This window comes from Staphylococcus sp. HMSC056G08, assembly GCF_001812305.1.
Lineage (GTDB): Bacteria > Bacillota > Bacilli > Staphylococcales > Staphylococcaceae > Staphylococcus > Staphylococcus simulans.
This window is the reverse complement of the sequence record NZ_KV808465.1, coordinates 5,878-63,548: the sequence shown is the minus strand read 5'-3', so window position 1 is coordinate 63,548 and position 57,671 is coordinate 5,878. Positions and strand designations below refer to the sequence as shown.

Annotated in this window: 59 protein-coding genes (1 of these 59 running past the window's edge); 18 read left to right on the top strand and 41 right to left on the bottom strand. The window is 35.3% G+C overall.

Annotated elements, in window-relative coordinates; genetic code table 11:
- Together HMPREF2846_RS06645 and HMPREF2846_RS06640 are read right to left on the bottom strand one after the other, a co-directional pair.
- Nucleotides 1–84 carry the 5' portion of an aminopeptidase gene (locus HMPREF2846_RS06645; protein ID WP_070626228.1) on the bottom strand. The gene continues 1,155 nt to the left of window position 1, outside the view, so the window shows 84 of its 1,239 coding nt (coding positions 1–84); it begins with the start codon at nucleotides 82–84; its stop codon lies beyond the left edge, outside the window.
- 36 nt (nucleotides 85–120) lie between these two features.
- Entirely contained in the window at nucleotides 121–327 is a 207-nt protein-coding gene (locus HMPREF2846_RS06640) for a DUF1128 family protein (RefSeq protein ID WP_002481657.1), read from the bottom strand.
- Between the two features lie 223 nt (nucleotides 328–550).
- Here HMPREF2846_RS06640 and HMPREF2846_RS06635 point away from each other — a divergent pair, with 223 nt between their 5' ends.
- The 4 genes from HMPREF2846_RS06635 (at nucleotide 551) to HMPREF2846_RS06620 (ending at nucleotide 3,306) form a co-directional block, all read left to right on the top strand.
- Entirely contained in the window at nucleotides 551–1,015 is a 465-nt protein-coding gene (locus tag HMPREF2846_RS06635; RefSeq protein ID WP_023015860.1) for a low molecular weight protein-tyrosine-phosphatase, read from the top strand.
- 7 nt (nucleotides 1,016–1,022) lie between these two features.
- Nucleotides 1,023–1,313 carry a hypothetical protein gene (locus HMPREF2846_RS06630; RefSeq protein ID WP_002481659.1) on the top strand — a complete coding sequence of 97 codons (291 nt, stop codon included), beginning with the start codon at nucleotides 1,023–1,025 and terminating at the stop codon, nucleotides 1,311–1,313.
- A gap of 130 nt (nucleotides 1,314–1,443) precedes the next feature.
- Nucleotides 1,444–2,520 (top strand): YihY/virulence factor BrkB family protein, encoded by a 1,077-nt coding sequence (locus HMPREF2846_RS06625; RefSeq protein WP_002481660.1) that lies wholly within the window; start codon nucleotides 1,444–1,446, stop codon nucleotides 2,518–2,520.
- Between the two features lie 207 nt (nucleotides 2,521–2,727).
- Nucleotides 2,728–3,306, top strand: coding sequence for a beta-class carbonic anhydrase (locus HMPREF2846_RS06620; protein WP_002481661.1), 579 nt, complete (start codon nucleotides 2,728–2,730; stop codon nucleotides 3,304–3,306).
- Between the two features lie 70 nt (nucleotides 3,307–3,376).
- Here the strand turns inward: HMPREF2846_RS06620 and HMPREF2846_RS06615 are convergent, their stop codons facing one another.
- The 5 genes from HMPREF2846_RS06615 to map form a co-directional block, all read right to left on the bottom strand.
- A complete protein-coding gene (locus HMPREF2846_RS06615) occupies nucleotides 3,377–4,006 on the bottom strand; it encodes a response regulator transcription factor VraR (RefSeq protein WP_002481662.1) in 630 nt (209 codons plus the stop codon).
- The gene (locus HMPREF2846_RS06610; protein ID WP_070626226.1) at nucleotides 3,996–5,039 is read right to left on the bottom strand and encodes a sensor histidine kinase VraS; all 1,044 of its coding nucleotides are present in this window, start codon (nucleotides 5,037–5,039) and stop codon (nucleotides 3,996–3,998) included. The genes HMPREF2846_RS06615 and HMPREF2846_RS06610 overlap by 11 nt, the downstream gene beginning before the upstream one ends.
- Entirely contained in the window at nucleotides 5,036–5,737 is a 702-nt protein-coding gene (gene liaF / locus HMPREF2846_RS06605; protein ID WP_002481664.1) for a cell wall-active antibiotics response protein VraT, read from the bottom strand. The genes HMPREF2846_RS06610 and liaF overlap by 4 nt, the downstream gene beginning before the upstream one ends.
- Before the next feature lie 15 nt (nucleotides 5,738–5,752).
- Complete coding sequence (locus HMPREF2846_RS06600) at nucleotides 5,753–6,148, bottom strand: hypothetical protein (RefSeq protein WP_002481665.1); 396 nt, start codon at nucleotides 6,146–6,148, stop codon at nucleotides 5,753–5,755.
- 115 nt (nucleotides 6,149–6,263) lie between these two features.
- A complete protein-coding gene (gene map / locus HMPREF2846_RS06595; protein WP_060803962.1) occupies nucleotides 6,264–7,028 on the bottom strand; it encodes a type I methionyl aminopeptidase in 765 nt (254 codons plus the stop codon).
- A 219-nt stretch (nucleotides 7,029–7,247) separates the two neighbouring features.
- On the opposite strand from map, the gene HMPREF2846_RS06590 reads away from it, so the two are divergent.
- On the top strand, nucleotides 7,248–8,234 hold the full coding sequence (locus HMPREF2846_RS06590; protein ID WP_002481667.1) for an FUSC family protein: 987 nt from the start codon (nucleotides 7,248–7,250) through the stop codon (nucleotides 8,232–8,234).
- Nucleotides 8,235–8,316: 82 nt separating this feature from the next.
- On the opposite strand, the gene HMPREF2846_RS06585 is transcribed toward HMPREF2846_RS06590, so the two are convergent.
- Nucleotides 8,317–9,036, bottom strand: a complete 720-nt coding sequence (locus HMPREF2846_RS06585) for a lipid II isoglutaminyl synthase subunit GatD (protein WP_023015863.1) — start codon at nucleotides 9,034–9,036, stop codon at nucleotides 8,317–8,319.
- A complete protein-coding gene (locus HMPREF2846_RS06580) occupies nucleotides 9,033–10,349 on the bottom strand; it encodes a lipid II isoglutaminyl synthase subunit MurT (protein ID WP_002481669.1) in 1,317 nt (438 codons plus the stop codon). The genes HMPREF2846_RS06585 and HMPREF2846_RS06580 overlap by 4 nt, the downstream gene beginning before the upstream one ends.
- Before the next feature lie 164 nt (nucleotides 10,350–10,513).
- Here HMPREF2846_RS06580 and HMPREF2846_RS06575 point away from each other — a divergent pair, with 164 nt between their 5' ends.
- Nucleotides 10,514–11,071: a 3'-5' exonuclease gene (locus tag HMPREF2846_RS06575; RefSeq protein ID WP_023015864.1), complete on the top strand. Its 558-nt coding sequence runs from the start codon at nucleotides 10,514–10,516 to the stop codon at nucleotides 11,069–11,071.
- A gap of 43 nt (nucleotides 11,072–11,114) precedes the next feature.
- Here the strand turns inward: HMPREF2846_RS06575 and dinB are convergent, their stop codons facing one another.
- Nucleotides 11,115–12,185, bottom strand: a complete 1,071-nt coding sequence (gene dinB, locus HMPREF2846_RS06570; protein ID WP_002481671.1) for a DNA polymerase IV — start codon at nucleotides 12,183–12,185, stop codon at nucleotides 11,115–11,117.
- A 463-nt stretch (nucleotides 12,186–12,648) separates the two neighbouring features.
- Here dinB and HMPREF2846_RS14700 point away from each other — a divergent pair, with 463 nt between their 5' ends.
- Nucleotides 12,649–12,774 (top strand): hypothetical protein, encoded by a 126-nt coding sequence (locus HMPREF2846_RS14700; protein ID WP_256274452.1) that lies wholly within the window; start codon nucleotides 12,649–12,651, stop codon nucleotides 12,772–12,774.
- A gap of 116 nt (nucleotides 12,775–12,890) precedes the next feature.
- Here HMPREF2846_RS14700 and rlmD read toward each other — a convergent pair whose 3' ends face one another.
- The 5 genes from rlmD to gatC form a co-directional block, all read right to left on the bottom strand.
- Entirely contained in the window at nucleotides 12,891–14,252 is a 1,362-nt protein-coding gene (gene rlmD, locus HMPREF2846_RS06565; protein WP_070626224.1) for a 23S rRNA (uracil(1939)-C(5))-methyltransferase RlmD, read from the bottom strand.
- A gap of 67 nt (nucleotides 14,253–14,319) precedes the next feature.
- Complete coding sequence (locus HMPREF2846_RS06560; RefSeq protein WP_002481674.1) at nucleotides 14,320–15,240, bottom strand: diacylglycerol kinase; 921 nt, start codon at nucleotides 15,238–15,240, stop codon at nucleotides 14,320–14,322.
- A 165-nt stretch (nucleotides 15,241–15,405) separates the two neighbouring features.
- Nucleotides 15,406–16,833, bottom strand: coding sequence for an Asp-tRNA(Asn)/Glu-tRNA(Gln) amidotransferase subunit GatB (gatB, locus tag HMPREF2846_RS06555; protein ID WP_037556606.1), 1,428 nt, complete (start codon nucleotides 16,831–16,833; stop codon nucleotides 15,406–15,408).
- A 12-nt stretch (nucleotides 16,834–16,845) separates the two neighbouring features.
- Nucleotides 16,846–18,303, bottom strand: coding sequence for an Asp-tRNA(Asn)/Glu-tRNA(Gln) amidotransferase subunit GatA (gene gatA, locus HMPREF2846_RS06550; RefSeq protein WP_002481676.1), 1,458 nt, complete (start codon nucleotides 18,301–18,303; stop codon nucleotides 16,846–16,848).
- Nucleotides 18,303–18,605 (bottom strand): Asp-tRNA(Asn)/Glu-tRNA(Gln) amidotransferase subunit GatC, encoded by a 303-nt coding sequence (gene gatC / locus HMPREF2846_RS06545; RefSeq protein WP_002481677.1) that lies wholly within the window; start codon nucleotides 18,603–18,605, stop codon nucleotides 18,303–18,305. Before gatC ends, gatA begins: the two co-directional genes overlap by 1 nt.
- Nucleotides 18,606–18,991: 386 nt before the next feature.
- On the opposite strand from gatC, the gene putP reads away from it, so the two are divergent.
- A complete protein-coding gene (putP, locus tag HMPREF2846_RS06540) occupies nucleotides 18,992–20,530 on the top strand; it encodes a sodium/proline symporter PutP (RefSeq protein WP_002481678.1) in 1,539 nt (512 codons plus the stop codon).
- A 105-nt stretch (nucleotides 20,531–20,635) separates the two neighbouring features.
- Here putP and HMPREF2846_RS06535 read toward each other — a convergent pair whose 3' ends face one another.
- From HMPREF2846_RS06535 to HMPREF2846_RS06485, 11 genes are all read right to left on the bottom strand, one after another.
- Nucleotides 20,636–21,679 (bottom strand): NAD-dependent formate dehydrogenase, encoded by a 1,044-nt coding sequence (locus HMPREF2846_RS06535; RefSeq protein WP_060803968.1) that lies wholly within the window; start codon nucleotides 21,677–21,679, stop codon nucleotides 20,636–20,638.
- Between the two features lie 157 nt (nucleotides 21,680–21,836).
- Nucleotides 21,837–23,036: a CamS family sex pheromone protein gene (locus tag HMPREF2846_RS06530; RefSeq protein ID WP_002481680.1), complete on the bottom strand. Its 1,200-nt coding sequence runs from the start codon at nucleotides 23,034–23,036 to the stop codon at nucleotides 21,837–21,839.
- Nucleotides 23,037–23,055: 19 nt separating this feature from the next.
- Nucleotides 23,056–25,059 carry an NAD-dependent DNA ligase LigA gene (gene ligA / locus HMPREF2846_RS06525; protein WP_070626222.1) on the bottom strand — a complete coding sequence of 668 codons (2,004 nt, stop codon included), beginning with the start codon at nucleotides 25,057–25,059 and terminating at the stop codon, nucleotides 23,056–23,058.
- A gap of 3 nt (nucleotides 25,060–25,062) precedes the next feature.
- Complete coding sequence (gene pcrA, locus HMPREF2846_RS06520; RefSeq protein WP_070626221.1) at nucleotides 25,063–27,258, bottom strand: DNA helicase PcrA; 2,196 nt, start codon at nucleotides 27,256–27,258, stop codon at nucleotides 25,063–25,065.
- 1 nt (nucleotide 27,259) lies between these two features.
- A complete protein-coding gene (locus tag HMPREF2846_RS06515; RefSeq protein ID WP_057510588.1) occupies nucleotides 27,260–27,949 on the bottom strand; it encodes a heptaprenylglyceryl phosphate synthase in 690 nt (229 codons plus the stop codon).
- Nucleotides 27,950–28,079: 130 nt separating this feature from the next.
- Nucleotides 28,080–28,382, bottom strand: a complete 303-nt coding sequence (locus tag HMPREF2846_RS06510; protein ID WP_023015874.1) for a YerC/YecD family TrpR-related protein — start codon at nucleotides 28,380–28,382, stop codon at nucleotides 28,080–28,082.
- A gap of 115 nt (nucleotides 28,383–28,497) precedes the next feature.
- A complete protein-coding gene (gene purB, locus HMPREF2846_RS06505) occupies nucleotides 28,498–29,796 on the bottom strand; it encodes an adenylosuccinate lyase (protein WP_002481685.1) in 1,299 nt (432 codons plus the stop codon).
- Between the two features lie 212 nt (nucleotides 29,797–30,008).
- Nucleotides 30,009–30,182, bottom strand: a complete 174-nt coding sequence (locus HMPREF2846_RS06500; RefSeq protein ID WP_002481686.1) for an NETI motif-containing protein — start codon at nucleotides 30,180–30,182, stop codon at nucleotides 30,009–30,011.
- Complete coding sequence (locus HMPREF2846_RS06495) at nucleotides 30,172–30,711, bottom strand: DUF2179 domain-containing protein (protein ID WP_371099748.1); 540 nt, start codon at nucleotides 30,709–30,711, stop codon at nucleotides 30,172–30,174. Before HMPREF2846_RS06495 ends, HMPREF2846_RS06500 begins: the two co-directional genes overlap by 11 nt.
- Before the next feature lie 90 nt (nucleotides 30,712–30,801).
- Nucleotides 30,802–31,647, bottom strand: coding sequence for an ammonia-dependent NAD(+) synthetase (nadE, locus tag HMPREF2846_RS06490; protein WP_002481688.1), 846 nt, complete (start codon nucleotides 31,645–31,647; stop codon nucleotides 30,802–30,804).
- Entirely contained in the window at nucleotides 31,640–33,109 is a 1,470-nt protein-coding gene (locus HMPREF2846_RS06485) for a nicotinate phosphoribosyltransferase (protein ID WP_002481689.1), read from the bottom strand. The genes nadE and HMPREF2846_RS06485 overlap by 8 nt, the downstream gene beginning before the upstream one ends.
- Nucleotides 33,110–33,359: 250 nt before the next feature.
- Here HMPREF2846_RS06485 and HMPREF2846_RS06480 point away from each other — a divergent pair, with 250 nt between their 5' ends.
- Together HMPREF2846_RS06480 and HMPREF2846_RS06475 are read left to right on the top strand one after the other, a co-directional pair.
- Nucleotides 33,360–34,439, top strand: coding sequence for a nitric oxide synthase oxygenase (locus tag HMPREF2846_RS06480; RefSeq protein ID WP_002481690.1), 1,080 nt, complete (start codon nucleotides 33,360–33,362; stop codon nucleotides 34,437–34,439).
- 31 nt (nucleotides 34,440–34,470) lie between these two features.
- Complete coding sequence (locus HMPREF2846_RS06475) at nucleotides 34,471–35,277, top strand: prephenate dehydratase (protein WP_002481691.1); 807 nt, start codon at nucleotides 34,471–34,473, stop codon at nucleotides 35,275–35,277.
- A 93-nt stretch (nucleotides 35,278–35,370) separates the two neighbouring features.
- On the opposite strand, the gene HMPREF2846_RS06470 is transcribed toward HMPREF2846_RS06475, so the two are convergent.
- The 3 genes from HMPREF2846_RS06470 to HMPREF2846_RS06460 form a co-directional block, all read right to left on the bottom strand.
- On the bottom strand, nucleotides 35,371–36,747 hold the full coding sequence (locus HMPREF2846_RS06470; protein ID WP_070626219.1) for an aldehyde dehydrogenase: 1,377 nt from the start codon (nucleotides 36,745–36,747) through the stop codon (nucleotides 35,371–35,373).
- A gap of 218 nt (nucleotides 36,748–36,965) precedes the next feature.
- Nucleotides 36,966–37,892 carry a manganese-dependent inorganic pyrophosphatase gene (locus tag HMPREF2846_RS06465; RefSeq protein ID WP_002481693.1) on the bottom strand — a complete coding sequence of 309 codons (927 nt, stop codon included), beginning with the start codon at nucleotides 37,890–37,892 and terminating at the stop codon, nucleotides 36,966–36,968.
- A gap of 75 nt (nucleotides 37,893–37,967) precedes the next feature.
- Nucleotides 37,968–38,519, bottom strand: coding sequence for a cysteine hydrolase family protein (locus HMPREF2846_RS06460; RefSeq protein ID WP_070626216.1), 552 nt, complete (start codon nucleotides 38,517–38,519; stop codon nucleotides 37,968–37,970).
- 119 nt (nucleotides 38,520–38,638) lie between these two features.
- On the opposite strand from HMPREF2846_RS06460, the gene HMPREF2846_RS06455 reads away from it, so the two are divergent.
- Nucleotides 38,639–39,757, top strand: coding sequence for a glycosyl hydrolase family 28-related protein (locus HMPREF2846_RS06455; RefSeq protein WP_023015879.1), 1,119 nt, complete (start codon nucleotides 38,639–38,641; stop codon nucleotides 39,755–39,757).
- A gap of 65 nt (nucleotides 39,758–39,822) precedes the next feature.
- Here HMPREF2846_RS06455 and HMPREF2846_RS06450 read toward each other — a convergent pair whose 3' ends face one another.
- Together HMPREF2846_RS06450 and HMPREF2846_RS06445 are read right to left on the bottom strand one after the other, a co-directional pair.
- Entirely contained in the window at nucleotides 39,823–41,385 is a 1,563-nt protein-coding gene (locus HMPREF2846_RS06450) for an SLC13 family permease (protein WP_070626214.1), read from the bottom strand.
- A 257-nt stretch (nucleotides 41,386–41,642) separates the two neighbouring features.
- Nucleotides 41,643–42,677 carry a 6-phosphogluconolactonase gene (locus HMPREF2846_RS06445; protein ID WP_070626212.1) on the bottom strand — a complete coding sequence of 345 codons (1,035 nt, stop codon included), beginning with the start codon at nucleotides 42,675–42,677 and terminating at the stop codon, nucleotides 41,643–41,645.
- A 167-nt stretch (nucleotides 42,678–42,844) separates the two neighbouring features.
- Here HMPREF2846_RS06445 and HMPREF2846_RS06440 point away from each other — a divergent pair, with 167 nt between their 5' ends.
- Complete coding sequence (locus tag HMPREF2846_RS06440; RefSeq protein ID WP_023015882.1) at nucleotides 42,845–43,255, top strand: YolD-like family protein; 411 nt, start codon at nucleotides 42,845–42,847, stop codon at nucleotides 43,253–43,255.
- A gap of 72 nt (nucleotides 43,256–43,327) precedes the next feature.
- Here the strand turns inward: HMPREF2846_RS06440 and HMPREF2846_RS06435 are convergent, their stop codons facing one another.
- A complete protein-coding gene (locus tag HMPREF2846_RS06435; protein ID WP_096754678.1) occupies nucleotides 43,328–43,504 on the bottom strand; it encodes a hypothetical protein in 177 nt (58 codons plus the stop codon).
- Between the two features lie 406 nt (nucleotides 43,505–43,910).
- Between HMPREF2846_RS06435 and HMPREF2846_RS06430 the strand changes: the two genes are divergently transcribed.
- From HMPREF2846_RS06430 to HMPREF2846_RS06420, 3 genes are all read left to right on the top strand, one after another.
- Nucleotides 43,911–44,954, top strand: a complete 1,044-nt coding sequence (locus HMPREF2846_RS06430) for a C45 family autoproteolytic acyltransferase/hydrolase (protein WP_002481700.1) — start codon at nucleotides 43,911–43,913, stop codon at nucleotides 44,952–44,954.
- A gap of 288 nt (nucleotides 44,955–45,242) precedes the next feature.
- On the top strand, nucleotides 45,243–46,292 hold the full coding sequence (locus HMPREF2846_RS06425) for an ABC transporter permease (protein WP_070626210.1): 1,050 nt from the start codon (nucleotides 45,243–45,245) through the stop codon (nucleotides 46,290–46,292).
- Nucleotides 46,293–46,310: 18 nt separating this feature from the next.
- A complete protein-coding gene (locus tag HMPREF2846_RS06420; RefSeq protein WP_070626208.1) occupies nucleotides 46,311–46,994 on the top strand; it encodes an ABC transporter ATP-binding protein in 684 nt (227 codons plus the stop codon).
- 77 nt (nucleotides 46,995–47,071) lie between these two features.
- Here the strand turns inward: HMPREF2846_RS06420 and HMPREF2846_RS06415 are convergent, their stop codons facing one another.
- From HMPREF2846_RS06415 to HMPREF2846_RS06405, 3 genes are all read right to left on the bottom strand, one after another.
- Nucleotides 47,072–47,908 (bottom strand): DUF4097 family beta strand repeat-containing protein, encoded by an 837-nt coding sequence (locus HMPREF2846_RS06415; RefSeq protein ID WP_057510881.1) that lies wholly within the window; start codon nucleotides 47,906–47,908, stop codon nucleotides 47,072–47,074.
- On the bottom strand, nucleotides 47,905–48,465 hold the full coding sequence (locus HMPREF2846_RS06410; RefSeq protein WP_002481704.1) for an HAAS signaling domain-containing protein: 561 nt from the start codon (nucleotides 48,463–48,465) through the stop codon (nucleotides 47,905–47,907). The genes HMPREF2846_RS06415 and HMPREF2846_RS06410 overlap by 4 nt, the downstream gene beginning before the upstream one ends.
- A gap of 148 nt (nucleotides 48,466–48,613) precedes the next feature.
- Nucleotides 48,614–49,099, bottom strand: coding sequence for a hypothetical protein (locus HMPREF2846_RS06405; RefSeq protein WP_226956295.1), 486 nt, complete (start codon nucleotides 49,097–49,099; stop codon nucleotides 48,614–48,616).
- A gap of 221 nt (nucleotides 49,100–49,320) precedes the next feature.
- Between HMPREF2846_RS06405 and HMPREF2846_RS06400 the strand changes: the two genes are divergently transcribed.
- On the top strand, nucleotides 49,321–49,884 hold the full coding sequence (locus tag HMPREF2846_RS06400; protein WP_023015887.1) for a thioredoxin family protein: 564 nt from the start codon (nucleotides 49,321–49,323) through the stop codon (nucleotides 49,882–49,884).
- Nucleotides 49,885–49,934: 50 nt separating this feature from the next.
- Here HMPREF2846_RS06400 and HMPREF2846_RS06395 read toward each other — a convergent pair whose 3' ends face one another.
- From HMPREF2846_RS06395 to HMPREF2846_RS06370, 6 genes are all read right to left on the bottom strand, one after another.
- Nucleotides 49,935–50,663 carry a phenol-soluble modulin export ABC transporter permease subunit PmtD gene (locus tag HMPREF2846_RS06395; protein WP_060803977.1) on the bottom strand — a complete coding sequence of 243 codons (729 nt, stop codon included), beginning with the start codon at nucleotides 50,661–50,663 and terminating at the stop codon, nucleotides 49,935–49,937.
- Entirely contained in the window at nucleotides 50,660–51,547 is an 888-nt protein-coding gene (locus HMPREF2846_RS06390) for a phenol-soluble modulin export ABC transporter ATP-binding protein PmtC (RefSeq protein ID WP_002481708.1), read from the bottom strand. The genes HMPREF2846_RS06395 and HMPREF2846_RS06390 overlap by 4 nt, the downstream gene beginning before the upstream one ends.
- A gap of 22 nt (nucleotides 51,548–51,569) precedes the next feature.
- Complete coding sequence (locus HMPREF2846_RS06385; protein WP_070626206.1) at nucleotides 51,570–52,250, bottom strand: phenol-soluble modulin export ABC transporter permease subunit PmtB; 681 nt, start codon at nucleotides 52,248–52,250, stop codon at nucleotides 51,570–51,572.
- Nucleotides 52,247–53,137 carry a phenol-soluble modulin export ABC transporter ATP-binding protein PmtA gene (locus tag HMPREF2846_RS06380; RefSeq protein WP_070626204.1) on the bottom strand — a complete coding sequence of 297 codons (891 nt, stop codon included), beginning with the start codon at nucleotides 53,135–53,137 and terminating at the stop codon, nucleotides 52,247–52,249. The genes HMPREF2846_RS06385 and HMPREF2846_RS06380 overlap by 4 nt, the downstream gene beginning before the upstream one ends.
- Nucleotides 53,134–53,514: a PSM export ABC transporter transcriptional regulator PmtR gene (locus HMPREF2846_RS06375; protein WP_070626200.1), complete on the bottom strand. Its 381-nt coding sequence runs from the start codon at nucleotides 53,512–53,514 to the stop codon at nucleotides 53,134–53,136. Before HMPREF2846_RS06375 ends, HMPREF2846_RS06380 begins: the two co-directional genes overlap by 4 nt.
- Nucleotides 53,515–53,678: 164 nt before the next feature.
- Nucleotides 53,679–53,870, bottom strand: coding sequence for an SE1626 family protein (locus tag HMPREF2846_RS06370; RefSeq protein ID WP_002481712.1), 192 nt, complete (start codon nucleotides 53,868–53,870; stop codon nucleotides 53,679–53,681).
- 192 nt (nucleotides 53,871–54,062) lie between these two features.
- Between HMPREF2846_RS06370 and HMPREF2846_RS06365 the strand changes: the two genes are divergently transcribed.
- On the top strand, nucleotides 54,063–55,358 hold the full coding sequence (locus tag HMPREF2846_RS06365) for an aminotransferase class I/II-fold pyridoxal phosphate-dependent enzyme (protein ID WP_070626199.1): 1,296 nt from the start codon (nucleotides 54,063–54,065) through the stop codon (nucleotides 55,356–55,358).
- Nucleotides 55,359–55,747: 389 nt separating this feature from the next.
- On the top strand, nucleotides 55,748–56,773 hold the full coding sequence (locus HMPREF2846_RS06360; RefSeq protein ID WP_070626197.1) for a threonine aldolase family protein: 1,026 nt from the start codon (nucleotides 55,748–55,750) through the stop codon (nucleotides 56,771–56,773).
- Nucleotides 56,774–57,671: the final 898 nt, after the last annotated feature.

The window sequence follows — 57,671 nt, the reverse complement described above, 5'->3', positions numbered from 1 at the left end:
TACTGGTTGCCCCTCTTGCACATTCATACCGACATCTACGATAAGTTGTGCATATTGTTTTAGCTTTTCTTGTAATTGTGACATAACAAAGTTCCTCCTTATTCTGACTGCTGTTTGTTCTTACGATTGTCGTAGTTCGCCTAATTCAGATGCGATGGCAGTCACTTCACTTGGTGAAAATTTTTCTTTTGAAGTAACAAAGCTATGAATTTCTTTGATTTTAGCTTCATCTGCATCTTCAAATTTATCAGGATCGATTAGATTAACGTTTACCACGTTTAGTTTCTCTCTGATATCAATGATCATATCTCTATTTGTTTCTGACATTTAAATCACCTCTTTATGTTTATATATTATCAAACTCAACAATTCCTGAAAACTTTTGATAATTTACTCTTTAGATGTTGGTTAAAAACCGATAAGATAATATTATATGGGTTATTTCATCAGAGTTCGGGTAAATATTATCTATGGAACGTTAGGTATACCTTGTATCTATGTTCATCATACGCTTTATTTATCCGGCTGAAAAATAATTTGGAGGTAAAATATGACTACAGTAGCATTTGTCTGTTTAGGCAATATTTGTCGTTCTCCAATGGCTGAAGCAATTATGAAACAACGTCTGAAAGACCGCGGTATAGAAGGCATTGAAGTTGTCTCACGCGGTACAGGCAGTTGGAATTTAGGCCAAGCACCTCACGAAGGAACACAACGCATTCTAAATACTCACAACATACCTTTTGACGGTATGATCAGTGAACTATTTGAATCTACGGATGACTTTGATTACATTATTGCGATGGATCAAAGTAATGTGGATAACATTAAGCGTATCAATCCAGAGTTGAAGGGCCAATTATTCAAATTGTTGGAATTCAGCGATATGGAAGAACAAGATGTACCTGATCCTTACTATACAAATAATTTTGAGGGTGTATTCGATATGGTACAATCATCATGTGATAATTTAATTGATTACATTCTTAAAGACACAAATTCTAAAGAGGGGTAGATAAATTATGAATAACAAATTAGTACCAGGCATTTTATTAGGCGCTTTAGTCGGCGGAGCAATTACATTAGCTGACAAAAATACGCGAAATGCATTAAAAAGTAGTATTCAGAACTTAAAAGAAGGTAAACGTTCTGACAGAGGACCTTCAAAAATCAGCGTAATCAAAGAAGAAGTTCTTTACTGGAAAGATGCTATCGAAGAAATTCGTCGCAATAACCCAGAATTAGAACGTGCATTGAAAAATGCGAAAAACACGTTACAAGAGCGTAAACAAAACGATAAACACTTAAACTAATTATAGGTTTAAGAGCATTACAATGCGTTGACTATAGGGATAAACTTAAGTGAGTTTTACTCATCTAAGTTCTATCCCCCTTTTTTCAACTCATTGACCAACTGAATATAGTAATAAAGGAGTACATGTTATGTCTCATTCAAATGAAAAAGACAAAAATAATAAAAAAGAAGGGATTTTTCAAAAAGTAAAAGAAAAGTCTGAGGGTATTACACACGAAGATCATAATAATTATGTGGCACCGCAAGAATTCAAATCTAAGTCACCAAAAAAATCAAATCAGACATTCTTTGTAGCTAGAAATAACAAACCGGCTAAATATACGAAAGATTCCAATTTCTTTTCATTTTTAATTTATCGAATTGGTAAAGATGATGCGACAGGCTTAGCAGCACAGCTTTCATATTACTTTATGTTATCACTGTTCCCTATGTTGCTATTTTTGCTTTCACTTTTACCATTATTCCAAATCGATAGAAATAAAATTGTCGGTATGATTGCAAAAAATGCACCTGCTTCTACAGCGGATCTACTGACAGGTATTATCGAAGATATTATGAAAAATGCCAGCGGCGGTATTTTATCAGTAGGTTTGATTTTGGCACTTTGGTCTGCCTCAAATGGTATGACAGCCTTAATGAACGCGTTCAACGTAGCATATGATGTTGAAGACGGCAGAAACCCTATCGTATTGAAATTAATCAGTGTGCTATTCACTGTGATTATGGGTGCAGTATTTATTGCGGCCTTAATCTTACCAGTTTTCGGTCAACAAATCGGTCATTTATTATTTGGTCCGCTTGGACTTGATAGCCAAGTGAAATGGGTATTTAGTATTTTACGATTCTTATTACCATTTATCGTGATTTTCTTATTATTCTCAACACTATATGCCCTAGCACCGAATATCAAAATTAAATTCAAATCTGTATTACCAGGTGCACTTTTCGCATCAATAGTATGGATTCTAGGTACTGCAGCGTTTGGTTTCTATGTTTCAAACTTCTCAAACTACTCTAAAACATACGGCAGTATCGGTGGTATCATCGTGTTAATGTTATGGCTATATATCACTGGTTTCATCATCATTGTCGGTGCTGAGATCAATGCGATTATTAACCAACGCAGAACATTGAAACACGGAGATTCACTTGAAGAACGTGAATTTGAACGTGCAGAAATGCAGAATCCTCATACTGAAAGATAATCATATTACTTAAAGAGCAAGTCACTTTGTATAAAATCAAAGTTGATGTTGCTCTTTTTCTTTTATTTTTTAAAAACATGTTATTTTATGTATTCATTAGGGTATGATAATATTTGGTTAGTGACATTTTTGTGAACTAGTCATGACAGTCAATTCATCTTGATATAACAAAACAACTAAATTCAGGATACAGGAAGTGTAAATAAGATGACATTATTAGACAGTATTTTATCTTACAATAAGGAATTTGTGGAAAACAAAGAGTTTGAAAACTATTCCACAAGTAAAAAACCAAATAAAAAAGCAGTATTATTCACTTGTATGGATACACGTTTACAAGACTTAGGCACAAAAGCTTTAGGTTTTAATAACGGAGATTTAAAAGTAGTCAAAAATGCAGGCGCTATTATTACGCATCCATACGGTTCTACAATTAAAAGTTTATTAGTTGGTATTTATGCATTAGGTGCTGAAGAAATTATTATTATGGCACACAAAGACTGCGGCATGGGTAGTTTAGACGTAAATACTGTAAAAGATGCAATGAAAGAACGTGGCGTTACTGATGAAACGTTTGATATTATCAAACACTCTGGTGTAGACGTGGACAACTTCTTAGAAGGCTTCGAAAACGCAAGTGATAATGTTAAACATAATATTGATATGCTTTATCATCATCCATTATTTGATAAAAAAGTACCAATTCATGGTCTTGTGATTGATCCGCATACTGGCGAATTAGAATTAATCCAAGATGGCTATGAACTGGCAGAAAAAAATAAATAGTACATAAACTGTATTATGGATAATACAAAGGCAAGATTGAAAGCACTCATTTTCAATCTTGCCTTTTCTTTTATTGAATTAAATCGTGTTGGAATGCGTAAATAACAGCTTGTGTTCTATCTTGAACTTCTAGCTTGCTTAGTATATTACTCACATGTGTTTTAACTGTTTTAATCGTAATATGTGACGCACTGGCGATTTCTTGGTTAGAATAACCTTTTGCGATTAACAATAAAATTTCCATTTCTCTATCTGTTAATAATTCATATAATTCAGCACGTTGATTCATGCGATTACGCATTTTAACAAGTACTTCCGCTTCAAACACCGCTTCGTTACGATATGTTTTACGAATCGCTTCTGCGATATCACTTGCGCTCGTCGTTTTTAGAATATAACTGTCTACCCCAGCGTCTAAAGCACGATACACTTCATTATCCTCAATATAACTTGTCAGCATCAATACTTTAATCTGAGGTAAATCTTTTTTAATCTGCATTGTAGCTTCTACGCCATCCATGTCTTCCATCAACAAATCCATCAAGATTAAATCAGGCTGCAATTCATGAGCTTTTTCAATTGCTTCTTTACCTGATTTGCCTTCCCCGACGACTTCTATATCAGGTTGTGTAGATAAATAACTTGAGATGCCGATACGAACCATTTCGTGGTCATCGACAAATAATACTTTAATCGCCATCATTTTCCTCCTTATTCAATGGAGCCTTCACTTCAATTCTTGTCCCTGCCCCAGGCAAAGAAACAATATGCAGTTTTGCCCCGATTTCTAATGCTCGCTCTCGCATATTCTTCAATCCATAGCTTTTCTCCATTTTTTCATCTACATCAAAGCCTTTACCATCATCTTGAATACGCAATAACAGATAATCATCTTTATTAAATAAATCTATCGTTAATTTTGTGCCTTCTGCATGTCGCAGTGTATTGGAAATCCCTTCTTGGGTGATACGGAATAAATGATCTTCTATGCCTTTTGGTACCTCAAAGTCTTCAATATCATAAACTACTTTCATAGGCACTTTCTTTTGTAAGTCCACAACAAGATCTTTAATTCCTTCCCCAAGTGAGCGATCTTTTAAGCCAAGCGGTCTTAAATGTAATAACAATGCACGCATTTCTAGTTGCGAATCTTGGACCATCTTTTCTAGTGTTGGAATTTGCTGATCAAGTGGCGGTTCAAGTGGTGATTCCTTAATCGCCGATAACATCATACTTGCCGCAAATAATTGCTGACTAACTGAATCATGCAATTCCCTAGCTAAACGCTGGCGTTCATCTTCTATAATTTTCTTCACTTTAACGTCATTTAAATTATATGTTTCGTTGGTCAAATCTTGTGTTTTAATACGTAGTCGATGTAATTCTTGGTTTAATGGCACAAGTGTATGATAGATATCCAAAGTTTCTTGGTAGAGTTCGATATTTTGATCATTAATACCGACAACTTCCCCTTCAATGGAATGTTCAATTTGTGTTTTAATCCAATCATTTTGTTCGTTCACTTTATACGCTAACACAGAACCAACAATAATACTCATCAAAATCACTATAATATTTAAAAATAAGAAAACAGGAATGCCGAAAATCTGCGTGTAAAACATTCCTTGAAAGTAGATGATGTTGACGAATACTTTGTCTATAAAAAAGAAAATCGCTAAAATACTATAGTTCAATATCAGCATCGAACCGATGGCTCTGATATAGTGGTTCATCTATAAACCACCTCAACATCACCAATAAATGTCGAAGTATAAATATTGATGTTATAGTTTTCTTCTTTTGTTTCTTCAGTCATTTGGATATGATTATTTTCAATCTTAACCGTATTCTGATTCACAGTCGCATTACCATAAAATGCTGCTGCGTGAAGATTGATATTGTAATTCATCGGCACAATAATTTGAATCTTACCAATGAAGTGTCTCATCACAATCGTGTTATTTTCTTTAATATTTGCTGCTTTCGTTAAATCAATATGGATATCGCCGATGCCATGTTGAATTTGCAAGTCTTCCCACTTATAAACATAAACAGGAGTTCTTTGATTACCGAACCATTTTTGTTTAATAAATTGCGGTGAAGTAACTTCTTCATCAGAAGCAATAATCTTCATCGGTTTAAATTTGAAGACGATATAACGAATAATAATCAGCACTAAGAAAATAAAAAGAATAATAATCGTATATTTGTTAGAGAGCAGTGTAAAGGCAATCATTAATACACCAATCCAAAAGGCCAACAGACCTCGGACTTTATGGAAATAAAGATAGCCTACGTACATTAAGATAATCCCTAATAATAATACGAGAATAAAGCCGATTTTTTCAAAAAAGATATAGTAAAAATTGGCTATAATCATTAATGCTGTAAATATTATCAACATCTCAGTTGAGATATACTTATTGGTCATGTTTCGCCACCTTTTCTATGCAACTAAACTCATTTGTGCAATCATATCACATTCTCTTTCAAGCGTAATACGTGTTTTATTTTGCTCTGATAAATCTGCTTCAATTCTTGCACAATCAGATTCTGCTTCGTTTAAGTCATGCATTAATGCAGACAACTCTGCATTATTGATATTTTCCATGCGTTGTACATTGCTGATTTGATATTGATCCATCAAATCGATGTATTTATTTTCTACTTCAGTTGTCAATTGTTCAATATATGCCACGATATTTTGTCTTTTGCGGTTTAAATAAGCGATATATTGTTTAGTTGAATGTAACTTTCTGTTTAAATGCGCTTGGCAATTCGTAATACTGTATTTAACTGTAGTGTGATAAAGTTTGTCTAAATAAATTGCTATGATATTCATGGAATCACCTCATTTATGATTGATTCCATTATAAAATAATTCCAGACGCCTCACGATAGGCTCTGGAACCATTTTACTTTCATACTTTAGTCCTAATTCCCATAATACCAAGGAATTATTCTTCTGTTTTATCTATTTTCGTTGTTAATAATGGACCATCTTTCGTCACAATAACCGTATGTTCGATTTGTGCGACATAACTTTTATCGCTTGTTTCAAAAGCCCATTCATTTTTACCTTCAGTTACAAATGTTGCATTAGAAGAAATGAAAGGTTCTACTGCAATCACAGTACCTTCTTTTAGTAATGTTTTATCTTTTGGATCATAGTAGTTTAGAACGTAATTAGGTGCTTCATGTAGTGAACTGCCTACACCATGACCTGTTAAGTTACGGATAACTTTCAAATCATTTTTACGTGCAGTTGCGTGTACTGCTTTACCGATTTGACTTAGTTTGCTACCTGGTTTGACTTTTTTCATTGCATTGTCAAACGCTTCTTCAGCAACTTCACATACTTTTTGTTTCATCGGGTCACTTGGTTCACCCACAACAAATGAAATACCAGTATCTGCATAATATCCATTTTTTAATGCAGATACATCTATATTAACTAAATCCCCTTCACGGATTTTGCGTTTACCTGGAATACCATGTGCCACTTCTTCATTTACACTGATACAAGTTTGACCAGGGAAATTTTCATCATGGATAGGTGCAGACAAAGCACCGTGTTGTTCAAATAAATCTTTAGCAATGTTATCTAATTCTTTAGTTGTTACACCCGGTTTTGTTGCTTCTTGCATTGTATCTCTGACTAATGCACAAATATATCCGATTTCTTTTAAGCCTAATAATTCTTCTTCTGTTTTTACAATCATGTGCGATCCCTTTCCTTATTCAATAATTGATAATGCAGCGCACGTGCGCTTATATGTCTCATTATGATACGAAATTATCATAATTAACACTCATTCTTTCTTATTATAGCAAAAAATGTTTGTTATACTAAATCTGTAAGAAGCAGTTCATTCGTTAATAACTGCAAATGGAACTATGTTGCAACAAAGTTGCCGACATCAAGTGAGGTAAATTTTTTTATGACACAAGACAAATGGTATCGCAAAATTATCGGCGCAAGAACTATCAAAACTGGACTTGCCACATTTTTGACAGCCTTCTTTTGCATGGCGCTCAATCTTAACCCGATTTATGCCACTTTAAGCGCCATCGTCACCATTGAACCAACCGCAAAAGCATCACTCAAAAAAGGATATAAACGTTTGCCTGCGACTGTTATCGGTGCGCTCTTAGCTGTACTCTTTACGTATATTTTCAGTGATAAATCAGCACTTGCTTATGCGATGAGCGCCACCTGTACAATCTTTATTTGCGCAAAATTAAAATTACATGATGGTATTACAGTTGCGACTTTAACCGCTATGGCCATGATACCAGGTATTGGAGATCATTATTTATTTAATTTCTTCTCACGACTTTTAACAGCGGTCATCGGTTTGGTTACAGCTGGTTTGGTAAACTTAATTGTTTTACCGCCGAAATACTACCATCAAGTTGCTGAGAACGCACAAAAAGTTGAAACAGATATGTATCATCTCTATAGTCTACGTTTAAAAGAATTGGTGAATGAAAAATTTAATTCTACTAAAACTAATCAAAAATTAGAAAAATTACTTTCAGCCATCTTGCGAGTAGACACATTAATTCGTTACCAAAAAGACGAATTAGAATACCACAAAGACCAAGAAGATTGGGTTAAACTTAAAGCACTGTCTAATCGTGCACATACAGATCGCCTGTTTATTACCCATTTATCTAACATTGTCTATTTGCCTAAGAACACTAAGTTTCACTTCACGAAAGCTGAACAAACAGCTATCTTGAACATCGCAGAAAGTATCAGTGAAATTATAGAAACAGGTGGTTTTGAACGTGTAGATGAAGATGCTGAAATATTAAAACGCAGTGTGATTCGTTTAGATGAATTTGAAAAACAACAAGTTAAAAGCCATATCATTTATGAAATTCTCATGACTTATCGTATTCTCGATGAACGTTATGCTTAACAGAAAAGGTCACTTTTTGAACTGATTTTCAAAAAGTGACCTTTTTATTTAAATTATAGCTTTTAGTGCTATCTTGTATTTCTTATTTATTTTCAAAGCGATCGACAATGGCTTGTTTAGCCGCTTCTTCTGCAGTATTATCCAATTGACGCGGTTCAAATGGAATACCTTTACGAATACATGCTTGCTCTAATAAGTAATCTGTAATTTCATGGTTCTTCGGTAAAATCGGGCCATGTAAATAAGTGCCTAACAAGTTTTTATAATGAATGCCTTCTTTACCGTCTTCATCGTTATTACCAAATCCATGCGTTACTTTTCCTAATGTATCATAGTTATGATACGTTCTGCCGCCGTGATTTTCAAAACCGACAATTGTTCCGAATGTATCACTTTCAATGACAATATCACCTGTCAGACGTTCTTTTTTAGATTGTGTATAAAAATCTAAAATACCTAGGCCTTCAAGCTCTGTCCCATCAGGTGTGATGTACTTATTACCTAAGAATTGATAACCGCCGCAAATTGTTAATCCAGGCATTCCTTCTTCTATGGCATCTTTCAATTTACTTTTGATTTTACTTAATTCTTTCGTCGCAAGCGCTTGTTCACGGTCACTGCCGCCGCCGATAAAGAAGATATCACATCCATCAAAAGTTACACCTTCTGTTTCATTGACTTCAACAACGTTCAATTTGATATTGCGCCATTTTGCGCGTTGTTTTAATGCGATGATATTACCGATATCGCTATATAAATTCAATTTATCTGTCATAAAATGATATAACGTTAATTCATTCATCTTTGTTCCCTCATTTCAAACGAACGGTTTAATTGCTCTAACATCGGCGCAAGTGATGTATAGTTCGGAATTGCGACAGTCTTACTTGGATAATCCATTGTTTTAGCTGTCGCTTTATAAATATCACGTTCTACAATAACTGGTACATCCACTTCAGCAAGTTTTAAACGTAATTGTAATTCTTCAGCACGATTACCTGTGACAATAATTGCTTCTATATCTTGTTCGCTTAGTTTTTCAAAGTCAGCATCGTAAATCCATGAAATATCTCTGCCATCTGCCGCATGGTCATTTAAGCTGATGACATAGACTTTTTTGCCTTCAAGCTGTTCGCCCATAGATAAACTTGCATTCATCCCTGCTGGGTTTTTCGCCAAATTAATCATAGCTTCTTTTGAACCTGATTTGAAATACTGCATACGTCCATTATCTGATGTATATGTTTCAAAGCCTTTACGGATAGATTCATCATTTAAACCTAATTCACGTAAAACACTATACGCTGCGATGGCGTTATAAGCATTAAAGTCACCAGCAATTTTCATATCGAATGTTGTATCACCAATCGTTAAATGAATAAAAGGTGATACTGTGAACTTAGACACTTCATACTTCGGTTGCTCACGTTTAAAACCACATTCGCAATGATAATGACCGATTTGATTATAGTGAATATAATCATACACTAATAAGCGACCACAGTTCGGACAATATTTGCTTTCATTCATCGTACTTTGTTCAAACTCATGTGCATGTGCTTTCATGCCGTAATAGACATTAGATTCACTCGCAATTTTTAAACGACTCACAAATGGATCATCGGCATTCAATAATAGTTTAATGCCTTTATGACTGATGGCTTCTGCGATGTTGTTAACCATAATATCAATTTCACCGAAGCGATCCATTTGATCGCGGAAGAAGTTCGTGAAGACCATCATTGTCGGTGTCATTTCTTTTAACACTCTTGGTATAGAACCTTCATCGATTTCAATAATTGCGATTTTTGTATCTGGTTGAGATTGTACGATGAATGCAGATGTAATCCCTGCAGCCATATTCGCACCTTCATTATTATGAATTATTTTTATATTATTGGCCTTTAATGTATGACCTATTAAATTCGACGTAGTTGTTTTACCGTTTGTACCACTAATAAATACAACATCATCGACTTGTTCTGCTAAATTTCGTAATATATTTTTATCAATTCTTCTGGCTACTTGCCCTGGTAAATCTGTACCGCGTTTCCCTACAGCACGGCTGGCTCTGCGCGCTAACTTGGCTAAGTTGATCGCCGTCCATTGTCTCATTCGCTTCACTCCTCTAAATATCAACCTGAATAATTATAACACGTCTCAGACTTTAATTAAAAATATTCTATAAACACTATCAAAGTCAAACACTTGACTCTCACTTTCCTATCCAGTAGTATTTTATTACTTAAATCATCACATATAGAAAGGTCGAATTACTTTTGAAACACCAAAATGCATTTGTTGCGTTGGACTTTGAAACCGCAAACGGTAAGCGTACAAGTATTTGTTCCGTCGGTATGGTTAAAGTAGTTGAAAATGAAATTGTTGAAACGTTTTATACATTAGTGAATCCTAAGGACTACTTTTCTAATCAAAACATCAATGTACATGGCATTAAACCTCAAGATGTTGAAACAGCGCCTGACTTCAATTTTGTGTTGCCTTACATGATGCAGTTTATAGATAATTTACCAGTTGTTGCGCATAATGCCGCATTTGATATGACAGTAATGCATGCCAGCATTCAAGCCTTAGGTTTACAGACACCTAATATGACTTACTTCTGTTCACTACAACTTGCTCGTAGAACCATTAATAACCGACGGTACGGTTTAAAATACATGATGGATTATTATCATTTAGATTTTCATGGACACCATGATGCTTTAAATGATGCGAAAGCTTGTGCCATGATAACTTTTAGATTACTGAAGCACTACAACAGTTTATCTGACATGCTTGCAGTCTATGGTAAAAATTTAACAGATAAAGGATAACCGATTGAACTTACCTGAATAAATGTTCAACCGGTTATTTTTTCTAAAGAAAATCATATATCGACATATTTTGATATTCTGTTTTTTCTAAATTACCCACTGTTACACCAATTAGCCTGATTGGTACCTCTGGATCTTTAAGTTCGTTGTAAAGTGTATAAGCAATATTATAAATATCAATCTCATTTCTAACCGGATCTCTTAAGCTACGTTGTCTCGATAATGTTTCAAATTGATGTGTTTTAATTTTTACCGTTACAGTTTTGCCTGATTTTTGAATACGACTCAATCGTTCTGCTGTCTTCTCACTTAACTCTCTGACTTTCAATAATATTTCTTCATCATCATTAACGTCAGTTGTAAAGGTTCTTTCAGTGCCGACTGATTTACGGATACGATGTGCTTTAACAATATTAGTGCCGCGTCCTCTGGCTTTCTCGTATAATCCATGTCCACGTTTACCAAATATCCGTATTAATTCGCGTTCATCTTTTTCATATAAGTCTTTACCGTTGTAGATGCCATGTTCATGCATAATGGCTTTGGTTGCTTTACCGACACCTGGGAAACCGCCGATATCTAAGTTCATTAATATCTCGTGGACATTTTGATAATTAATAATCATCATACCGTTCGGTTTATTCATACCACTGGCGAGTTTAGCGAGGAATTTATTGTAGGAGATGCCGGCTGAAGCGGTTAATCCGGTCTTTTCCCAAATATCATTTCTAATATACTGTGCAATGGCAGATGCTGGAAGATCCGGACGTACCAGATGCGTGATATCTAAATAAGCTTCATCTAGCGATAACGGTTCAACGACTTCAGTATAACTTTTAAAGATATCCATAATTTCTTTAGAGGTTGCTCTGTAAACATCAAAGCGAGGTTGAATATAATAACCATTCGGACAAAGTTTATGTGCTTGTGCCATTGGCATCGCAGAATGCACCCCATACTTTCTCGCTTCATATGAGGCCGTTGTCACAACGCCTCGGCCACTTGCCTTTCCTCCGACAATGACAGGCTTCCCTCTCAATTTAGGATTATCCCTCACTTCTACTTGCGCATAAAAATAATCCATATCGATATGCACAATACGTCGCTCTTCCATACCATTCACCTCCATTAAACAATGTACTTATCATCTATTATATATTATCTTGGCAAGCTTTAATTATTTATTACCTATGACATTTTTGAATTTCACTAAAATACGTTAATTATTTTCAGTAATTATTAATTATATTAACTTTACATTACCTTAACAAAAAGAATTCATTTGTTTTTTGTTTGACTTTATTATAAAAAGATATAACTAACTAGACTCGAGTACTTAATTGTTCTTTAGTCGCCAAATCATGTTAGAAGGAGGATTCAATATGACAAACAATGAAAACAAAATGAGTAATGAAGAAGCTGGACGTAAAGGTGGAGAAAAAACAGCATAAGAATACAACTCAGAACACTTCCAAGAGATTGGTCAAAAAGGCGGAGAAGCTCAATCTAACACAAGTCAATCACAATCAGACAAAAATCAATCAAATTCTAACAATGGATCAAACGATGAAAATAAAATGAGTCACGAAGAAGCTGGACATAAAGGTGGAGAAAAAACAGCTGAAGAATACAGTTCAGAACATTTCCAAGAAATCGGCCGTAAAGGCGGAGAAACGACTTCAAAAGAAAATAATGATAACTAATATTCAACAAAGAGGCCGGGGTCACACCTAGCCTCTTTCTTATACATAACTGCACAAAATAAACGAGGCATCTTCTATGTGAAAAACCTCGTTGTTTCGATATACATAATTTTTGATTATAATCTTTCAAACAATGCTACTGTCTCAATGTGTGTTGTTTGTGGGAACATATCGACAGGCGTGATTTCTTTTAAAGCATAGTTTTGCGCAAGAATTTGGGCATCACGTTGTTGTGTAGCTGGATTGCATGAAATATAGACAATGCGTTTCGGATTTAATTCTAACAGTGTGTTTAAGAATGTTTCGTCACAACCTTTACGTGGCGGATCGACCATGACAACATCAGGTTGAATGCCTTGTTGTTTCCAGTCTAAAATCACTGATTCAGCTTTACCGCAGACAAAAGTTGTATTATCGTAGCCATTCAATTGTGCATTTTTCTTCGCATCTTCAATTGCGGCAGGAACGACTTCAACACCATAGACATGTTTCGCTTTATCTGCCATATATAATCCAATAGTACCTATACCGCAATACGTATCAAGTACTGTTTCTTCGCCTGTTAATTGTGCGTATTTCATCGCTTGATTATATAATTTAACTGTTTGTGATGAATTGATTTGATAGAATGACTGATCGCTGATTTCAAATTCCACTGAATCCAACTCATCAATAATTTCATCTTTACCATATAATGTTTTTGATGTTTTGCCCATTATCACATTTGAATGTGTTTCATTGATATTTTGAATGACACTTTTAATATTCGGCATCGCATTGACCAATTTCTCAACAATCGGTTTAGCTTGTTTAAACTTTTTACCGTTCGTCACAAAAATAATCATCACTTCACGTGAGACATGGCCTACTCGAATAATGACATGACGTAATAAACCTTGTTTCTTTCTTTCATTATAAATGGATACGTCATGCTCTATTAGTAAGGCACGAATCGAACGCATCAATTGGTTTTGAATGCTGTCTTGAATAATACATTCATCCATATCAATAATATCGTGACTGCGTTGGCGATAGAAGCCCATAATCGCTTCTTGTTCTTTATTCAAGCCGACAGGAATTTGTGATTTATTTCGATAGTTCCAAGGATTCATCATGCCGATTGTATCATTGATAACCGTTTGCTCAAACTTTCCTTTACGGTGAAATAGATTCACAACTTGATTACGTTTCATTGTTAATTGTGATTGATAATCTAAGTGTTGCAGCTGGCAGCCTCCGCATTTGTTATAGTAAACACATGGAGGCGTCACACGTTCAGCACTTTCTTTATGAATCTCTAATAATTTACCAATCGCAAAGTTTTTATTTACTTTGATTAATTTATATTCAATTTCTTCATTAGGCAAGGCATTCGGCACAAAGACTGGGTAACGGTCTATTTTGACTACACCATGTCCTTCATGCGTTAAGTCGATAACCTCGCCTGTAAAGATTTGATTTTTCTTTAATGTTTCCACACTGTAACCTCCATAGAAAAAAGGTCAGGCTTGTGATTAAGTCCTAACCTTTCATCTGCTTACTTCTCTAATCTTGTTCAATTAATTCTTTATTATCTACATTAGCTGGTGTATATACTTCAATATGCTGCTTTAAATTTAAGAAATTGGCAGGTAATTGACCACCATACTCCCCATCTACATTAAGTGGCATTTGTTCAAAAGATGATACATTAACTGATTTTGCTTTCTCATATGTGACTTTCGGATGTTTAATATGTTCCCCTCTTGAAGCTAAAGTCATGATATGACCCAGTTCTGCTAAATTCGCTTTTTCAACGATAATCAACGTAAAATAACCGTCGTCTAATTTCGCATCTGGCACTAATTTTTCAAAGCCTGCCATTGAATTCGTCAGTCCAAGTAAAAACAAAAGAATTTCACCTTGGAAGACTTTTTGATCATATTCAATACGGACATCTACATTTTTCATTTGCGGCAACATTTCCATACCTTTGATGTAGTAAGCAAATGGTCCAACAAATGTTTTTAATTTACTAGAAGTTTCATAAGAGACTTCAGTAATACGTCCACCTGCAGCTAAATTAATAAAATATCGGCTATTCATTTTACCGATATCTACTTTAACTGTATGTCCTTTAATAATGACATCTACTGCACTTAATATATCAGTGGGTAAATGTAAGGCACGACCAAAATCATTTACCGTTCCCATTGGGATGACACCGATTTTAGGACGATTCGGATGTTCGGCTATCCCATTAACCACTTCGTTTAATGTGCCGTCACCACCAGCAACGATGAGCATTTCATAATCTTCATGCAATGCGCGTTTTGCTTCAATCGTCGCATCTCCTGCTTTTTGCGTTGCATATGCACTTGTTTCAAATCCTGCTTGTTCCATTTTAATCAAGACTTCTGGAAGCATTTTTTTAAACAATTCCTTGCCTGAAGTCGGATTATAAATAATTCTAGCTCGTTTTCTCATAAATAATCCCTCATCATTTTTACTCAATTTCAATTTTAAATGATTTCCGCTTCAGTTGAAAGTATTAATGGTTGAAATCAATGAAATTCGTTTTTGAAACCACCTTATCAAAATAAAAAACCCGCAGAGATTACAATCAGTAATCACTGCAGGTTATACAATCAATTAGCGTTTATCTAATTCTTGTTGTAATAATTTGTTAACGATTTGAGGGTTGGCTTGACCTTTAGACGCTTTCATAATTTGACCGACTAAGAAGCCTTTCGCACGGCCTTTACCGTTTTTGAAGTCTTCAACAGATTGAGGGTTATTATCTAATGCTTCTGTTACGAAGTTTAATAATACAGACTCATCTGAGATTTGAACTAAACCTTTATCTTCCATGATTTGTTTAGCATCTCCGCCATTTTCAGCTAATTCTGGGAAGACTTTTTTCGCAATTTTACTGCTCATAGTGCCGTCTTCAATCAACTTAATCATACCAGCTAAGTTTTCAGGTGTTAATTTTGTATCTTGAAGTTCAACTTGGTTTTTGTTCAAGTACTCATTAACGCCACCCATTAACCAGTTAGAAGTTAATTTTACATCAGCGCCATGCTCAACTGCTTCTTCGAAGAAATCAGACATTTCTTTCGTTAATGTTAAGACATGCGCATCATACGCAGGTAATCCGAATTCTTCAACATATTTTTTCTTACGTACGTCTGGTAATTCTGGAATTGTTTGACGTACACGTTCTTTCCATGCATCGTCAATGTATAATGGTACGATGTCTGGTTCTGGGAAGTAACGATAGTCATCTGAACCTTCTTTAACACGCATTAAGATAGTTTTACCAGTAGACTCATCGAAACGACGTGTTTCTTGAAGTACTTCGCCGCCATTTAATAGTTCTTCTTCTTGGCGTTTTTCTTCATATTCTAAACCTTTACGTACATAGTTGAATGAGTTCAAGTTTTTCAATTCAGCTTTTGTACCGAATTCTTCTTGACCATATGGACGTAATGAAATGTTAGCGTCACAACGTAATGAACCTTCTTCCATTTTACCGTCAGATACGCCAGTATATTGAATAATTGAACGTAATTTTTCAAGGTAAGCATAAGCTTCTTGAGGTGAACGGATATCGGGCTCAGATACGATTTCGATTAACGGTGTACCTTGACGGTTTAAGTCTACTAATGAATAACCATCTTTATGTGTTGATTTGCCCGCATCTTCTTCCATATGAAGGCGTGTGATACCGATACGTTTTGTTTCACCATCTACTTCGATATCAATGTAACCATGTTCCCCGATAGGTTGGTCAAATTGTGAAATTTGGTAAGCTTTCGGGTTATCTGGATAGAAATAGTTTTTACGATCGAATTTAGATTCAGTCGCAATTTCCATATTTAATGCCATTGCAGCACGCATTGCCCAGTCAACGGCACGTTCGTTTACAACTGGAAGCACACCAGGGTATGCTAAGTCGATCACATTCGTATTTGTGTTTGGTTCTGCTCCGAAATGTGCTGGTGATGGAGAGAACATTTTAGAATCTGTTTTCAGTTCAACGTGGACTTCTAGTCCAATGACTGTTTCAAAATGCATCATTAACACTCCTTATAAATTTTGATATGCATCATGTAAGTTGTATTGTTGTTCGAATTGATGAGCGACACGGTAAAGTGTTTTTTCATCAAACGGTTTGCCGATAAACTGTAATCCGATCGGTCTGTTATTAGTTTGTCCGCAAGGTACTGAAATACCTGGTAAGCCGGCAAGGTTAACTGGAGTAGTTAATAAGTCGTTTGCATACATTGTCAACGGATCATTGATTTCTTCACCTAAGTTGAAGGCAGCTGTTGGTGTTGTAGGACCAACGACTACATCATAGTCTTCAAATACTTTGTCAAAGTCTTGACGAATTAACGTTCTGACTTTTTGTGATTTTTTGTAGTAAGCATCGTAGTAACCTGAACTTAACGCGAATGTACCAAGTAAAATACGACGTTTAACTTCTTTACCGAAGCCTTCACTACGTGAGAATTTATAAAGTTCATCTAATGTTTGTGCTTCTTTTGAATGGTAACCATAACGAATACCATCGAAACGAGATAAGTTAGATGAAGCTTCTGATGATGCAATAACATAGTAAGATGGAATACCATAGCCAGTATTTGGTAATGATACTTCTTCTACGATTGCACCTTCACCTTCTAAAATTTCAACAGCGTTACGTACCGCTTCTTTCACTTCATCAGATACACCTTCACCTAAATATTCTTTAGGTAAAGCAATTTTCATACCTTTAATATCTTTACCGATATCTGAAGTGAAGTCATTATCTTCAACTGGAGCACTTGTAGAATCGTTTTTATCTACACCTACAATTGTTTCTAAAACAATTGCATTATCTTTAACATTACGTGTTAAAGGTCCGATTTGGTCTAATGAAGATGCGAATGCAACTAAACCAAAACGTGATACACGACCGTATGTCGGTTTCATACCCACGATACCGCAGTATGCTGCTGGTTGACGAATAGATCCACCAGTATCTGAACCTAATGAGAATGGAACTAAACCTGCTGCTACAGCTGCTGCTGAACCACCTGATGATCCACCTGGCACTGCTTTATGATCGAATGGGTTAACTGTTTTCTTGAAGTAAGAAGTTTCAGTTGAACCACCCATTGCAAATTCGTCCATATTTAATTTACCGATTAATACTGCATTTTCAGCATGTAATTTTTTCATTACTGTTGATTCATAAATCGGTACAAAGCCTTCTAACATTTTACTTGCACATGTTGTTTCTAGACCTTCTGTAATAATGTTATCTTTGATACCCATTGGGATACCGAAGAGTTTACCTTCCATTTGGTCTTTCGCTTGCAATTCATCCAGCTCTTCAGCTTTCTTGATTGCATTCTCTTTATCTAAAGCTAAGAATGATTTAATTGTCGGATCTGTTTCTTCAATTGCATCATAAATATCTTTTACAACTTCAGAAGGTTTGATTTCTTTGTTCTTAATCATTTCGCTTAACTTTTCAACTGATTCATAACGAATAGACATTACGCATCCTCCCCGTTGATAACTGATGGTACTTTAAATTGACCATCTTCTGTTTCTTTTGCATTTTTGAGCGCAAGCTCTTGAGGAATGCCTTTAACTGCTTTATCCTCTCTTAATACATTTTGTAAATCTAATACGTGATACGTCGGTTCTACATCGCTTGTATCAGCTGTATCGATTTGTTGGGCAAAGTTTAGGATTGTTTCTAATGTGTCTTGCATTTCTGTTGTTTCCTCTGGTGAAATATGAAGTTTAGACAAATTTGCAATATGTTCAACTTCTTCACGTGATACTCTAGCCATTAATGAACTGCCTCCTTATTAATACTTCATCATAAAATTGTATCAAAAAAACTGTCAAAAATCTAAATTTTTTAGTTCAAAATACCCACATATCAGGTAATGACTCCCCTTTAACTTAATCATTCTGAACTTCAATTGCAAATCATTACCATTAATTCAACAGAAGCTTTGATGTAATATGAACGTTTATACATTCAAAATTATAAAAATACTACTAATGTGCTTTAAAGCATTGAAAACCTTTTCATTACAGAAAGCGTTTAAAATGCCACAGTTGAGCGGTTTATATTTAACAATGTTATAAAATAACTATTCCTTTTTTTCAGAATTGTTGTATAATAATGCGTATACATTGAATCATCAATGAGAAAAAGGGGGAAACCACGATGTTTATTTTAGGTACTTCAGTGAGTAGCCAAATCGATGCTGACTGGCAAACATACATCATGATTGGTGTATACTTTATCATTCTAGTTATCATCGGTATCTATGGTTACAAACAGTCAACGGGAAATTTAAGCGAATATATGTTGGGAGGCCGAAACATCGGCCCGTACATTACAGCGCTGTCAGCCGGAGCTTCTGATATGAGCGGCTGGATGATTATGGGATTGCCTGGTTCTGTCTATGCGACAGGATTATCCGCAATTTGGATTACGATCGGTTTAACACTGGGAGCATATTTGAATTACTTTATTGTCGCACCAAGATTACGTGTTTACACAGAAATTGCAGGCAATGCGATTACCTTGCCAGACTTTTTCAAAAATAGATTAGATGATCATTCAAACATTATTAAAATTATCTCTGGTCTCATTATTGTCGTTTTCTTTACGTTATATACGCATTCCGGGTTTGTATCTGGAGGTAAATTATTTGAAACTGCATTCGGACTGAATTATCGATACGGCTTGATTATGGTAGCTGTTATCGTTATTTTTTACACTTTTTTAGGCGGTTACTTAGCTGTTTCAATTACTGACTTCTTCCAAGGTGTCATCATGTTGATTGCGATGGTTATGGTTCCTATCGTAGCTTTATTAAAATTAAATGGTTGGGATACATTCTCACAAATCGCAGATATGAAACCTACTAATTTGGACTTATTCAGAGGAACTACTGTTTTAGGTATTATCTCACTCTTCTCGTGGGGGTTAGGTTACTTCGGTCAACCTCACATTATCGTTCGTTTTATGTCGATTAAATCTTTTAAACTCTTACCAACTGCGCGTCGTGTTGGAATTTTATGGATGGCAGTCGGACTTGCGGGTGCATGTTTAGTCGGTTTGACTGGTATCGCATTTGTGCCAGACTACAATGTTACACTTCACGATCCAGAAACACTATTTATTATCATGAGTCAGATTTTATTCCATCCATTAGTCGGTGGCTTCTTATTAGCAGCCATTTTAGCAGCAATTATGAGCACGATTTCTTCACAACTGCTTGTAACATCAAGTTCATTAACTGAAGACTTCTATAAATTGATTCGTGGTAAAAAAGCAAACGCACAAAAACACGAAAAAGAATTTGTATTAGTCGGTCGTTTGAGTGTTATGGCTGTAGCGATTGTCGCAATTTGGATCGCATGGTCACCTAACGATACGATTTTAAACTTAGTTGGTAACGCTTGGGCAGGCTTCGGAGCTTCATTTAGTCCACTTGTTTTGTTCTCACTTTATTGGAAAGGTTTAACACGAGCTGGCGCAGTCAGTGGTATGGTAGCAGGCGCATTAACTGTTATTGTTTGGATTGTCTTCATCAAACCAATGGCTGATGTTTCAGAAATCTTCGGTATGTATGAAATCATTCCAGGATTTATTATGAGTGTCGTAGTTACTTACTTGGTCAGCAAGTTTACACAAAAACCAAGTACACGTACAGTCAATGAATTAGATGAAGTTAAACAAATTTTGCATAGCTAATTAAAAATCATTAATCAATACAATGGGCAGGAACTTCTCGTTCCTGCCCTATTTATGTTATAAGCAGCTGCATTTCCTTTTCACTTAATCTGCTAAGCTTATAGCTTAGTTGTTTGAATCATCATGTTTCGCATAAGATTGGCTAGTGATTTGACCACCATTCACAATCACATCTTCCTTAGGGAATGGCGTTTCATCAAAGAAGTGTGTTAATAAATCTTTAACACCTTTTTCAATACGTAATTGTGCTTCAACAACCATACCTGAATAATGAATAGTCATCGCATTACGCGGCATCGTTCTCCACGGATGATCTGAAGGTGCAGGTTGTGGATACCATACATCTCCACCATAGCCTTGAAGATGGTTTTCTTCTATCATTTTAACTACTTCTTCTTTGTTTACTATCTTACCGCGTGCACAGTTTACAATATAGCTGCCATCTTTCATTTGACTGATTGTATTATAATCAAATAAATCATCTGTTTCAGGAGTAAGTGGTGTTGTAATAATCAACACATCACTTTTATGCACTAACTCATCAAAATTCACATATTTTGAGAAGTCTGTATCTTCTTGGCTAGAACGTCTATAGTGAATAATATCTACGTTAAACGGTTTTAAACGTTCTCCAACTAAACGACCAATTCTGCCTAAACCAAAAATACCAATCGTTTTATTTTGAAGTTCAAAGGCATGGTTCGTTACTTGTGTTAAGTTCCAACCACCCTCTTCTGATTGGCGATGACCTTCCTCGTAATTTCTAACTAAGATTAATGTTGTCATCACAATATGTTCAGCTACACTAACCGTGTTTGAGTCTGTGACTTCTACCACTGAAATATCATGTTCGCTTGCTGCTTCTAAATCCACATGGTCAGAACCTACACCTGCAGTGATTGCTAATTTTAAGTTAGGTGCTTGTTCAATTCGTTCTTTTGTCATATATGCAGGGTAAAATGGCGCGCTAATAACAACGTCCATATCTTTAAGATGTTGATCTAAATCATCTTCTCCATCTTTCAATACGACCAATTCATGTCCACGTTCTTCTAAAAAAGGACGTAGATTTAACGCAGTATAGTCATCTAACACGTTGTTTTCTGTTTGTCCTTTTGTGGCTTCTGGAAATAGTGCTACAATTTTCATTTATATATCACCTGTTTCTAATTTTGATACATCATTGTACTTTTTCCCATCAAAATTTGTATTAAACTGTACTAGGTAGTACTTCAATATATTGTCAAAAAACATAAAAAGATGCCTTCTATGCGAAGACATCTTTATCATAATTTTATTTATTCATTTATCTTTTATAGATATGCACATTTTGTTTTTTATCATCTTTACCTTTTGTGATTAAAGCACGTGCTTGGTTACCATCTTTAATATGAATTTCATAGGCATCAATATTGCTGAAGTATTTGTCAGCTTGTTGTGCAATAAATTGTGTAATACCAGTTAATTCAGCTTTGCCATAGTAATCAATCGGTACTTCAATAATAAGGTTTTTCGGTTTTTTGCCATCAAATTTCGTTTTACCTACTGCTTGTGTAAAGTTAGGGAAATATGACTGCAAATTATCATTGAACTGTTTGAAGTTATTGTTTAAATTCTCATTCAAATCAGCTGCTTCTGATGAAGGTAACAGCACTGATTTTTCATTAATATCTTTCCAACTGTTGATACGTGTTTGACCATCATCTGCCGTTGCACCTGCAACAAATTCTCCTGGAATAATATCATTTTCTCCAGATTGAATATAAATCGCAAAGTGAATTGGAATGTTTTTCAATGCTTTATGTTCACGTAAACGTTGCAACATTTCATCGGCCATTTTTTTACCTTCTTTTTCGACTTTCGCACGGTCTAATTTCTTACTGAAGGTTGGTCCGTCTTTTTCTTTTTGGTAATAATATTCACTGTTCATCGCAAGACCAATAGTCATGCCTTTAATTTTTTTACCTTTGGTGTCACTATTGCCGTAGAAATCTTGTTCTAAGATGTTAGAAAGATAAGCAGGTGAATTTTCTGCGATTTTTTCTTCATCCTTTTCGCCATGACGAGATGGATTTAAACCAAGATTTTCATTCGCATTTTTCTCTTCTTTTTCATCTTTATCCATTTTTTCGATTTCAGATTTTGTGTATTTAGGTCCAAGATAAGCATTAATTGTTTTTTTATCTAAAAACTGACCATCTTGGTATAAGTATTCGTCAGTTGGAAAAACTGTCTTACTTTGTTCTAATAAACCATCTTCAAAGTCATCACCGTTATAGCCATTCGCCATCGTTTGCTGCAACATACCTCTTGCTTGACTTTCTTTAAATGGAAGAATCGTTCTATAGTCATCACCTTGAACGTTCTTATCTGTCGCAATGTGCTTAACAGTACTTGAATCTGATTGACTTTCTTGTTCTTTTGTTGATTTTTGTTGCTCATCCTTATTGCCACACGCCGTGAGAATCAATAAGAGAGAGATGAGTAATACACTTGTTTTCTTCATGCCCTATCTCCTCTATTGTTTATTGGTCAACTTCATTTTGTTTTTGGATAAAGTCTGCTTCAGACCAAATTTCTGTGCCTAGTTTTTCTGCTTTCGTCAATTTAGATCCAGCATCTTCACCAGCGATGACTAAATCCGTTTTCTTAGTCACACTGCTTGTCGTTTTTGCACCTTGTGCTTCCAACCATTTAGATGCTTCTGTACGTGTCATATTGTGCAGTTTACCTGTTAATACAACAGTCAGACCATTAAATTCTGAATCAGATTCTATCTCTGAAGTTCTGATACCTTTATACTTCATATTAACATTTTTTGCACGAAGTTTATCAATTAAAGCAATGATATCTTCATTATTTAAATAAGTAATTAATGAAGTCGCTAGCTTATCTCCGATATCATGGATTTCAAGCAATTCTTCTTCCGTTACTTCAAACAAACGCTCCATGTTGTCAAAACGTTCTGCGATTACTTGACTGGCTTTAACACCTAAATGTCTGATGCCTAAACCGAATAATAAATGTTCAAATGAATTTTCTTTTGACGCTTCAATCGCATTTAAAAGATTATCTGCTTTTTTCTCACCCATACGTTCTAACGGCAACAAATCATCTTTTGTAAGGTAATATAAATCTGCTACATCTTTAATAATTTCATTATCGTACAACTGCATAATCAGTTTCGTACCTAAACCATCGATATTCATCGCTTGGCGTGATACGAAGTGAATCATACCTTCGACAAGTTGTGCTGGGCATTTAGGATTAATACAACGTAATGCGACTTCTCCATCTAAACGAACTAATTCATGACCGCAACTTGGACAATGTGTCGGCATATGATAAGTTTCAGTTCCTTCTGGTCTGCGATCAGGTAAACTGCGCACAACTTCCGGAATAATATCGCCTGCTTTTTTAATCACTACACTGTCCCCGATACGAATATCTTTTTCATGAATTAAATCTTCATTGTGCAGTGAAGCACGAGAAACAGTCGTTCCAGCAACACGAACAGGTTCTAATACTGCTGTCGGTGTGACTACACCCGTACGTCCGACACTTAACTCGATATCATGCAAAGTCGTTACTACTTCTTCAGCTGGAAATTTATAGGCAATTGCCCATCTTGGTGATTTTTGTGTATACCCTAGCTCATCTTGCTCTTCAAGATCATTGACCTTAATCACAATACCATCAATATCATAGGATAAGTCTTGGCGTTTTTCAGTCCAATACTTGATGTATTCCAATACGCCTTCAATATCTGACTCACGTTTACGGTTTTGATTGGTTTTAAAACCTAACTCATCTAATTCATCTAAAGCTTCACTTTGTGATGTCGCATGGAAGTTTGTAAAGTCATTGACGCTGTATAAGAAAATACTTAAACGGCGTTTTGCTGCTAATTTTGAATCTAATTGACGTAATGAGCCAGCCGCTGCATTTCGTGGGTTCGCAAAAGCTTGTTCGCCCGCTTCTTCCTTCTCTTTATTCAAACGCTCAAAAGAAGCTTTCGGCATAAACGCTTCCCCACGCACCTCAAAAGTTAACGGCTTTTTAATTTTTAATGGAATCGCTCGAATTGTACGCAAGTTCTCTGTAATATCCTCACCAATCGTTCCGTCACCACGCGTCAACCCTTGCACAAATCTACCGTTTTCATATTTTAAAGATACCGCTAAACCATCAATTTTCAATTCGCACATGTACTCAACTTTTCCCGCATGTTCACGTACACGGGCATCAAAACGACGTAAATCTTCTTCATTGAAAGCATTAGCTAAACTTAACATTGGTGTATCATGGCGCACTTTATTAAAAGTAGCTTGTGCTTCGCCGCCTACACGTACCGTCGGAGAATCTTCTGTTTTAAATTCAGGATGTTCTTCTTCGATATGAATCAATTCATGGAGTAATTTATCATACTCACTATCTGGTACAGATGGATTATCCATCACATAATATTCATGATTATATTGATTCAATAAGCGATGCAGTGTTTCAACTCTATTGGCTAAATCGTTCATCCCTTAGTCCTCCTTCTTTTTAATCGGCGCAAAGTTCGCAAGTAAACGTTTCGGTCCTTGAGATTTAAAGATAATATCGAGTTCAACCGTACCGTTTTTCTCATTCACATTGCTGACCATACCTTCTCCCCATGCTTTGTGAACCACTTTATCACCGACGTTCCATGTTCCAGATGCCACTTCTGAGCGTTTCGTTGTACGTCTGCTTGGACCGCGTTTAACAGGTCTTTGACTGCTGGAAGCTCCTGCATAACGACTCTCTGTTCTTGCAGGCTTATTCAATAAATCTTCAGGAATTTCTTTTAAAAATCTTGAAGCTGAGTTAGATTGTGTTTTACCAAATAACGTTCTGCTCGTCGCATGTGTTAAATACAACTCTTCTTCCGCACGTGTAATCGCCACATAACAAATTCTACGTTCTTCTTCCATTTCGTGATCATCATCACTCAAAATAGAACGGATATGAGGGAAGATTGATTCTTCCATACCCATAATAAAGACTACCGGGAATTCCAAACCTTTCGCAGAATGCATCGTCATCAATGTCACACCGTTTTCAATATCCGCTTCATCGATATCTGCGACTAATGATAAATCCGTTAGGAAATTGATTAATGATTGTTCTTCAAGTGGTGTGTTTTTCTCATAATCCATAGGAACAGACATAAACTCTTCAATGTTTTCTAAACGGCTGCGTGCTTCTAAAGTCTGGTCACGTTCCAACATTTCTTTATACCCTGATTTATTTAAGACTTCTTCTACAATTTCACTGACTTCTAAGAATTCTTGTTCTTGGATTAAATTTGAAATCAATGTATAGAAATCTATCGCTTGTTTAGTCACTTTTTTGGTTAAACCGATAAAATCTGCTTCAGCTAAGGCATCAAACATACTTAAATCATTTTGTCTGGCATACGCTTGAATTTTTTCAACAGAAGATGGTCCGATACCACGTTTTGGTACGTTAATAATACGTTGTAAACTGATATCATCGTTACTATTTGCGATTAAACGTAAATAACTTAATAAGTCCTTGATCTCTTTACGGTCATAGAACTTGTGACCGCCGACCATTGTATATGGAATATTCGATTTCATAAATGTTTCTTCAAGCACACGAGATTGTGCATTCGTACGATATAAAATCGCAATATCATTGAAGGATTTATTGTTTTCACGTTGCTGACGTATAATTTCTTTTACGACATATTGTGCTTCATCACTTTCGCTTTGTGCTTGGTAATAATTAATTTTTTTACCTTCTTGGTTCGCAGTCCATAGCCCTTTCGGCTTACGTTCTGTATTATTTTTAATTACTTCATTGGCCGCATTTAAAATGACTTTCGTTGAACGATAGTTTTGTTCAAGGAAAATCGTTCTCGCATTCGGATAATCTTCCTCGAATGACAAGATGTTTTGAATATCAGCACCACGCCAACCATAAATGGATTGGTCAGAGTCACCTACGACACATAAATTTTTAAATTTATCCGCTAATAGTTTCACAAGCGTATATTGTGCTCTGTTAGTATCTTGATACTCATCCACGTGGATATATTGGAATTTATTTTGATAGTATTCTAAAACGTCTGGTACTCGTTTAAAGAGATTGATTGTAGTCATAATCAAATCATCGAAATCGAGCGCTTCATTTCGAGAAAGCTGACGTTGATAACCTGCATACACACGTGCCATCATATCAGACATAAAGTCTGTTGCTTCAATTTCAGCGTCTTCAACTGTTTTAAGTTCATTTTTCATATTACTGATGGCAGATAAGAACATACGCGGATCATAACGTTTACTGTCGATATTTTCTGTTTTCAACACATCTTTAATGACTGACTTTTGATCTGTCGGATCTAAAATCGTAAAGTTGCGCTCAATGCCGATACGATCTGCGTCTCTTCTTAAAATACGTACACACATAGAGTGGAACGTTGACATCCAAATAACTTGTGCTTCTTCTCCTACTAATTTTTCAACACGTTCTTTCATTTCTCGTGCTGCTTTGTTTGTGAAAGTAATTGCTAAGACGTTATAAGGAGAAACGCCTTTTTCATCTAATAAGTACGCGATACGATGCGTTAGAACACGCGTTTTCCCTGAGCCTGCTCCGGCCATAATCAGCAGTGGTCCTTCAGTTGTACGGACTGCTTCGCTTTGTTCAGTATTCATATTGTCTAATAACGCATTCATCTTAAGATAACTCCTTTATTTTAACTGTTTTCAATGCTTGTTTGATATCGGTATAGACTAAATTGCCGACGACAATCGTATCTGCTTCTTTCGCCGCAACTTGCGCATCGCTTAATGAGCGGATACCGCCGCCATAAAACACATGTGCTTGTTCAACATTTTGTTTTGCAGTACGAACCATTTCCATATCTCCGAACGTGCCGCTATATTCTATGTACATGATTGGAAATTGATAGACTTTATCCGTCATCAATGCGTAAGCTTCAATATCTGATTCATCTAAATCTGTTTTTGCTTGTGTTTTCACCGCGGCTTTAGAATCAGGATTTAATATGATGTACCCTTGGAATTTGATTTCATCAAAATCCATCATATGACCGTATTCTTTAAGTGCTTCTAGCAATAAGCCATTTTGGTATTGTACATCCGGGCTGTTTAAGACCATCGGGACAAAGTAGAAGTCAAAACCAGGCATGATGCTTTCTAAGTTGGAAATTTCAAGGACGAGTGGAAGCGGATAACGACGGACACGACTCATCAATTGAATGACATTGTCTTCAGTCACATTATCAGTTCCGCCAATCACAATTGCATCTGTATTTGACATACAGATTTTATCTAAATCTTCATCATTGATTGTCTTTGCAGGATCTAATTTAAATACATGTTGCCACTTTTTTATGTCGTACATTTTACCGTTTCCCTTCTTTTAAACATACATTTGATTATATCATTTTTACCACTTAGATTCTAAACGGATATGTCTAAACAAAGAAAAACAGAACCTCTCACATCATAAGATGTGCAGGCTCTGTTTTGAACTAGTCATTTGTTTCGATATTCATGCGATCTAATACGACAGTATAAGCGTCGTTACCCCATTGTAAGGAGCGTTTTACTCTGGAAATTGTCGCTGTAGAAGCACCTGTTTCTTTTTCAATCGTTGCATACGTATAGCCTTGTTTAATCATTTTAGCAACTTGAAGTCTTTGTGATAACGATTGAATTTCATTTACAGTACATAAGTCATCAAAAAACTGGTAACACTCTTCTCTATTTTCAAGCGTTAGAATCGCATCAAACAGCTCATCTAATGCTTTACCGCGTAACTTCTCAATTTGCATATCAAACAACTCCTGTTCTTTGTGTTCATCTTTATCCTATTTTAACGTACTAATACATTAAAGTGTAGTCATGACCCTTAAGAAATTGTTGCGATATACAAATTTATGGTAAACATTAGTCAGCTAAACCAGCACGTTCGAAAATTGTATCCACTTGATTTAAGTGGTGTTTTGGATCGAAGGCTTTGTCTAAGTCTTCTTTGCTTAATACATCAGTAATTTGTGAATCTTGTTCAAGCAATTCTCTGAATGGTGTTTTAGTTTCCCAAGATTCCATCGCTTTTGGTTGAACTAAGTCATAAGCTTGTTCACGTACCATACCTTTGTTAATTAATGATAATAACACACGTTGTGAATAAATTAAACCGAATGTTTTGTTGATGTTAGCCATCATATTATCTTCAAAGACTGTTAAACGATCGATGATGTTTGTGAAACGATTTAATGCATAATCTAATGCGATTGTCACATCTGGTAACATAATACGTTCTGCAGATGAGTGTGAAATATCACGTTCATGCCATAATGGAACGTTTTCGTATGCTGTTGTAATGTAACCACGGATGACACGTGAAATACCTGTAATATTTTCTGAACCGATCGGGTTACGTTTATGCGGCATTGCTGAAGAACCTTTTTGGCCTTTCGCGAATGCTTCTTCTACTTCTCGTGTTTCTGTTTTTTGCAAGTTACGTACTTCAACTGCAAATTTCTCCATAGAAGTTGCGATTAAAGCTAATGTTGCGATGTAATACGCATGACGGTCACGTTGTAATGTTTGTGTTGATACAGGTGCAAAATCAAGACCTAAGTGTTTTGTAACGTATGCTTCGATTTCAGGTGGGATATTTGCGAATGTTCCGACTGCACCACTCATTTTACCTACTTCGATTTCTTTACGTACTTCTTTAAAACGTTTAAAGTTACGTACCATTTCTTGATACCATAATGCCATTTTTACGCCGAATGTTGTCGGTTCAGCATGCACACCATGTGTACGACCCATCATTAATGTATATTTATATTTTTTCGCTTTCGCAGCTAATACTTCGATAAAACGTTCAATGTCTTTTTCCAAAATATCGTTTGCTTGTTTGATTTGGTAGCTTAACGCTGTATCTACAACGTCTGTTGAAGTTAAACCATAGTGCACCCACTTACGTTCTTCTCCTAAAGTTTCAGAAACTTGACGTGTGAAAGCAACAACGTCATGACGAGTTTCTAATTCAATTTCTTTCGCACGGTCTACATCTACACGCGCATTTTCACGGATTTTTTTAACGTCTTCTTTCGGGATAAAACCTAATTCACTCCAAGCTTCACATGCTAGGATTTCAACCTCCAACCATGCTTCATAACGATTTTGGTCTGTCCAGATTTGTGACATTTCTTCACGAGAATAACGTTCAATCATTTCATAAACTCCTATCTTAAAGTTTGATTTTAAATGTGGACGCTCACAGAACATGTACATTCTTCAAAATATCCTGCAAAACGTTCGACTTTTTACTCTTATACTCTCTATTTTAACAGAATTTTTTTCAAATGTATAAGGCTTTCCAAACTTTTATCTAAAAAGCCCAACTCGTATTTCATTTCAAAATACAAATTGGGCTTTCTGCACATTTATTGAATTTTCTTACCGACAAATTGTATATGTTGACGCTCAACTTCTATACTGCCGTCTTTATTTTCACGATAGACTGGTTTCTCAAACCGCTTCACTGGCATATAGCCCGCTTCACGCATACGTGCTAAACATTCTTGAATCGTTTCGTTTTCTGCTACTTCAAATTTCATCTGTATCATACGCCTTCAATCGTTTACTTCTAATACCTTTAACCCAGAAGCCGCCATGTAATGTTCGTGCTTCATAGGCAATGACGAATGCTTTGTCATCAAGTTGTTTGATCGTATCCATCAACTTAAGTTCAAAGCGTCTTGGTGTCAGAATTTGCATGACTAAACGTTCGCCGTCTCGACCATAAGCTGGGAAGTGTGTGACACCGTAACCTAAATTTCTAAGTTGTGTCGGTAAATCTAATTCGTAATTGGCTGTTGTCACATTGACTACAGAATAACCTAATGCAAGTTTCTCTTCAATTTTCATACCGACAATAATGCCGACAGAGAAACCAAACGCATAAGCTACAATATTTTGGAATTTATCCAAGTTAGCCATCACTAAGCCTAATCCGATAATATAGATTAACACTTCAAGGAAACTAACCGCTGCTGCGACATAACGGTAACCTTTTAAGGTAAGAATCGTACGAACTGTGAGACATGTCACATAAGCAACGTTAATGATAAAAATTGAGAGCAGCATCAGCCATGGATTTGCTGAAATTACTGACAAAATATATTACCTCTTTTCAAATTGAAATCTAGCTTATTTTATCAGTCGACTGATTATTTGTCACTCTTTTTCTTTCGATGATTCTGATTTTGGCCAAGTGTAGCGTGTGTATGCTAATTCTCGCTTATGCGCATTTCTTAAGTAGTGGCCTTCAATTACTTTTTGATCTTTTTCAGACACAGGTTTGCCTTCTAAATAATCATCAATCGCATCATAAGTCACGCCTAATGCTTCTTCATCTGGAAGTTGCGGTTTGTCATCTTCTAAATCAGCAGTCGGCACTTTTTCATAAAGATGTTTCGGTGCATTTAAGTATGCCAATAATTGACGCCCTTGTCGCTTATTTAAGCCGAATAGAGGCGCTATATCTGCAGCGCCATCGCCATATTTTGTGAAGAAGCCTGTAATATTTTCTGCAGAATGATCAGTTCCGATGACAATACCGCTTTGGTTTGCCGCAATCGCAAATTGAACTTTCATACGTTCACGTGCTTTTTCATTACCGCGTTGAAAGTCTGTTAATTCAAATCCAGCTTCATTCAATGCATTAACACTTTGATCAACTGCCGGTTTAATATTAACCGTGACAGTTTCATCTGGTTGAATGAACTTCAAAGCATCTTCAACTTCATCTGCGTCTTTTTGTACACCATATGGTAACTTAACTGCGATAAAGCGTACATTTCTGCCTTCTTCTCGTAGCTGTTCTACCGCAATTTGACACAAACGACCGGCAAGTGTTGAATCTTGGCCGCCTGAAATACCCAATACTAACGATTGGATAAAACCATGACTTTGAACATAGTGTTTAATAAAGTGAATGAGTTCATGGACTTCACTTTCACTATCGATGGATGGTTTAACTTTCATTTCTTTAACAATAATATCCTGCAATTCACTACTCATGTCGTTCCTCCATTTCTTTGACATCTTCTGCGACTTCAAAGATTTTTTGTTGTTTGTTATCCCAACATGCTTTACTTAAATCAACAGGGTACTCTTGAGGGTTTAAGAAACGTTTGTTTTCTTCCCATAGATGTTCTAAATTTGTTTTTAAGAAGGCTTGGGCTGTTTTTTCGTGTGGTAATTCATAAACTAATTTACCTTCAGTATAGATATCTTTATGCAGATCAATCGCTTCGAATGATTTTACTTTCTTACTTTTATACGTATGCACTGGGTGGAACAATTTCAATGGTTGTTCTGCATATGGATCTTCATGTGCAAGTGTAATATAATCCCCTTCTGCTTTACCTGTTGCTTTATTAATAATACGATAAACATTTTTCTTACCAGGTGTTGTTACTTTCTCCGCATTGTTTGATAGTTTAATACGATCTTGGTACTCACCTGATTCATCTTCTACAGCAACAAGTTTATAAACTGCTCCTAATGCTGGTTGATCATAACCTGTGATTAACTTCGTACCTACACCCCATGAGTCGACTTTCGCACCTTGTGCTTTCAAACTCATGATTGTTTCTTCGTCTAAATCGTTAGATGCAATGATTTTCGCATCAGTGAAACCTGCTTCATCTAACATTTTACGTGCTTCTTTAGATAAGTAAGCAATATCACCTGAATCTAAACGTATACCGATAAAGTTGATTTTATCGCCTAATTCTTGTGCCACTTTAATCGCTGTCGGCACACCTGATTTTAACGTATGGAAAGTATCTACTAAAAAGACACAGTCTTTATGACGCTCTGCATATTTTTTAAATGCAACATATTCATCACCATAAGTTTGTACAAAAGCATGCGCATGTGTACCGGATACAGGAATACCGAATAATTTACCCGCTCTGACATTACTTGTAGAATCAAAACCGCCGATAATAGCTGCTCTTGCTCCCCATAATGCTGCGTCTTCTTCTTGTGCACGTCTTGTACCAAATTCCATTAATAAGTCGTTAGGTGCGACTTGTTTAATCCTGCTTGCTTTTGTCGCAATCAACGTATGGAAGTTAACGATATTTAATAAAATCGTTTCAATTAATTGTGCTTGAATTAATGGCGCCTCTACCCTTACTAAAGGCTCATTATTAAAACATACTTCGCCCTCTTCCATTGCTCGAATGTTTCCAGTAAAGCGCAAGTCTTTCAAATAATCTAAAAAGTCATCTTGGTAACCAATAGATTTTAAATATGTTAAATCCGTTTCAGTAAAATGGAAATTTTCGATAAATTGAATAATTCTGCGTAATCCATTAAATACAGCATAACCGCTGTCGAATGGCATCTTGCGGAAATATAAATCAAAGACCGCCTTTCTTTCATGAACATTATCATACCAATAACTTTCAGCCATATTAATTTGGTATAAGTCATTATGAAGCATTAAGCTGTCATCTCTAAATTGATACATAACTTTCTCCCCAATCAACCTTTTTTGTTTAGTTTATCACATTCTTATAGGCTTTTATACATTCCCCGTTAGGGGGTATGTCATTCTTCGTACAATTGTACCGAAATTGAAATTAAATCAATTAATTTTGTAAATACTTTTTTATTAATGTAATAATTTTGTCAGATTTAGTTGGATTTCTATATTTTGTGTGACATCTTTACTAGGGGTTTTCCCTTATTACTCCTATAATAAAGATGAGGTGAAGAAAATGTTATTAGAGAAAGCGACTGAATTTATTCACACAATGTATCGAGAGTTGAATTATGACGAAAATGTTATTCAAGAGAGATTAGAAGCAATCGAAAAGGAAATTAACGAAACTGGCACGTATCACCATACGACGGAAGAACTAACATATGGTGCACGTATGGCCTGGCGTAATTCCAATCGTTGTATCGGACGATTATTTTGGGAAACGTTAATCGTTCAAGATGCACGTGACGTCAAAGACAATGATGCCTTTATCGAATCTATCCACAAACATTTAGACGAAGCGACAAACGGTGGAAAAATTCAATCTTACATTACGATTTATGCGCAAGAAGAAGATCATCCGCCTATCATCTATAATAATCAATTAATTCGCTATGCAGGTTATGAAGATGCTGGGGATCCTGCGGAACGCGAGATGACTAAAACTGCACAACACTTAGGTTGGCAAGGTGCAGGTACAGATTTTGATGTCTTACCATTGATTTATAAATTGCCTGGTGAGCGCTTCCCGCGCCTGCATGATTTACCTGAAGAACTGGTCCTAGAAGTTCCAATCGAACACCGCCATTACCCTAAACTTGCTGACTTAGGATTGAAATGGTATGCGGTACCGATTATTTCTAGTATGGATTTAAAAATCGGCGGTATTACTTATCCAACAGTACCATTTAATGGCTGGTATATGGTAAATGAAATTGCTGTACGTAATTTTACTGACACATACCGCTATAATTTAATAGAAAAAGTTGCAGAAGCGTTTGAATTTGATACACTTAAAAATACTTCATTCAATAAAGATCGTATTATGGTAGAACTGAATGATGCAGTGTATCATTCGTTTAAAAAAGTAGGTGCATCGATTGTCGATCACCTAACAGCTGCTAAACAATTCGAACACTTTGAATCCAATGAAGCAAAAGCCAATCGTGAAGTTACTGGAAAATGGTCTTGGCTCGTACCATCACTGTCACCTACTCTGGTTTCGAACTATCATCATGGGTATAAAAATGTGATGAAAGAACCAAATTTCTTTTATAAGAAACCAGCAGAAACAACTGGGTGCCCTTTCCATTAACTGTGCGTCACATCAAAGGGGAAATGCAAAAATGAATTTATATTATTTAGGTCCAAGGGGTACATTTTCATATCTTGCTTCTAAAAAGTATTTAACAGAAACAGAAGCTGACTATCATCCAAAATCCAACTTATATGAAGTCGTTCAAGCGGTTCAAAATGACTCAGATAGCATTGGTATCGTACCGATTGAGAATTCAATTGAAGGCACAATCAACATCATCGCAGATGGCTTAGCACATCAAAATATATACGCTATTGGTGAAATCCATTTAAATATCCAATTCGGATTATATGCTTTAGCTGGTACACCAATTGAAGCGATTGATACAGTGTATTCTATCGCACCTGCAATCAGTCAAACTAACCAATTTATCCAGCGTCATCAATTTCAAATCGGCTATTCAGAAAGTACCGTTCAAAGTTTAGATTTTATTGATGAACATACGGGCGCGATTGCACCGCTAGGTATCAATGAAGATCATCGTCTAGAAGCAATTGAACAAAATATTGAAGATTTTCCACATAATGTGACCCGCTTCTTAATCATAGGTAATCACTTAACTATCGCTGAAGATGCGACAGACACTGTATTAATGATTACACCAGAACAAGATAGAGCCGGGTTGCTTGCGAATATTTTAAATACATTCGCAATTTTCAATATCAACTTATCTTGGATTGAATCACGTCCGCTTAAAACACAATTAGGCAGATATCGCTTCTTTGTCCAAGCCGATGCTACGCTTAATTCTGAATTAGACAAAGTGATTAAAATACTTGAAACCTTAGATTATCAAGTGAAAATCATCGGTTCTTTCAAGAAACAAACTAAATAAGATATATTCTAAATAAACTGGGTCGAACCTTGCTTTCAAAGTTCGACCCAGTTTTATTATTGTTATTCTACTTCAATCAGATAGTTCATTTTACTATTTGAATAAGTTTTTAATATAAGAGAATTTCCCTTTGTAAGGCGGGAATATTATTCCAGATTCTAAGCGTGTAGTTTTATAAATATATGATTTCTCGTGTGTGAATGTATAGAACGAATACTTACCATGATACTTACCGAAACCAGAAGCGCCTACACCGCCGAATGGCAGATTTGGATTCGCTAACTGCATTAACGTATCATTGATAGCACCGCCGCCAAAGGATAGTTCATTTAAGACACGATCCGTATTATTTTCATCTTCACTGAACAAATAGAGTGATAACGGACGTGTTCGTGCTTGAATAAATTCGACCGCTTCATCAAATGTTTGATACGTCAACAACGGTAAAATCGGTCCAAAGATTTCTTCTTCCATCACTGAATCTTGTGGAGTCACGTTATCTAATACCGTTGGCGCAATATAACGTGAAGGTTCATGTGTTTCACCGCCGATAGCCACTTTATCTTGATTGTCCTGAATCAACGCTTGTAAACGCTCAAAATGCTTATCATTCACAATGCGTCCGAAATCTTCACTTTTATCCGGTTCTTTGCCATAGAACTCTTTAATAGTACCTTGCAAGGCTTTGATCAAGTCTGCTTTGACCGACTCATGGACCAAGATATAGTCAGGAGCTACACATGTTTGACCCGCATTGATAAATTTTCCAAACGCAATACGTTCACTTGCGACTTTCAAATTTGCTGTCTCATCTACAATAACCGGTGACTTGCCGCCAAGTTCTAACGTCACAGGTGTCAAATGACGACTTGCTGCTTCATATACAATACGTCCGACACGTTCACTGCCTGTAAAGAAAATATAATCAAATGGTTGTTCTAACAAGACTTGTGTCTCTTCAACACCGCCTTCAACTGAAGTAATATAAGCTGATTCAAATGCTTCTTCAACGACTTTTGTAATCACAGAAGCTACATTCGGTGTCAGCTCTGAAGGTTTGATAATTGCTGTATTACCAGCTGCGATCGCACCAATTAAAGGTTCAAATACAAGTTGAACTGGATAGTTGAAAGGTCCGATAATCAAAACTGTGCCTAATGGTTCTTTTTTAATATAACTTTTACTCGGGAACAAATAGAGCGGCGTGTTCACTTGTTTCGTTTTCGCCCATTTATGTATATCTTTACGAGCGGCACTGATACTTTTTAATACGACACCGATTTCGGTCGCATACGCTTCTACTTTATTTTTTCCTAAGTCTAAATGCAATGCGGCTAAAAGTTGATTTTCATATTTATTAATCGCATGTTTCAATGCTTTAAGTTGTTTTCTACGGTATTTAATATCTTTAGTAATATGCGTTTTAAAATACCCTTGGCAGTCTTTAAATTTTTCCTCGATTGATTTCAAAGGTTCTCTAACTCCTTTCGTACAATTATCCTTGTTACTCAATTTTACCCTAATTTTAATCTTTTATAATGATTTTATTACTTTTACCAACACTTCAATTACCAAAATTTATAATAAAAAACTGGAAAAAGCAAGATGACACAATGAATGCTTGTTTGTTTATCATCTTAGCCCATTCCAGTTTAATCTATATTCATGCATAAACAGCGTCTAACTGCTTATGATAATGTTTCAGTGATTGGCGGTACGATTTGTTTCTTACGAGATACTACACCTGGTAAGAATGCTGTGTTGTTATCTAACTCAACACCAAATGCTTGCGCAATTTTATCTTTGTCTTCACCTAATACTAAGATAGCTGAATCACTATTTAAAATATCTGTCGCAACTAATACGAAGATATCATATTCAGCATTATTTAATGTTTCAGTGATAGCTTGTTCTAACTCAGCTTGACGGCCTAAAATTTCATTTAAGTCTACTGTGTTAACTTGGCCGATACGTACTGTGTAATCACCCATGTTGAATGATTTTGCATCTGCATTGATTAATTCAACTGCTGTTTTATTCAATGTAGAAGCACCTGCTTTTAACATTTCTAAACCGTATTCTTGTGCATCTACACCAGCAATTTTTTCTAATGCTTTTGCTGCGTCTTTATCTTGCTCAGTGCAAGTTGGTGATTTGAATAATAAGCTGTCTGAAATGATGGCAGATAACATTAAACCAGCGATTTCCGGTTTGATATCAAAGCCTTTTTCATTGAACATTTTGTATAAAATTGTTGCTGTGCAACCTAGTGGTTCTGCACGGTAGCATAACGGACCAGCTGTGTGGAAGTTAGCGATTCTGTGGTGATCCACAACGTGGCGGATATTGGCACCTTCAATTGAATCTGCACTTTGTTGGAATTCGTTATGGTCTACTAAAATAACGTCTTTACCTGTTAAATCATCTGATAATAATTCTGGTGCTTCTACTTTAAAGTAATCTAAAGCATATTGCGTTTCAGGGCCCACTTCACCTAAGCGATATGCTTTCGCAGAAGTATTGCCGTTTAATTGTTCAAATTCAGCCATAATGATGGCAGAGTTAATTGCGTCTGTATCTGGACTTTTATGCCCGAAAATATAAGTACTTTCCATGTCCTGAGACACTCCTTGTCATTAATTATTGTAATTCATACCTATTTAATCCTATTTTATCACGAGTCTATTCTGTTATTCTACCTTCGCACCTAAGACATTTTTAAAATGTTCTAAGGCAAAGTTATGACCTTCTGGATTAAACGATGCAACACCTTTTGTCGGTATAGTGATTACATACCCTTTATTATAACCGGAAATAGCTGTATGCAGTACACAAATATCTGTACATACACCAACAATTTCGATTTCAGTAATACCGCGTTCACGTAATAAACTATCTAAAGGTGTACCAAAGAAAGAATCGTAGCGGCGTTTATCTAAATAATGCACATGTTCATGTGATTCAATTTTTTCATAAACATCTTTAACTTTACCGTATAAATCTCTTCCTGAAGTGCCTTCGATATTATGCGGCGGGAATAATTTACTTTCTGGATGATACGGATCGTTTTCATAATGCAGATCCATCATGACAAAGATTGCTTCCCCTTCTTTATCATACGCTTCCATACGTTCTGCGATAAAATTGTCTAGCGCCTGACCAGGTTCTCCACAAGTCAACTTGCCGTCCGGTGCGACAAAATCATATGAATAATCTACAACAATTAAAGCTTTTTTTGCCATAATGCGTTACCCCCAATTTTGTGATATCTTGTTAATTAATAGGATAACCTAAATTTGACAAATTATCGAGTTTACCCCGTTTTATACAAACAATGAAATAAAGAAAGCAGGTCAAAACCATGTTGATATACCCAACTGAATTCGGATTAACAGGTCAAAATAAACATAAGGATACAAAAGCATTACAGCATGCATTAAATCTCGCAAAACAACATCCAGGCAGTATGATTTTTGTGCCGAAAGGAGAATTTCATGTCAAACGTGCCTTAACGATTTATGAAGGCACGACATTATTCTTACATGAAGAAGCAATTATTAAGCGTCAAGGCAAAGATGCATTACTTAAAAATGGGATGCGAAATGGACTTTATCATGGTTATACCGGCAATAGCCATATCACAATTATCGGCGGTACATTCGATATGAACGGCAGTCGTTTTCCAGACAACAACACTGCGATGTGCTTAGGTCACGCGCAAAGTATTGTATTATATAATATCCGCTTCAAAGACATCGTCGGCGGTCACGCAATTGATGCATGCGGTGTTGAAGATACGCTGATCACACGCTGCAGTTTCGAAGGCTTTTTAGATATTGATGGTGATCGCAGCTTTTCTGAAGCAATACAACTTGATATTCAAGTACCAGGTGCTTTCCCTAAATTCGGAACGCGAGATGGTACAATTACAAGAAACACTATGGTTTCTGAATGCTATTTCGGTCCTTCAGAAACACCAGGCTTCAAGAGTTGGAATCGCGCAATCGGTTCACATGCAACACGTCACAATCAGTTTTATCACGATATTTTTATCTATCGCAACACATTCCATCAGACACAAGATTTTGCGTTGACACCTTTTAAAGCACACAGCTTATATATCATGGACAATCATTTCTTAAATTGTGCTGGCGGCGTGCGTTTTTTAGGCACGAAAGATGATAAAAACACTGCAGATGTACTGACTGGACAACGTATGGGAGCTCAAGGCGGTCGTGAACTTTATATTATTAATAACCAGTTTGAAGGGCCTATGACCAAAGACGCGATTCATATTCGCGGTTACTATAATACGCAGCACAAAGATGTATTAATTGCTGAGAATCAGTTTGATACATCACAAACTTTAACATTGCATGATATTGATGGTCTGTATTTAGATCAACCAGAACTAAAACCTGCACAAATCAAACGTCGCAACCTTTCACACATCTATCAATCACCAACACTTAAATCATAATTAAAATTAACATAAAAGAAGGAGATAGGTTTAAAGTACAATACTTTAGCCTATCTCCTTTATTATTATTTAAGTGGTTTTAATGGTTCGCTAATATCTATACCTAATGCATATGGCATTAAGAAATAAACTACTAATATAATGAGAACTGCACTGATTAAGTTGACCCAGAAGCCGACACTTGCCATTTTCTTAATAGAAATCAAACCTGTCCCGAAGACAATGGCGTTCGGTGGTGTACCGACTGGCATCATGTAAGCACAGTTTGAAGCCATTGCGGCTGGCACCATTAATAATAATGGGTGCACGCCGATTGCGACAGATAGTGTTGCTAAAATTGGTAAAATCATAGTCGCAGTCGCTGTATTGGATGTAACTTCTGTTAAGAATAACACAAACATAGTGATTACAATCACGATGAGTAAAGGACTGACACCATTTAATGCTGTCAATTGTGCACCTAACCATTTCGCTAAGCCGCTCTCTGAAATACCTTTTGCTAGAGCTAAACCGCCTCCGAATAAGATCAGTACGCCCCATGGCAATTCTTTCGCAACTTCCCAGTCAATAATGCGTTTGTATTTTTTATTATTTTTAGCTGGAATAATGAATAATAAAATTGATACGAACATCGCAATCGTACCATCTTGAACAAGTGAGGTCGGTCCCCATTGTTTGAGTAAAAACTCTCTGATAATCCATAAAATACTTGCTATGGTAAAGACAGTGAAAACAACTTTCTCTTCAAATGTGACTTTGCCTAATTCTTTCAACTTGGTTTTGATTAAATCATCACCGCCAGGCAAATGTTTCAATTCTTGTTTAAAGGCAACAAAACGTAAGTAAACCCAAGCCAAGAATAATAAGATAATAACTGTCGGAATACCAATCAACATCCATTTCGCAAAGCTGATTTCTTCACCGAATGCTGTATGGTATTGCCCTTTCAAAATAATTAAAGGCGGTGTTCCAATCAATGTTCCCATACCGCCAATCGTTCCTGCATAACCGATCGCAAGGACTAATGACTTTTCAAATTTAGATAAATTGTGTTTATGATGTTCTTTATCGTTCAAAGCTTTCGCTTCTGCGATAATCGCTAAGCCGATTGGAATCATAATCATTACTGCTGCTGTATTAGATACAAACATTGATAAGCCGCCAGTTGCTAACATAAAGCCTAATAAAATTTTCCCAGTACTTGTTCCGATACTATTGATAATAATTAAAGCTACGCGTGTATGTAAGTTCCATCTTTCCATCGCAATCGCAAGCACGAAGCCGCCTAAGAATAAGAAAATAATATCATTACCATATTCAGAAGTAACTTGTGCAGGATCCATGACATGACCTATCGGCATCAGCACTAATGGCATTAAGCTGGTTGCCGGAATAGGAATCGCTTCTGTAATCCACCACACCGCAATCCATGCAGTACTTGCTAAAACGAAAACCCCTTGATGTGATAAACCTTCAGGATGTACAAACATTAAAATCAACGCAAAGAGTACAGGTCCTAAAATCAAACCTATTAATTGGCCTAAGTTATAAGATTTTTGTTTCTTTGGTTGAGAAAAGAATGTCAGACGTCCCGGTATGCGAAAAGTTGTTTGATGTGAATGACGCATAACCAATCCCCCCTTGAATTCAACATGTTTTACTTTAAATCAATCGAAAATTAAATCTGATACTGATTTAAAGCACCCCTGTACATGTTGTTTTTTTAATTTTATCACAAAAATCCGTATATTTAACCAAAATCATGCAAACGGTTACATAACCTTTTATAATTCATATGATAAATAATTCTTATAACATTTCCATAAAAAAACCAGCACCTATCAAAAGACGCTGGTTACTCTATAGCATTTACAACTGTTTTACTTTAATCAAAAATGACACAGACACCTTGTGCAGCATGTTGTTTGTCATCTGTTAATGTCAGTTGACCTGTTTCTTTATTACGTTTTAAAACAGTCACTGGAGAATCCCCTTCTTGATGTGCACATACAATATATTGATCATCATCTGAAATATTGAAGTCACGTGGGAATTCACCGCCAGTTTTCACGATTTCAACTAATTTTAATGCGTCACCTTTGTCGCTGACTTCGAATACTGCAATACTGTCGTGACCACGGTTGCTGACATATAAGAAACGTTGGTCATGAGATAAATGTACTGCAGCCAGTTTCGTTGCTTCTCTGAAGTCATCTGGAATCGTTACATAAACGCCTACTTCTTCAAAATGGCCGTCATCATATTTGGTAACACTCACTTTATTTGAAAGTTCATGTACAACATATGCATAAGGTTGATTTTCATGGAATGCGATATGGCGTGGGCCATAACCTGCAGTAAATTCAGATACCGCTGCTTCATGATAGCCTTCTTCATCATATGTGTAGCTGACTACTCTGTCTGTACCTAAATCGCATGCAGCAACATATTTTTTATCTGGAGTTTGTTGCACATAATGGACATGTGCATGTTCTTGACGTTCATGCGGGCCTGTCGGATATTTATGTTCCAACTCTTCAATTAAACGTACAACTTCACCTGTTGCTGCATCTAATTCGTATAAACGTAAAAGTCCTGCACTATAGACCGCTTCAAATAAATAATTGCCATCTTCTGATACAGAAATATAACATCCTGTGCCTTCGACAGAGTCTAAGCATTTATTAAGTAAAGTCAATGTGCCGTCATTTTCAACTCTGAAACTTGCGACACCGCAGCGTTCGCCTTCTTTCGTAATCGCATATAAAAATTGATTGTGGCGTGCAATAAAAGTAGAAGCCTCAATTTCATAGGCAGTCGCAACTTCAGTGACTGCTGCTTTGTCTTCGTCTAGTACGAAGCGGTAAATCCCTTTACCCTCTTTCTTTGTGTAAGATCCAATATAACCTGATTTCGTCATATTATTACCTCCTCATCTTACCTCCTATTGTACGGGATTATTCTGAAAAATGATAATAGTTCAATTCTGAAACGGTTTTCTTCTGCTAAACTATTAATTACAGTTGAAAATACGAACAAGTGTTCGTATAATGAAATTATCAACTCTTACTCAAGCAGGTGATAGTGATGGAAACGTCTAAAGAAGAAACAGACTATCGAAAAATTCCACGGGAGGAACTCGATGCGAATATCCCGATGGGCAGAGGCATGGTGAAATGGGCACCTTTTGCGACATTGCCCGAACAGTTTGAACGTCTGCATCAATATGCGGTGGATCAAACTAAGATAGAACGCCCTATTTTATCTGAAGATCAAATTCATGAATTGAACCAACAGATTCATATCGCATTTCAAGAACAATGTCCCATTCGTGTGCGCTACTTTAAAGGAGGTTGGATACAGACTATCAAAATGATGCCAGACAAAATCAATTACTTAGATCAAGTATTAATCGGTATCAATTTGAAACAACAGCAGCAAATTAAACTTTCTTTGCTTGATATTGTCCAAATCACATTATGTCGTAACGCTTCTTAGCCTTTTAGGCTCATGAAAAAAGCACTTGCTGAATTCAACTCAGCAAGTGCTTTTACATTAATTCTATTACAATTAATTACTGTTGCCTGATTCAATATCAGCAACGATTTCTTTTGTTCTTCTTTCGATATCTTCAAAGTCTTTCTTGAAGATGAAAGCAAATACAGCCACACCTACGCCAACTACAACTGACACGATAAGTGCTAAACTGAAGAAGAATTTAAAAAAGCCTTTAATAAAGTCTAACATTTTGATTTCACCTCTATAAAAATAATCGCCTGCATGCTCTAATAATAGCATACTTAAATTGGTCATTAAAACATATACCCTATATTAAAAAAGCTAAAGCATGTCTAAAGCCATTATACTAAAAAGAGGCTAACCGAAAAAGGTTAACCTCTTAAAATCACAAGAATTACGTATTACGCGCCTCTCCACCATCTGTAAACAGCGGCATATGCTTTATTATAATAATCTTGTACCATATGAATCACCTCTAAACGTAATCTATCTTCGTTTCAAGTGACATTTACAAACCGTATTTACAGTTTTTTCTCTACATATATATTATAATATGGTTTGATTTCCCAAGTCTATTAATAAATAATTACATTCTTGTAACATTATCAAGAGAAACATTAAGGGGTTATTTTGAATGCAAAAAGTACACTCAGATATTATGACATTTCGAGGATCACATTATGATTTAGGTGTTGAAACAGGCAAGTGGATGAAAACAACTAAACTCATGCAAAATAGAGAAAAAGAATGGAAGAAACGCTTACCACGCTTTGATATCGATGTTAATGAAACACATGCAATTTTCCAACAATATGCACCGCAAATTTGGGAAGAATTAATGGGTATGCGTGAAGTGCTTGAATTACCGATTAGACAAATTGTTTTTAATTTTGCACACTATCGCTTTACACCTATTAAGAAAGACAGTGGCTGTACAGTCTTTCTTGGCGACAATTATTTAGTGCGCAATTATGACTATCACCCTGCCACATATGATGGTCGCTATTTATTATATGAACCAAATGACGGTGGATTAGCCCAAATTGGTCCTACTTCTCGCGTCACAGGCAGAATGGATGGGCTTAATTCTGCGGGTCTCGCTATGGGCTATAATTTTATGCATCGTAAACATCCGCAAGACGGGTTTGTTTGTTATATGATTGGACGCTTAATTTTAGAACTTTGTCGTGATACAGATGAAGCCATTCGTTTATTAAAAGAAATTCCTCATCGTAGTTCATTCAGTTATATTATGATGGATAAACATAATCAACACGCGATTGTAGAAGTGACACCTAGAGGTCTAGATGTACGTTATGATCGTACGTGCACTAACCATTTCAAGTTGCTGACGCATGAAAATCGTAACTACACCAAAGAATCTAAAGCACGATTAGCTAAAACTTTAAAACAAACAGATATCCATATGGATAAAATGAAAGCTTTTGAAGTTTTTAATGATCCGCAATATGAAATTTACAGTAAGCTCTTCAGCAGCTGGTCTGGTACTATTCATACATCTATGTATCAACCAGAAACAATGAAAGCTTGGATCAGTTTAGGCGAAAATCAAACACCTGTATGCATTGATTTTAATCAATGGCTTAACCACAACGAACTAGATATTACCTCTCTTCATGGCGAAATTGATACAGACATTGCCTTCGCATCTGAATAATAGATTAAAAGCGGAAAGACACTGTGCTAAAGTCTTTTCGCTTTTATTTTTATCTGCTCTATTAGAAAAAGCAAGACTTTACTTGATTTAAGAATATCTTGAAATTCTTTATCCCAATCTAAATTAACTCCCAACCCACTTCTTTTATTAAAAGTATTCGCAAAAAAGTTTGATACATTTTGTTTTATTTTTCATATTTGAGTTATATAAGTTATAATTGATTAATTAAGTTGATAGTCTTCAATCATAATCAACATTCAAAATTAAATACTCGAGAGGAGTTCTCCTATGTTTTTAGCTTGGAACGAGATGAAACGAAATAAATTAAAATTCGGATTAATCATCGGTGTGCTGATTATGATCAGTTACCTGCTCTTTTTACTTTCAGGCCTTGCGAGCGGTTTAATTAATATGAACCGTGAAGGTATAGATAAATGGCATGCAGATGCGATTGTCTTAAATAAAGATGCGAATCAAACTGTCGCTCAATCTGTCTTCGATACAAAAAAAACAAAAAATACATTTAAAGAATCCGCATTACTCAAACAATCTGCCGTTATTGTTTCTAATGGTCAAAAAGAAGAAAATGCCCTCTTATTCGGCGTATCCAAACAATCATTCTTAATTCCTAAATTACTAGAAGGACATAAATTTAATAAAGATAATGAGGTCATCGCAGATGAAACTTTAAAAGATAAAGGCTTTAAAATCGGCGATAAATTATCTTTATCCCAATCAGATGAAAAGCTGAAAATTGTTGGATTTACGGAAAGCGCAAAATATAACGCATCACCTGTATTATTCGGTAATTATAATACAATTCAAAGTATCAACCCGAAATTAACCAAAGATAAAACGAATGCTGTGGTGGTTCGTGACAAAGATTGGAAAGATAAATCACTCAATTCTGATTTAGAAGCAGTCAGCATTGAAAACTTCGTTGAAAATTTACCTGGTTACACTGCACAAAATCTGACACTTAACTTTATGATTACTTTCTTATTTATTATTTCAGCAACAGTCATCGGTATTTTCTTATATGTCATTACACTTCAAAAAACAAACTTATTCGGTGTATTGAAAGCACAAGGTTTCACAAATGGTTACTTAGCTAAAGTCGTTTTAGCACAAACCTTTATGATTTCTTTAATCGGTACATTAATCGGGTTAGCACTGACACTAATCACAGGTGCCTTTTTACCGAATGCTGTGCCTGTCGCATTTAATCCTGTGACATTAATCATCTATGGACTTGTCTTGATTGTCGTATCACTCATTGGAAGTCTGTTCTCTATTTTAACGATCCGTAAAGTAGACCCATTAAAAGCCATTGGATAAAAAGGAGTGAAAATACTAATGTTAGAGTTTAAAGACGTCACGAAGCGTTTTAAAGATGGTAATAAAATTATCGAAGCTGTTAAACCAACGACAGTACAATTTAATAAGACCGAACTCGTCGGCATCATCGGCCCCTCTGGATCAGGAAAAAGTACGTTCTTGACGATGGCCGGAGCATTACAAACACCGACTGAAGGTGAAATTTATGTGAATGGCCAAGCCATTACACATCTTTCTCAAAAGCAATTAGCACATACGCGTATGAACGAAATCGGCTTTATCTTGCAAGCCACAAACTTGGTTCCTTTCTTAACAGTCAAACAGCAATTTACCTTGTTGAAAAAACAAAAGAAAGATGTGCTAAGTGATGAAGCACTGACTAACTTATTAGAACGATTAGGTTTAAGTGAAGTTCAAAATAAGCTGCCAAGCGAAATTTCTGGCGGCCAGAAACAACGTGTTGCGATTGTTAAAGCATTATATACGAATCCATCTATTATCTTAGCCGATGAACCTACCGCTTCACTAGATACTGAAAATGCGATGGAAGTCATGAACATCTTAAAGAAAGAAACCAAGGAATTAAATAAAACCTGTCTTGTCGTAACACACGATGAACGTTTAATGAAATTCTGCGATAAAGTATACCAAATGGAAGACGGCATTTTAGCACAACAACAAACAGAATCCAGCACATTATAATTGAATAGAAATATAGACAAAGAAAAACGATTTTCATCTAACATTTGATGAAAATCGTTTTTTTGTTGAAACGTTCATTATTCGATTGTGATATTACCTTTATTCGTATAGAATTCTAAAACATTTTCACCCTTACCGACTTTATCATTTTTAAAGTGAGGATTTTTTACCAACTTCTTACCTTCAGCAGGATTTAATCTTAACAGTGTATCTTTCGGCGGGTGTAAATAGCTTAACGTAATATTGCCACTTTTCGTTGAGGCTTTAATATCACAAGAATTCGCCATCTTTGAGAAATTGATATGACCCGTACCTAATATAAAAATACTTTCTTTTACTAATGAATGATCTCCACTGATACCGCCAGAATGAATTTTGAAATTGCCGTTTTTTAACGTACTATTTTCAAATGCCAACTTACTGCTCTCTGATTTCATATCTACACTTTCCAACTTGGAATCTTTAATATGTACATCTGAAATGTTATTCCAAATTGTGGTTGTCGCAGCTTGTACACCATCCAATTTAATTGCGCCGATATCTGTTGAAATATTAATATCATTTAATTGTTTCTTTGGTACCTCGACAATCATTTCTTGTTTCGTTCTTTTGTATGGATTAATATTAGGCGCTATTTCATCCTTTTTATCTTCAGAAATTTTAAGGATATGATTATGTTCTGAGAAATTAATAGGACGTTGTCCTTTATATTTAAGCTTCAATTCCTTACCTTGTACAATTTTGATGTCTGCACGATTGCCGCTGATTGAAATATCTTGAATGTCTTTATTATGAAATGTCTTTTCAACACGCTCCTCTGGCAAATTACTTTGATCATGAACAAACCAGACTAAAGTGCCGAGTGAGAAGAAAGCAACAAACGTGATCATGCCGATTAATAAAAGTTTTCTCATGCGCTTATGCTCCCTCTAATCAATTTCAAATTCCAACGTAAATACTTCAGAATTAATTTATAAATCACTTCAACCAATTTGAAGATAAAGACAATAAAGATAATTCCAAGACCTGTGTAACTAAAGGCAAATAAGAAATCGCTGAAAACAAATTGTGAAAATCCGCTCATCACATTCGCTACAAATAAGATGATTGGAGATAATAAAAGTACGAGCGAAGCAAGCAATAATATAATCATAAATATAACCACAAAGAATAATGGAATCAATATGATAATTAAAGATAAAATGCCTAGACCTAACGTAGCGAGAACAGCTTTGGTGACATTTTGTGCGTTCGGCGCATATTCAGCATTCTTGATAGCTTTTTGCGCATAAATTTCTTTCGCTATTTTTTTCGGGCTTTCCATTTCATTTAGAATATCGTGTTCTGAGCGCCCTTCTCTTTCACCTTCGTAGAACACATCTTCGTATTCATACATAATTTTATCTTTTTCGTCTCTAGGCAACCATCTTAATTCACTTTCTAAATCATTTAAAAATGTAATTTTATTCACAATGGCCACCTCCAAAATCTACTTGAATTATACTTTAACTTGCAAAGCTTTTAAAATGTTTCCCCTTTGGCCTAAAGAAAATATTATCTTATGTAAAAAGATGGCCGCTTAAATTGCCTTTCAAGTACGCCATCTTTAATTAGAATTCTCATTTGAAATATTCAATTCGTTTAATTTCATCATCTTGATATAAGACTTTAAGTTTTAAATGATTTTCTTTATCAACGTAATTCAACGTTTTATAACCATTCTTACCTTCTGTTAATTGGTAACTGCTGCCTAGTGCTTGAATGACATCGCTGATATCATCCCCTACTTTAAAGCCCATGTTCGTTTCAATTTGTTTATCCTTAATAACAACCATTCCATTAATTTTATGATGTGCCTTATCAACTTTCACCACAAAATTAGGATGCTTATCATTGTAATAAAACGCAAAGCGGTCGACTTGAATATTATGATTTTCATTAAAACCCTTTGGATTAAATGATTGATTCATCTTCATGTTGTTAATTGTCATTTCTGATAAATCAACTGATTTTGTACTACTCATATACCCTGAAATCAATAAAGTTATTACACTTATCGTTGAAAACATAAGTACTGCGACTAATTTATACTTCAAAAGAATCACTCCTTTTTACTGCTCTTTCGTATGTATTTTTCGCACATATTTATCATACTACTATTTTTAGAAATTGCACGGTGCTATTTCACTTATATATTACTTTTTCTTCAAAATATATTAACTACATTTGCAACACTATATAATCTTTAGAATTTTCACAACCTTTCCTTTTAATTCTGAATCATTTGTTGATATAATATTATCAATTAACAAAGGGGGTTTTATCGATGACAAAACTAGAAACATATTTTCAAAATGCTCAAGATTTAGATACGTATATCTCTGAGATGAAAGAAAATCAAGAAGGTCTACTTAAGATTTATGAAAGTTTTACAGTACCTGAAGATGATTCACGTATCGAACAAGTCAAGCAAAAGTCATATCGTAAAGTACTCGCAATTTCTGAAGATTGGTGCGGGGATGCCATGATGAATATTGCGATCTTAAAACATATCAGCGAATTGTTAGACCTCGAAGTACGCGTCTTTCATAGAGACCAAGACACAGACTTGATTGATCAATATTTAACGAATGGTAAAGCACGTGCGATTCCAATTTTCGTATTCTTAAATGATCAATACGAACAAGAAAATGTATGGGGCCCACGCGCAAAAGCTGCACAAGTCTTCGTTGAAGAAACTAGAAAAAAATTACTTCCAGATAAAGATGATGAAAATTATGATGAAGCCGTACAACAAGCTCATGTTGTCATCAGCAACCGCTTCAAAACAGATTCAAATCTTTGGAAAGAAGTTTACAACTCTATCATGAACAAATTACTGAACCCATAATAAAACTGCCGGAAGCTAGAGTACATGAACTAGCATTCCGGCTTTTTTGATTAAATATCTTTTTTTGTAATGTATAGCGTATTAGCAACAAATAAGACAACAATCGAAGCCGTTGAAATAAACCATTGCCAATTACTGAATTTAAAGTGCCCTGTCGTTGTTTTGTTCGTTAAATAACTGAACGGAATATATTTCAATGCTTTTTGGATATCATCTCCAATTTTCGGAATCATAGGTAGAAATGGTTCCGCAAATGGCACAATCAAGACTAAGAATATACCTAACGCATAAATCAATGCTGGTTTTGGTACGATTAACGCTACCAAGAATAACAACAGACCAAAGAATAATAAGAAAATAAAGTAGAACCATAAAATCTGCAACATCTTCTCATCTTTCACATCAGGTCCTTTTGTAACGGCTTGAATAATTAAAACAAGCACATCTAAAAGCACTGTGATTAATATCGCGATAAATGCGATAGATAAGACTTTCGCAATAAAATACTTTATACGATTGCTTGTTTTGTTTAAATATAATTGAATCGTACCTTGAGAGATATCTCTTGTGATTGTTTTAATCATAAACAGTAATCCAACTATAGAGAAGAACCAGCTGCCCATGGCCATAATAATATCTCCATCTACTTTATGCATTTGTTGATTAATCAATGCTGTCATCCCGATAATTGGAAGTAATGTTAAAATAAGTGCTAAATACGTTAATGGACTTCTTAAGATACTGATAATGTCATGTTTTACGAGTTGGAATAGATTCACTTTTTCTCACCTCTTTGATTAATATTGAAGTACGTATCACGTAATGATTGTTTACGTGTTTCAATGTATTCTGGGAAGACGTCTAATCCTGCAAGTCCTTTTAATAATTCTTTGTAATCTTTGATTGATTTTAATGAAATTTCACCAGAATCTTTATGACTTTGTAAGATACTGAAATGAATCGTCAAATAATCTAAAACCTCTTTAAATTTCTCATCTGATAAGTCTTTTCCTAATTCCAATACTGTCACATCTGTCGGTGTCCCTTTCGCCATATCCACATCTTGTACAAAATGGCCATCTCTTAAGAACACTGCACGGTCACAAATTAATTCAATGTCTTCTAATTTATGACTCGAAATCAAAATTTTCATATCTAACTCTTTAACTAATCGCTGAATGGTCTCAAGCACATCAATTGAACCATCTGGATCCATACCGTTTGTCGGTTCATCTAAAATTAAATATTTCGGTTTATTCATCAATGACACTGCAATCGCAAGTTTTTGTTTCATACCCATAGAGTATTTTTTGACTTTCTTTTTGATATAAGGCGCCATGCCGAATGCATCAATAATACTTTGTGCATAAGCTTTGTCGTAGCCTTTACCTAAGACTTGCGCAAAGATTTTCAAATTATATAAGCCTGATTTATTATCATAAAGTTTAGGGTGCTCAATTAAATAACCGACGCGTTCATCAGGACCTAAATTTACCTTTCCTGAGTAATTAATAATGTTGCCGTTCATGACTTTCATTAATGTCGTTTTACCTACACCGTTTTTCCCAATCAAACCGACAATGCGGCTTTGATCAAATTTAAAATCAATATTATCTAATACCTTGTTAGAACCGTATTGTTTTGTAATATGTTCAAGTTTCATCAAAAGACCTCCTTTTAAATAACTATTGATTTGAATTAATTTTTTTAAGCTGATAAAAATATGTTCCCACAAAAATTGCGATACATAATAAGCCAGACCAAAGCACAAACCTATTGATATAAACTTCCACCATTTTATCTGACATCATATCAAAACGTTCTGTCAAAACTGCGATCAACAAGAAACCAATTGCGATTAAAATCGGTACAACAATATTCGCAACAACGATATAGCCCCAATAAGGAATAAAATCCCTTCTGACTTCAGAACTTTTGGGGAAAGCGAGTGCGTGACCCAAAAGGTTAATTGCGATAAATGTCAAAGGCGTCATCAGTTCAATACTATTAATCTCTGCACCTTGCGGCACGTCATTATACACAATCAACACGATTGCACCTGCTAATGCTAACAATAGTGTTGTTAAATAATGTGTATTTAACTGCTGACGTGCTGAAAAAGGTAAGCTGTGATTGAAGTAATAAGCTTTATTACCGCCTAATTTAAATTGCAATCTGAAGACTTGTCCGCTATCAAAAATAATGATAAACATAACAAGCGCCGCAAAGATATTTTTAATAATAACACTCCATACCGAATCACCTTTAATCAATGGCAATACAACTGGCGCAAGTATAATCATCAATGCATAAACAATTAAAGTATATTTTTTTAATAGTAAGTTTCTTTTGAGCAATGTCTTCATAACACTTCACCAAGCTTTGCTTCATCTAAGCCACCCTTTTCTACATTAACCATCAATTCTTCAATGGTCGGTTTAGAAATTTCTACTCGGTCACCAAAGATTTCTTTGAAAGCATCCGCTTCTTTCGTTAATCCTACATAACCCGTTTGTTTAATTTTCAAATTGATAATGTAACTTTTTAATTCATCATCCAAGTCTTCAACACTACCACGTATTAATTGGTAATCATCCAACAATACATATTTCGGTTCATTGAAGATAATTTGCCCATCTTTAAGATAAACAAGATGATCTGCGATTTTCTCAATATCTGAAATTATATGTGTTGAAAAGAAAACTGAAACATCTTCATTAATGAGTTCTTCTTGGATGATTTCTAGTACTTCATTTCTTGCGATAGGGTCTAATCCTGCTGTCGGTTCATCTAAAATGAACAACTTCGCATGATGACTGAATGCAATCGCAAAGGAAAGTTTCATCTTCATTCCTGTTGAAAACGACTTAATCTTCTTCTTAAGCGGAAGTTTAAATCGTTCTATGTAGTGGTGAAAAATATCATGATTCCAATTGCGATACATCGGTCCAATACATCGCTCTACTTTTTCGATTGTCCATTTTTCATTCAAGTATAATTCCGAATAAATAAAACCGATTTGTTCTTTGATTTCTCTTTCTTGTTTCGGCATTTCATGTCCAAGCATTTCAATATATCCAGATTCTCGATGAATCAAGTTCATCAATAAACGAATAATGGTTGTTTTACCTGCACCATTAGCGCCAATGAAACCTGTCACATAACCTTTTGGAACATGAAATGAAATATCTTTAAGCTCGAAGTTTTTATGATGATACGAAAGTGACTGTACATCGATAGCTTTTTCTATCATTCATTTTCCTCCTCATAGATTAATGCTAAGATTTCATTCAACTCTTCAAGCGGCATACCGATTGTTTTTGCTTCTTTTACTAATGATTTCGTTAAATCTTCGATGACTATAAATTGCTTTTCTTTCAATATCGCATTGTCTTGCTCTTTAACGTAAGTACCCTTTCCCCTGATTGTGGTCACAAACCCATCTTTCTCCAAATCTTCATAAGCACGTTTGGTCGTAATTAAACTTACGCGTAAGTCTTTCGCAAGTTCTCTCATAGAGGGAAGATGATCACCGGGAGAAATATAACCTTTGAGTATATTTTCTTTAATCTGCTGCTTGATTTGTTCATATATCGGATATTCACTATTATTCATAAGCAGTATTTTCATCTAACTTCCTCCCTAACTGTATATACACAGTATACACATATATAACAGTTTTGTCTATGATTTTTACGTAATCTTTACATAATCACTCAAATATCAGTCTTTCCTGTATATATTGTATATACACAGAAGCAATAAAAAAGTAACTGCACAATGCACTTGTACAGTTACTTTTTACGTTTATACTGTTCTCTTTTCTTCCGATCATTATTACGACTGATAAAAGCACAAATCATGAACATGATGGCCGCTAAAAACATTTTAATACTTGCGCCTTCATCTTCAATAAATTGAAAATAAGCACCAGCTAAAAACGCTAGAATTGCGATAATCACAAAAATTTTAGTCAAATGTTTCAATATTTTCACCTCAAATATAATCAGTATATCAAATAATTATTGGGTATTCATGGTTAGTTTTTCTATTTTTAAGGATACATTTAGAATAATCGACCATATTTTCTGAAAATCGTCGTTCTCTACTTTCTATTTAAGCTCATTCAAGATAATATAGTAATGTATGAAGACTTTAAAAAGTGAGGCGGAATTATTATGAATCCATTAGCGCTTGATTTAAATGAGCAACTTACACAATCTAACCCTGTGATATTGGACATGCTGTCTGACTTAGGTAAACACATGTTTTATCCTAAAGGCATTTTATCTCAATCAGCAGAAGCTAAAGCAACAAAGTATAACGCAACAATTGGTATGGCGACAGATGATAATGGAAAATTATACTCTGATACAATCTACGGTTTATACCAACATCTAGATCCAGATGAAATTTTCCCTTATGCGCCACCGCAAGGATTAGAAACATTACGTGCGTTATGGGAAGAAAAAATTCTAAAAGAAAATCCTGATCTAGAACAAAAACAAATTTCTAGACCTATCGTGACAAACGCATTAACACATGGCTTATCTATTTTAGCTGACTTATTCGTTAATGCTGGTGATACGTTATTATTACCTGTACAAAACTGGGGCAACTATAAATTAATTTTTAATACGCGTCATGGTGCTGATATTCAAACATATTCTATCTTTGATGAACAAAATCGCTACACAACTGATGGTTTTGTTGAAGCTTTAGAAAATTATGATCAAGACAAAGTCATCTTATTGTTGAATTACCCAAATAACCCAACAGGCTATACACCAACTGCAAATCAAGTTGATGTTATCGCTAAAGCAATTAAAGACTTAGCTGATCGCGGTACTAAGGTGATTACAATTGTTGATGATGCGTATTATGGTCTATTCTATGAAGATGTTTATACGCAATCATTATTCTCAGCATTAACACAGCTTGAATCAGAAAATATCTTACCGGTGAGATTAGACGGCGCAACTAAAGAATTCTTTGCTTGGGGCTTACGTGTCGGCTTTATTACTTTCGGTATTAATGATGAAATTACTAAAGCTGTCTTAGAAGCTAAAGTTAAAGGTTTAATCCGTAGTAATATCTCAAGCGGTCCTATGCCTTCACAAAGTGCAGTTCAATATGTATTGCAACCTGAACATCGTGAAGCGTTTGAAGCGGATGTGCAATGTCACATCGATACTTTACGCGAACGTTATGAAGTCACAAAATCAGTGGTATATGATGAGCAATTCAAAGCTTACTGGACACCTTATGATTTCAACTCTGGTTATTTCATGGCAATTCAAGTTAAAGGTGTTGATGCGGAAACATTACGTAAACACTTAATCGAAGCATATTCTATCGGTACAATTGCTTTGAACAAAACTGATATCCGTGTTGCTTTCAGCTGTATCGAAAAAGACGATATCCCTCATGTGTTCGAATCTATCGCAAAAGGTATCGCTGACTTACAACAATAATAAATAATTAATTAAACTCTGATTGACTGCTTAGTCCATCAGAGTTTTTTTATGTATGATTACTTAAAAAAGCGTCTGTTTTACTGCCATAATATGAATTGTCAAAAAATCGCTATAATTTATATAACTCCCCTATTTTACAGTATTAACAGTCCCAAGCTTTGCAAGATTAAAATATAAAAGTATTATCTTGTAGTTGACACAATCAACTAACCGCATTATTATTAAAACATTCTCTAACTGTATAAGACTTTTGAAAAGATGTGATTTTGGTACATTAGTTCTTGAATTCTAAATAATGTTTTCAGAATATTGGTACTACTTATGCCTCTTTTGCTTTGCAGCTAGAATTGCATTATAAAAAATACTATGAATTGGAGGAAGGACCCATGATATCTTTTGAAAATGACTATCTAGAAGGTGCACATGAAAAAGTTTTAGAAAAATTAGTTCAAACTAATTACGTACAGGAGTCTGGATACGGCAATGATACATTTACTGCTGATGCAATCAGTAAAATCAGACAAGCTATCGATATGCCAGAAGCTGCTATTTATTTTCTAGTCGGTGGAACACAAACGAATCAAGTTGTAATTAACGCAATGCTAAACAAATACGAAGGTGTCATTGCCAGGGACACTGGTCACATCAGTGTACATGAATCCGGTGCGATTGAATTCAGTGGTCATAAAGTATTAACGGTACCTTCTGACAATGGTAAAATCACTGCTGATCAAGTAAAAAATTATATTGATGACTTCTATGAAGACTCAAACTATAAACATATGGTTTATCCAGGTATGGTTTATATTTCTTATCCTACTGAATACGGAACCTTATACACAAAATCAGAATTAGAAAGCATCTCAAACATGTGTAAAACATATGAGATCCCATTATACATTGATGGTGCGCGTTTAGGTTATGGTTTAGTCAGTGATGAAGCTGATTTAGATATTAAGGATATTGCCAAATATGCAGATGTCTTTTACATAGGTGGTACTAAAATCGGAGCTTTATGTGGTGAAGCTATTGTCTTCACAAGCAACAATGAGCCGAGACACTTTACATCTATTGTTAAACAACACGGTGCCTTACTTGCGAAAAGCCGCTTAATCGGTGTTCAGTTTGCTGAATTATTTACAAATAACTTATATTTAGATATCAGTCGACATGCAGTGGATATGGCAATGCAATTAAAACAAGCATTTGTTGAAAAAGGCTACCAACTCTATTTAGATTCACCAACCAATCAGCAATTCTTTATTATGAACAATGAAACAATTGAAAGATTGAGTGAATATATAAAATTCACTTGTTGGGAGAAGTATAACGAGACGCATAAAATCGTACGCTTTGCGACCAGCTGGGCAACACGTGAAGAACATATCGCCTACCTTAAAGCACATATTTAAGTAAAATTTATCAAAAAAGACGCTTCATTAGCTATACATACTAATGAAGCGCCTTTTTTATCGATAGCAGTTTATGAATTAAACTGCTTTATTTATGATATCTCTTACATCATGCCTGGCATACTTTACATATAAAATTGTGTAATAATACATAGATAAAACGCCGTTATATCAATATTCTAAAATGTTCCACACTCTGTTTTTAGTCGTTTTTGTATTCTGTTATGTCATAATTATGTCATTACATTTAGTTGTCATGCTACCAGTAGCTATGTTCTCATATTAATTTAAACCTGATCTATACAAAAAAGCCATCAAACAAAGTATGATGACTTCAAAGTGAATAAAATGTTATGTGAAAACAGTTAAACCTAAAATGTGTTACAACTGAAAACGCACAAAATAGGAGTATGTTTTAGTCACTAATGGATAGTGACATGTTTTGTATAATAGCATATATTTATATCAATGACTATAATAAATTTTATTTACTTTTCAATAGGCGTATTATTTGTTCGACCTATTAAGTTACCTTTCACTAAAACTGTTGATTTACCAGCAAAACCTCCTACTGATTAACTATAACAAGAACTTATCATTAAAAATAAGTATTTGTTATAATAAAGGTGTACCTCCAAATGGTACATTAAAACTTCTTTAAGTTGTGAATTTTCAACAGTTTGTTCTCTAAATTAATCCTTATATTGAAGTCACTGCACTTCGGTGTAGTGGCTTTTTTATGTACAACCTACTGCAAATATAAAACTCAATGCAACACAGGCTCTCTCTCAGCACCTATTTATATGCTTTAGCATAAGTAGTTAACATTCTACTTTTTAATACGCAACTTGATGTTATATGACTTCTTTTCAATATTTAATAATAAAAACCCCTTTGC

Bases quoted from the DNA above. Each gene is read 5' to 3' on its own strand.
- HMPREF2846_RS06640 (WP_002481657.1), bottom strand. From the start codon at position 327: ATGTCAGAAACAAATAGAGATATGATCATTGATATCAGAGAGAAACTA.
- HMPREF2846_RS06635 (WP_023015860.1), top strand. From the start codon at position 551: ATGACTACAGTAGCATTTGTCTGTTTAGGCAATATTTGTCGTTCTCCA.
- HMPREF2846_RS06630 (WP_002481659.1), top strand. From the start codon at position 1,023: ATGAATAACAAATTAGTACCAGGCATTTTATTAGGCGCTTTAGTCGGC.
- HMPREF2846_RS06625 (WP_002481660.1), top strand. From the start codon at position 1,444: ATGTCTCATTCAAATGAAAAAGACAAAAATAATAAAAAAGAAGGGATT.
- HMPREF2846_RS06620 (WP_002481661.1), top strand. From the start codon at position 2,728: ATGACATTATTAGACAGTATTTTATCTTACAATAAGGAATTTGTGGAA.
- HMPREF2846_RS06615 (WP_002481662.1), bottom strand. From the start codon at position 4,006: ATGGCGATTAAAGTATTATTTGTCGATGACCACGAAATGGTTCGTATC.
- HMPREF2846_RS06610 (WP_070626226.1), bottom strand. From the start codon at position 5,039: ATGAACCACTATATCAGAGCCATCGGTTCGATGCTGATATTGAACTAT.
- liaF (WP_002481664.1), bottom strand. From the start codon at position 5,737: ATGACCAATAAGTATATCTCAACTGAGATGTTGATAATATTTACAGCA.
- HMPREF2846_RS06600 (WP_002481665.1), bottom strand. From the start codon at position 6,148: ATGAATATCATAGCAATTTATTTAGACAAACTTTATCACACTACAGTT.
- map (WP_060803962.1), bottom strand. From the start codon at position 7,028: ATGATTGTAAAAACAGAAGAAGAATTATTAGGCTTAAAAGAAATCGGA.
- HMPREF2846_RS06590 (WP_002481667.1), top strand. From the start codon at position 7,248: ATGACACAAGACAAATGGTATCGCAAAATTATCGGCGCAAGAACTATC.
- HMPREF2846_RS06585 (WP_023015863.1), bottom strand. From the start codon at position 9,036: ATGAATGAATTAACGTTATATCATTTTATGACAGATAAATTGAATTTA.
- HMPREF2846_RS06580 (WP_002481669.1), bottom strand. From the start codon at position 10,349: ATGAGACAATGGACGGCGATCAACTTAGCCAAGTTAGCGCGCAGAGCC.
- dinB (WP_002481671.1), bottom strand. From the start codon at position 12,185: ATGGAAGAGCGACGTATTGTGCATATCGATATGGATTATTTTTATGCG.
- HMPREF2846_RS14700 (WP_256274452.1), top strand. From the start codon at position 12,649: ATGAGTCACGAAGAAGCTGGACATAAAGGTGGAGAAAAAACAGCTGAA.
- HMPREF2846_RS06560 (WP_002481674.1), bottom strand. From the start codon at position 15,240: ATGAGAAAACGAGCTAGAATTATTTATAATCCGACTTCAGGCAAGGAA.
- gatB (WP_037556606.1), bottom strand. From the start codon at position 16,833: ATGCATTTTGAAACAGTCATTGGACTAGAAGTCCACGTTGAACTGAAA.
- gatA (WP_002481676.1), bottom strand. From the start codon at position 18,303: ATGTCTATTCGTTATGAATCAGTTGAAAAGTTAAGCGAAATGATTAAG.
- gatC (WP_002481677.1), bottom strand. From the start codon at position 18,605: ATGGCTAGAGTATCACGTGAAGAAGTTGAACATATTGCAAATTTGTCT.
- putP (WP_002481678.1), top strand. From the start codon at position 18,992: ATGTTTATTTTAGGTACTTCAGTGAGTAGCCAAATCGATGCTGACTGG.
- HMPREF2846_RS06535 (WP_060803968.1), bottom strand. From the start codon at position 21,679: ATGAAAATTGTAGCACTATTTCCAGAAGCCACAAAAGGACAAACAGAA.
- HMPREF2846_RS06530 (WP_002481680.1), bottom strand. From the start codon at position 23,036: ATGAAGAAAACAAGTGTATTACTCATCTCTCTCTTATTGATTCTCACG.
- ligA (WP_070626222.1), bottom strand. From the start codon at position 25,059: ATGAACGATTTAGCCAATAGAGTTGAAACACTGCATCGCTTATTGAAT.
- pcrA (WP_070626221.1), bottom strand. From the start codon at position 27,258: ATGAATGCGTTATTAGACAATATGAATACTGAACAAAGCGAAGCAGTC.
- HMPREF2846_RS06515 (WP_057510588.1), bottom strand. From the start codon at position 27,949: ATGTACGACATAAAAAAGTGGCAACATGTATTTAAATTAGATCCTGCA.
- HMPREF2846_RS06510 (WP_023015874.1), bottom strand. From the start codon at position 28,382: ATGCAAATTGAGAAGTTACGCGGTAAAGCATTAGATGAGCTGTTTGAT.
- purB (WP_002481685.1), bottom strand. From the start codon at position 29,796: ATGATTGAACGTTATTCTCGTGAAGAAATGTCACAAATCTGGACAGAC.
- HMPREF2846_RS06500 (WP_002481686.1), bottom strand. From the start codon at position 30,182: ATGAAATTTGAAGTAGCAGAAAACGAAACGATTCAAGAATGTTTAGCA.
- HMPREF2846_RS06495 (WP_371099748.1), bottom strand. From the start codon at position 30,711: ATGCTGCTCTCAATTTTTATCATTAACGTTGCTTATGTGACATGTCTC.
- nadE (WP_002481688.1), bottom strand. From the start codon at position 31,647: ATGAGTAGTGAATTGCAGGATATTATTGTTAAAGAAATGAAAGTTAAA.
- HMPREF2846_RS06485 (WP_002481689.1), bottom strand. From the start codon at position 33,109: ATGTATCAATTTAGAGATGACAGCTTAATGCTTCATAATGACTTATAC.
- HMPREF2846_RS06480 (WP_002481690.1), top strand. From the start codon at position 33,360: ATGTTATTAGAGAAAGCGACTGAATTTATTCACACAATGTATCGAGAG.
- HMPREF2846_RS06475 (WP_002481691.1), top strand. From the start codon at position 34,471: ATGAATTTATATTATTTAGGTCCAAGGGGTACATTTTCATATCTTGCT.
- HMPREF2846_RS06465 (WP_002481693.1), bottom strand. From the start codon at position 37,892: ATGGAAAGTACTTATATTTTCGGGCATAAAAGTCCAGATACAGACGCA.
- HMPREF2846_RS06460 (WP_070626216.1), bottom strand. From the start codon at position 38,519: ATGGCAAAAAAAGCTTTAATTGTTGTAGATTATTCATATGATTTTGTC.
- HMPREF2846_RS06455 (WP_023015879.1), top strand. From the start codon at position 38,639: ATGTTGATATACCCAACTGAATTCGGATTAACAGGTCAAAATAAACAT.
- HMPREF2846_RS06450 (WP_070626214.1), bottom strand. From the start codon at position 41,385: ATGCGTCATTCACATCAAACAACTTTTCGCATACCGGGACGTCTGACA.
- HMPREF2846_RS06445 (WP_070626212.1), bottom strand. From the start codon at position 42,677: ATGACGAAATCAGGTTATATTGGATCTTACACAAAGAAAGAGGGTAAA.
- HMPREF2846_RS06440 (WP_023015882.1), top strand. From the start codon at position 42,845: ATGGAAACGTCTAAAGAAGAAACAGACTATCGAAAAATTCCACGGGAG.
- HMPREF2846_RS06435 (WP_096754678.1), bottom strand. From the start codon at position 43,504: ATGTTAGACTTTATTAAAGGCTTTTTTAAATTCTTCTTCAGTTTAGCA.
- HMPREF2846_RS06430 (WP_002481700.1), top strand. From the start codon at position 43,911: ATGCAAAAAGTACACTCAGATATTATGACATTTCGAGGATCACATTAT.
- HMPREF2846_RS06425 (WP_070626210.1), top strand. From the start codon at position 45,243: ATGTTTTTAGCTTGGAACGAGATGAAACGAAATAAATTAAAATTCGGA.
- HMPREF2846_RS06420 (WP_070626208.1), top strand. From the start codon at position 46,311: ATGTTAGAGTTTAAAGACGTCACGAAGCGTTTTAAAGATGGTAATAAA.
- HMPREF2846_RS06415 (WP_057510881.1), bottom strand. From the start codon at position 47,908: ATGAGAAAACTTTTATTAATCGGCATGATCACGTTTGTTGCTTTCTTC.
- HMPREF2846_RS06400 (WP_023015887.1), top strand. From the start codon at position 49,321: ATGACAAAACTAGAAACATATTTTCAAAATGCTCAAGATTTAGATACG.
- HMPREF2846_RS06390 (WP_002481708.1), bottom strand. From the start codon at position 51,547: ATGAAACTTGAACATATTACAAAACAATACGGTTCTAACAAGGTATTA.
- HMPREF2846_RS06385 (WP_070626206.1), bottom strand. From the start codon at position 52,250: ATGAAGACATTGCTCAAAAGAAACTTACTATTAAAAAAATATACTTTA.
- HMPREF2846_RS06380 (WP_070626204.1), bottom strand. From the start codon at position 53,137: ATGATAGAAAAAGCTATCGATGTACAGTCACTTTCGTATCATCATAAA.
- HMPREF2846_RS06375 (WP_070626200.1), bottom strand. From the start codon at position 53,514: ATGAAAATACTGCTTATGAATAATAGTGAATATCCGATATATGAACAA.
- HMPREF2846_RS06365 (WP_070626199.1), top strand. From the start codon at position 54,063: ATGAATCCATTAGCGCTTGATTTAAATGAGCAACTTACACAATCTAAC.
- HMPREF2846_RS06360 (WP_070626197.1), top strand. From the start codon at position 55,748: ATGATATCTTTTGAAAATGACTATCTAGAAGGTGCACATGAAAAAGTT.